The 57671-nt window shown below is 69.6% G+C and carries 45 protein-coding genes, 1 tRNA gene and 1 pseudogene (2 of these 47 running past the window's edge); 29 read left to right on the top strand and 18 right to left on the bottom strand.

Annotation, left to right across the window (positions count from 1 at the left end; all coding sequences use genetic code 11):
- The 4 genes from ACFSVL_RS16065 to ACFSVL_RS16050 form a co-directional block, all read right to left on the bottom strand.
- A protein-coding gene (locus ACFSVL_RS16065) for an NAD-glutamate dehydrogenase (protein ID WP_378304865.1) crosses the window boundary here: on the bottom strand, nt 1–4891 show its 5' portion. The gene continues 92 nt to the left of window position 1, outside the view; the window shows 4891 of its 4983 coding nt (coding positions 1–4891); its start codon is at nt 4889–4891; its stop codon lies off the left edge, out of view.
- A 564-nt stretch (nt 4892–5455) separates the two neighbouring features.
- Nucleotides 5456–7915 carry a hypothetical protein gene (locus ACFSVL_RS16060; protein ID WP_378304863.1) on the bottom strand — a complete coding sequence of 820 codons (2460 nt, stop codon included), beginning with the start codon at nt 7913–7915 and terminating at the stop codon, nt 5456–5458.
- Between the two features lie 18 nt (nt 7916–7933).
- Entirely contained in the window at nt 7934–9610 is a 1677-nt protein-coding gene (gene ettA, locus ACFSVL_RS16055; RefSeq protein WP_378304862.1) for an energy-dependent translational throttle protein EttA, read from the bottom strand.
- A 103-nt stretch (nt 9611–9713) separates the two neighbouring features.
- Nucleotides 9714–11726 carry a cytochrome c oxidase assembly protein gene (locus tag ACFSVL_RS16050; RefSeq protein ID WP_378304860.1) on the bottom strand — a complete coding sequence of 671 codons (2013 nt, stop codon included), beginning with the start codon at nt 11724–11726 and terminating at the stop codon, nt 9714–9716.
- Nucleotides 11727–11881: 155 nt separating this feature from the next.
- Here ACFSVL_RS16050 and ACFSVL_RS16045 point away from each other — a divergent pair, with 155 nt between their 5' ends.
- From ACFSVL_RS16045 to ACFSVL_RS16035, 3 genes are all read left to right on the top strand, one after another.
- Nucleotides 11882–12925 carry a LacI family DNA-binding transcriptional regulator gene (locus tag ACFSVL_RS16045; protein WP_378304858.1) on the top strand — a complete coding sequence of 348 codons (1044 nt, stop codon included), beginning with the start codon at nt 11882–11884 and terminating at the stop codon, nt 12923–12925.
- A gap of 201 nt (nt 12926–13126) precedes the next feature.
- A complete protein-coding gene (locus tag ACFSVL_RS16040) occupies nt 13127–13534 on the top strand; it encodes a peptidase inhibitor family I36 protein (protein ID WP_378304856.1) in 408 nt (135 codons plus the stop codon).
- A 660-nt stretch (nt 13535–14194) separates the two neighbouring features.
- Nucleotides 14195–14268 (top strand) — tRNA-Arg (locus ACFSVL_RS16035).
- Here ACFSVL_RS16035 and ACFSVL_RS16030 read toward each other — a convergent pair.
- Nucleotides 14237–15550: a recombinase family protein gene (locus tag ACFSVL_RS16030; protein ID WP_378304854.1), complete on the bottom strand. Its 1314-nt coding sequence runs from the start codon at nt 15548–15550 to the stop codon at nt 14237–14239. The genes ACFSVL_RS16035 and ACFSVL_RS16030 overlap by 32 nt on opposite strands.
- A gap of 685 nt (nt 15551–16235) precedes the next feature.
- Here ACFSVL_RS16030 and ACFSVL_RS16025 point away from each other — a divergent pair.
- From ACFSVL_RS16025 to ACFSVL_RS16015, 3 genes and pseudogenes are all read left to right on the top strand, one after another.
- Complete coding sequence (locus ACFSVL_RS16025) at nt 16236–17588, top strand: hypothetical protein (RefSeq protein WP_378304852.1); 1353 nt, start codon at nt 16236–16238, stop codon at nt 17586–17588.
- A 99-nt stretch (nt 17589–17687) separates the two neighbouring features.
- Nucleotides 17688–17996: pseudogene (locus ACFSVL_RS16020) on the top strand (C40 family peptidase); the annotation flags it as partial.
- A gap of 74 nt (nt 17997–18070) precedes the next feature.
- Nucleotides 18071–18250 (top strand): hypothetical protein, encoded by a 180-nt coding sequence (locus tag ACFSVL_RS16015; RefSeq protein WP_378304851.1) that lies wholly within the window; start codon nt 18071–18073, stop codon nt 18248–18250.
- Between the two features lie 15 nt (nt 18251–18265).
- Here the strand turns inward: ACFSVL_RS16015 and ACFSVL_RS16010 are convergent, their stop codons facing one another.
- Nucleotides 18266–18709 (bottom strand): hypothetical protein, encoded by a 444-nt coding sequence (locus ACFSVL_RS16010; RefSeq protein ID WP_378304849.1) that lies wholly within the window; start codon nt 18707–18709, stop codon nt 18266–18268.
- 493 nt (nt 18710–19202) lie between these two features.
- Here ACFSVL_RS16010 and ACFSVL_RS16005 point away from each other — a divergent pair, with 493 nt between their 5' ends.
- On the top strand, nt 19203–21743 hold the full coding sequence (locus tag ACFSVL_RS16005; RefSeq protein WP_378304847.1) for an ATP-binding protein: 2541 nt from the start codon (nt 19203–19205) through the stop codon (nt 21741–21743).
- Nucleotides 21744–22095: 352 nt separating this feature from the next.
- Here the strand turns inward: ACFSVL_RS16005 and ACFSVL_RS16000 are convergent, their stop codons facing one another.
- Together ACFSVL_RS16000 and ACFSVL_RS15995 are read right to left on the bottom strand one after the other, a co-directional pair.
- Nucleotides 22096–22395 (bottom strand): hypothetical protein, encoded by a 300-nt coding sequence (locus ACFSVL_RS16000; RefSeq protein WP_378304845.1) that lies wholly within the window; start codon nt 22393–22395, stop codon nt 22096–22098.
- 548 nt (nt 22396–22943) lie between these two features.
- A complete protein-coding gene (locus ACFSVL_RS15995; protein WP_378304843.1) occupies nt 22944–23258 on the bottom strand; it encodes a helix-turn-helix domain-containing protein in 315 nt (104 codons plus the stop codon).
- A 126-nt stretch (nt 23259–23384) separates the two neighbouring features.
- Between ACFSVL_RS15995 and ACFSVL_RS15990 the strand changes: the two genes are divergently transcribed.
- Nucleotides 23385–23885, top strand: coding sequence for a cupin domain-containing protein (locus tag ACFSVL_RS15990; RefSeq protein WP_378304841.1), 501 nt, complete (start codon nt 23385–23387; stop codon nt 23883–23885).
- 795 nt (nt 23886–24680) lie between these two features.
- Here ACFSVL_RS15990 and ACFSVL_RS15985 read toward each other — a convergent pair.
- The 5 genes from ACFSVL_RS15985 to ACFSVL_RS15965 all read right to left on the bottom strand — a co-directional run bounded on the left by ACFSVL_RS15985 (nt 24681) and on the right by ACFSVL_RS15965 (nt 29826).
- On the bottom strand, nt 24681–25841 hold the full coding sequence (locus ACFSVL_RS15985; RefSeq protein WP_378304839.1) for a hypothetical protein: 1161 nt from the start codon (nt 25839–25841) through the stop codon (nt 24681–24683).
- A 323-nt stretch (nt 25842–26164) separates the two neighbouring features.
- A complete protein-coding gene (locus ACFSVL_RS15980; protein WP_378304837.1) occupies nt 26165–26911 on the bottom strand; it encodes an SDR family NAD(P)-dependent oxidoreductase in 747 nt (248 codons plus the stop codon).
- A gap of 66 nt (nt 26912–26977) precedes the next feature.
- Nucleotides 26978–27844: a class I SAM-dependent methyltransferase gene (locus ACFSVL_RS15975; protein ID WP_378304835.1), complete on the bottom strand. Its 867-nt coding sequence runs from the start codon at nt 27842–27844 to the stop codon at nt 26978–26980.
- Nucleotides 27845–28083: 239 nt separating this feature from the next.
- Nucleotides 28084–28206 (bottom strand): hypothetical protein, encoded by a 123-nt coding sequence (locus ACFSVL_RS15970; RefSeq protein WP_378304833.1) that lies wholly within the window; start codon nt 28204–28206, stop codon nt 28084–28086.
- A 282-nt stretch (nt 28207–28488) separates the two neighbouring features.
- Nucleotides 28489–29826, bottom strand: a complete 1338-nt coding sequence (locus ACFSVL_RS15965) for an outer membrane protein assembly factor BamB family protein (protein ID WP_378304831.1) — start codon at nt 29824–29826, stop codon at nt 28489–28491.
- Between the two features lie 413 nt (nt 29827–30239).
- Here ACFSVL_RS15965 and ACFSVL_RS15960 point away from each other — a divergent pair, with 413 nt between their 5' ends.
- The 12 genes from ACFSVL_RS15960 (at nt 30240) to ACFSVL_RS15905 (ending at nt 43146) form a co-directional block, all read left to right on the top strand.
- Nucleotides 30240–31742, top strand: a complete 1503-nt coding sequence (locus ACFSVL_RS15960; protein WP_378304829.1) for an ABC transporter substrate-binding protein — start codon at nt 30240–30242, stop codon at nt 31740–31742.
- Complete coding sequence (locus ACFSVL_RS15955; RefSeq protein WP_378304827.1) at nt 31709–32719, top strand: ABC transporter permease; 1011 nt, start codon at nt 31709–31711, stop codon at nt 32717–32719. Before ACFSVL_RS15960 ends, ACFSVL_RS15955 begins: the two co-directional genes overlap by 34 nt.
- Nucleotides 32712–33536, top strand: a complete 825-nt coding sequence (locus ACFSVL_RS15950; protein ID WP_378304825.1) for an ABC transporter permease — start codon at nt 32712–32714, stop codon at nt 33534–33536. The genes ACFSVL_RS15955 and ACFSVL_RS15950 overlap by 8 nt, the downstream gene beginning before the upstream one ends.
- Nucleotides 33533–34351, top strand: a complete 819-nt coding sequence (locus ACFSVL_RS15945) for an ATP-binding cassette domain-containing protein (protein WP_378304823.1) — start codon at nt 33533–33535, stop codon at nt 34349–34351. Before ACFSVL_RS15950 ends, ACFSVL_RS15945 begins: the two co-directional genes overlap by 4 nt.
- Nucleotides 34352–35005, top strand: a complete 654-nt coding sequence (locus ACFSVL_RS15940) for an ABC transporter ATP-binding protein (RefSeq protein ID WP_378304821.1) — start codon at nt 34352–34354, stop codon at nt 35003–35005. It abuts the gene before it with no gap.
- A complete protein-coding gene (locus tag ACFSVL_RS15935) occupies nt 35002–35985 on the top strand; it encodes an ornithine cyclodeaminase (protein WP_378304820.1) in 984 nt (327 codons plus the stop codon). Before ACFSVL_RS15940 ends, ACFSVL_RS15935 begins: the two co-directional genes overlap by 4 nt.
- Nucleotides 35982–37334 carry a Y4yA family PLP-dependent enzyme gene (locus tag ACFSVL_RS15930; RefSeq protein ID WP_378304818.1) on the top strand — a complete coding sequence of 451 codons (1353 nt, stop codon included), beginning with the start codon at nt 35982–35984 and terminating at the stop codon, nt 37332–37334. The genes ACFSVL_RS15935 and ACFSVL_RS15930 overlap by 4 nt, the downstream gene beginning before the upstream one ends.
- On the top strand, nt 37331–38389 hold the full coding sequence (locus ACFSVL_RS15925; protein WP_378304816.1) for a PLP-dependent cysteine synthase family protein: 1059 nt from the start codon (nt 37331–37333) through the stop codon (nt 38387–38389). Before ACFSVL_RS15930 ends, ACFSVL_RS15925 begins: the two co-directional genes overlap by 4 nt.
- Nucleotides 38386–39774 carry an MATE family efflux transporter gene (locus ACFSVL_RS15920; RefSeq protein WP_378304814.1) on the top strand — a complete coding sequence of 463 codons (1389 nt, stop codon included), beginning with the start codon at nt 38386–38388 and terminating at the stop codon, nt 39772–39774. The genes ACFSVL_RS15925 and ACFSVL_RS15920 overlap by 4 nt, the downstream gene beginning before the upstream one ends.
- 32 nt (nt 39775–39806) lie before the next feature.
- A complete protein-coding gene (locus tag ACFSVL_RS15915) occupies nt 39807–40781 on the top strand; it encodes an alpha/beta hydrolase family protein (RefSeq protein ID WP_378304812.1) in 975 nt (324 codons plus the stop codon).
- Nucleotides 40782–41359: 578 nt separating this feature from the next.
- Complete coding sequence (locus tag ACFSVL_RS15910) at nt 41360–42946, top strand: acyl-CoA carboxylase subunit beta (protein WP_378304810.1); 1587 nt, start codon at nt 41360–41362, stop codon at nt 42944–42946.
- Nucleotides 42943–43146: an acyl-CoA carboxylase subunit epsilon gene (locus ACFSVL_RS15905; RefSeq protein WP_378304808.1), complete on the top strand. Its 204-nt coding sequence runs from the start codon at nt 42943–42945 to the stop codon at nt 43144–43146. Before ACFSVL_RS15910 ends, ACFSVL_RS15905 begins: the two co-directional genes overlap by 4 nt.
- Here ACFSVL_RS15905 and ACFSVL_RS15900 read toward each other — a convergent pair.
- Genes ACFSVL_RS15900 through ACFSVL_RS15880 form a run of 5 tightly spaced genes read right to left on the bottom strand, consistent with a single transcriptional unit; the run spans nt 43133 to nt 47586 of the window.
- Nucleotides 43133–44101 (bottom strand): acyltransferase domain-containing protein, encoded by a 969-nt coding sequence (locus tag ACFSVL_RS15900; protein ID WP_378304806.1) that lies wholly within the window; start codon nt 44099–44101, stop codon nt 43133–43135. The two genes, ACFSVL_RS15905 and ACFSVL_RS15900, sit on opposite strands and share 14 nt — an antisense overlap.
- A complete protein-coding gene (locus tag ACFSVL_RS15895) occupies nt 44098–45135 on the bottom strand; it encodes a methyltransferase (RefSeq protein WP_378304805.1) in 1038 nt (345 codons plus the stop codon). Before ACFSVL_RS15895 ends, ACFSVL_RS15900 begins: the two co-directional genes overlap by 4 nt.
- A gap of 38 nt (nt 45136–45173) precedes the next feature.
- Nucleotides 45174–45476, bottom strand: a complete 303-nt coding sequence (locus ACFSVL_RS15890) for an antibiotic biosynthesis monooxygenase family protein (RefSeq protein ID WP_378304803.1) — start codon at nt 45474–45476, stop codon at nt 45174–45176.
- A complete protein-coding gene (locus ACFSVL_RS15885; protein WP_378304801.1) occupies nt 45416–47113 on the bottom strand; it encodes a class I adenylate-forming enzyme family protein in 1698 nt (565 codons plus the stop codon). The genes ACFSVL_RS15890 and ACFSVL_RS15885 overlap by 61 nt, the downstream gene beginning before the upstream one ends.
- Before the next feature lie 26 nt (nt 47114–47139).
- Nucleotides 47140–47586, bottom strand: coding sequence for a nuclear transport factor 2 family protein (locus ACFSVL_RS15880; RefSeq protein WP_378304799.1), 447 nt, complete (start codon nt 47584–47586; stop codon nt 47140–47142).
- Nucleotides 47587–47751: 165 nt separating this feature from the next.
- Here ACFSVL_RS15880 and ACFSVL_RS15875 point away from each other — a divergent pair, with 165 nt between their 5' ends.
- The 9 genes in view from ACFSVL_RS15875 to ACFSVL_RS15835 are tightly spaced (at most 49 nt apart) and all read left to right on the top strand, a layout consistent with a single transcriptional unit that may run on beyond the window.
- Entirely contained in the window at nt 47752–48543 is a 792-nt protein-coding gene (locus ACFSVL_RS15875) for an SDR family NAD(P)-dependent oxidoreductase (RefSeq protein WP_378304797.1), read from the top strand.
- A gap of 27 nt (nt 48544–48570) precedes the next feature.
- The gene (locus ACFSVL_RS15870; RefSeq protein ID WP_378304795.1) at nt 48571–49515 is read left to right on the top strand and encodes an aromatase/cyclase; all 945 of its coding nucleotides are present in this window, start codon (nt 48571–48573) and stop codon (nt 49513–49515) included.
- Nucleotides 49508–51091 (top strand): FAD-dependent monooxygenase, encoded by a 1584-nt coding sequence (locus tag ACFSVL_RS15865; protein ID WP_378304793.1) that lies wholly within the window; start codon nt 49508–49510, stop codon nt 51089–51091. The genes ACFSVL_RS15870 and ACFSVL_RS15865 overlap by 8 nt, the downstream gene beginning before the upstream one ends.
- An 8-nt stretch (nt 51092–51099) precedes the next feature.
- Entirely contained in the window at nt 51100–51873 is a 774-nt protein-coding gene (locus ACFSVL_RS15860; protein ID WP_378304792.1) for a cyclase family protein, read from the top strand.
- Between the two features lie 49 nt (nt 51874–51922).
- Nucleotides 51923–53203 carry a beta-ketoacyl-[acyl-carrier-protein] synthase family protein gene (locus ACFSVL_RS15855; protein WP_378304790.1) on the top strand — a complete coding sequence of 427 codons (1281 nt, stop codon included), beginning with the start codon at nt 51923–51925 and terminating at the stop codon, nt 53201–53203.
- Nucleotides 53200–54483 carry a ketosynthase chain-length factor gene (locus ACFSVL_RS15850; protein WP_378304788.1) on the top strand — a complete coding sequence of 428 codons (1284 nt, stop codon included), beginning with the start codon at nt 53200–53202 and terminating at the stop codon, nt 54481–54483. The genes ACFSVL_RS15855 and ACFSVL_RS15850 overlap by 4 nt, the downstream gene beginning before the upstream one ends.
- Entirely contained in the window at nt 54480–54737 is a 258-nt protein-coding gene (locus ACFSVL_RS15845; RefSeq protein ID WP_378304787.1) for an acyl carrier protein, read from the top strand. Before ACFSVL_RS15850 ends, ACFSVL_RS15845 begins: the two co-directional genes overlap by 4 nt.
- 35 nt (nt 54738–54772) lie before the next feature.
- Complete coding sequence (asnB, locus tag ACFSVL_RS15840; protein ID WP_378304785.1) at nt 54773–56623, top strand: asparagine synthase (glutamine-hydrolyzing); 1851 nt, start codon at nt 54773–54775, stop codon at nt 56621–56623.
- Nucleotides 56620–57671, top strand: partial view of an FAD-dependent oxidoreductase gene (locus ACFSVL_RS15835; RefSeq protein WP_378304783.1) — the 5' portion only. Its footprint extends 169 nt past the window's final position; only the first 1052 of its 1221 coding nucleotides appear in the window; the start codon lies at nt 56620–56622; its stop codon lies beyond the right edge, outside the window. The genes asnB and ACFSVL_RS15835 overlap by 4 nt, the downstream gene beginning before the upstream one ends.

Here is a 57671-nt window from a genome sequence, read left to right as displayed (position 1 = left end):
GCGCCCGCGAAAGCCGCGACGCGTTGGCCTTCTCCCATTGCTCGATCTGCTCGTCGACGGACAGGTCCTGATCGCTGTGCCGCAGTGCGTCGAGCGCGATCGCGCGCAGGGAACCGTACACGTCGTCGCGCAGCGAGAGCCGGGCGAGGGCGTGCCAGCGGTTGCCGCGTTCCAGCGCGCTGATCTCGGTGAGCATCTTGTCGATGTCCAGGTGGTCCGACAGCGCGTAGTACAGCTCGGCGGTGTCCGCCGGGGTGTGCGTCGCGTCGAGCCCGACCTGCTGCTCGGCCAGCTCCGCCACCTCGACCACGTCGAGCAGGCCGTAGCTGTGCAGCAGCAGCGCCACCCGGCGGGCGAGATCGGCCGGGACGCCCTGGTCGACCAGCGCGGCCGCGTCCTGCTCCACCGATTCCAGCTCGCGCCCGCGCAGCAGTTCGCCGAGCTTCGGGCCGAGTTCCGCGAGCACCGGGCCGAACCGGTTGATCTCGGCCAGCGGCGCGAGCGGCTGCGGGCGGTTGGTGAGGAACCAGCGCGCGGCCCGGTCGAGCAGCCGCCGCGTCTCCAGCACCATCCCGTCCGCGACCTCGGTCGGCACGACGTTGTCCAGCGCGTCGATCTCGGCCCACAGCTTCGGCAGGTCGTAGACGTGCGTGACCACCGCGTACGCGCGCACCGCGTCGGTGGCGGTCGCGTTCATCTCCTCCATCAGGCGGTAGACGAACGAGATGCCGCCGCCGTCGACCAGCTCGTTGGTGATCAGCGTGGTGATGATCTGGCGGCGCAGCGGGTGCTGCGTGATCGCCTGGGCGAACGGCTCGCGCAGCGGGGCCGGGAAGTACTCCGGCAGCCTGCGGGTGAACACCTCGGACTCGGGCAGGTCGGAGGCGAGCAGCTCGTCCTTGAGGTCGAGCTTCACGTGCGCGAGCAGCGTCGCCAGCTCCGGCGAGGTGAGGCCTTCGTCCGCCTTTTCCAGCGCGCGGAACTGCGACGGGGTCGGCAGCGCCTCCAGCTTGCGGTCGAACGCGCCCTTCGCGACCAGCGCGGACACCTGCCGCGCGTGCACCGACACCATCGGCCCGGCGTGCGCCCGGCTGACGCCGAGCACCGCGTTCTGCCGGTAGTTGTCGGCCAGCACGAGCGAGCCGACCTCGTCGGTCATCTCGCCGAGCAGCTCGTTGCGGCGCGTGTGCTCCAGTTCGCCGCCCGCCACCAGGTGGTCGAGCAGGATCTTGATGTTGACCTCGTGGTCGGAGCAGTCGACGCCGGCCGAGTTGTCGAGCGCGTCGGTGTTGATCTTGCCGCCGGAACGGGCGAATTCGATCCGGCCGAGCTGGGTCAGGCCCAGGTTGCCGCCCTCGCCGACGACCTTCACCCGCAGCTGGTTGCCGTTGACGCGGATCGCGTCGTTGGCCTTGTCGCCCGCCGCGGCCTGGCTTTCGCTCTCGGCCTTGACGTAGGTGCCGATGCCGCCGTTCCACAGCAGTTCGACCGGGGCCAGCAGGATCGCCTGGATCAGGTCCATCGGCGCGAGCTTGGTGACGCCCTCGTCGAGGCCGAGCGCCTCGCGCACCTGCGGGGTGATCGGGATGGTCTTGGCCGAACGCGGGTAGATCCCGCCGCCCTCGCTGATCAGCGAACGGTCGTAGTCGTCCCACGAGCTGCGCGGCAGGTCGAACAGCCGCCGCCGCTCCGCGAAGGACGACGCGGCGTCCGGGTCCGGGTCGAGGAAGACGTGCATGTGGTTGAACGCCGCGACCAGCCGGATGTGCTCGGACAGCAGCATCCCGTTGCCGAAGACGTCGCCCATCATGTCGCCGATGCCGACGACGGTGAAGTCCTCGGTCTGGGTGTCCTTGCCCAGCTCGCGGAAGTGCCGCTTCACGCTCTCCCACGCGCCCTTGGCGGTGATGCCCATGGCCTTGTGGTCGTAGCCGACCGAACCGCCGGACGCGAACGCGTCGCCGAGCCAGAAGCCGTACTTCGCGGAGACTTCGTTCGCGATGTCGGAGAACTTCGCGGTGCCCTTGTCCGCCGCGACGACCAGGTAGCTGTCGTCGGCGTCGTGGCGCACCACGTTCGGCGCGGGCACGGTCTCGCCCTCGACGCGGTTGTCGGTGAGGTCCAGCAGGCCGGAGATGAGCATCCGGTAGCAGGCGATGCCCTCGGCGAGCTGGGCTTCGCGGTCGACCCCGGCGTCCCCGGTGGGCGACGGCGGGCGCTTCACCACGAAGCCGCCCTTCGCGCCGACCGGCACGATCACCGCGTTCTTCACCGCCTGCGCCTTGACCAGGCCCAGGATCTCGGTGCGGAAGTCCTCCTGCCGGTCCGACCAGCGCAGCCCGCCGCGCGCGACCTCGCCGAACCGCAGGTGCACGCCCTCGACGCGCGGCGAGTACACAAAGATCTCGTACTTCGGCCGCGGCTCCGGCAGATCCGGCACGCCGCTCGGGTCGAGCTTCAGCGCCAGGTACGGCCGCGGGTTCCCGCCGGCGTCGCGCACGTGGTAGTTCGTGCGCAGCGTCGCGTTGATGACCGCGAGCAGGCGGCGCAGGATCCGGTCCTCGTCGAGGCTGGTGACCTCGTCGACCATCGAGGAGATCTCGGCGGTCAGCGATTCCGCGTGCGTCTTCCGGTCCACATCGGACAGTTGCGGATCGCAGCGGGTTTCGAAGAGCCGCAACAGTTTCGTCGCGACCTCGGTGTGCTTGACGACCGTGTTCTGGATGTAGGCCTGGGAGAACGGGCTGCGCGCCTGCTGCAGGTAGCGCGAGTACGCCCGCAGCACCGCGGCCTGGCGCCAGGTGAGCCCGGCGCGCAGCACGAGCGCGTTGAGGCCGTCGACCTCCGCCTCGCCCTGCCACGCCGCGTGGAACGCGTCCTGGAACCGCTCGCGCACCGCGACCGCGGCCGCTTCGTCGGCTTCCTCCAGGCCCTTCTTGTCCACGCGCAGGCCGAAGTCGTAGATCCAGCTGGCCCCGCCGTCCTCGCGGAACAGCTCGTACGGCCGCTCGTCGACCACCTCGACGCCCATCGCCTGCAGCACCGGCAGCACCTTGGACAGGGTGACGCCCTCGCCGCGCAGGTAGAGCTTGAACCGCCGCTCGCCCGGTTCGGCGTCCACCGGCAGGTAGAACGACAGCGCGAGGTCGCCCTCCTTTTCGAGGATGTCGAGCTTGCCGAGGTCGGCCAGCGCCTCCTCGGCGGTGAAATCTTCCTTGTACGCCTCGGGGAACACCGCGCCGAAGCGCTGGCCCCGGTCGACCACGGACTCCTCGCCCATCATCCCGATCGGGCCGCCGTCGCCGACGCGCTCGCGGCGTTCCGCGATGATCGCCTCGACCAGCCGGTCGTCCCAGCTGCGCACGACGGTGTTGAGCCGTTCCTGGATCCGCAGCGTGTCCGGCTCGACCACGTTCGACGGGTCGGTGTGCACCATGAAGTGCACCTGCGCCAGCAGCGTTTCGCCGACGCGCGCGCTGTATTCCAGTTGCGTGCCTTCGAGTTCTTCGAGCAGCACTTCCTGCATCGCCAGCCGCGACCGCGTGGTGTAGCGGTCCCGCGGCAGGTAGACCAGGCAGGAGTAGAAGCGCCCGTACGGGTCGCGGCGCAGGAACAGCCGCAGCCGCCGCCGGTCCGACAGCGTGATCGCGCCGGTGGTGGTGGAGTACAGCGAACCGGTGTCCGCGGAGAACAGGTCCGCGCGCGGCCAGTTCTGCAGCACCTCCAGCATCCGCTGGCCGGAGAACGACTCCATCGGGAACCCGGCGCGGTGGATCACCTCGCGCACGCGCTGGCCGACCACCGGGATGTCGAGCACGTTCTCGTGCAGCGCGGTGGTGGTGAACATGCCGAGGAACCGGTGCTCGCCGGTGACCTTGCCGTGCTCGTCGAACGTCTTCACGCCGACGTAGTACGGATAAACCGGGCGGTGCACCGTGCTCGGCGCGCTGGCCTGGGTGAGCACGAGCAGCGACGGCGCGAGCGCGTCGACCGAGCTGTCCGGGCCCGCGGTGAGGCTGCGCGCGGCAAGGCTGTCCTGGCGCAGCACGCCGAGCCCGGACGCGAGAACCGCGCGCAGGGCGGGCTCGTCGCTGTCCGGCTGCGGGCTCTCGACCAGCTCGTACCGGCGGTAGCCGAGGAAGGTGAAGTGGCCGTCGGCGAGCCAGCGCAGCAGCCGCGCGCCCTCGGTGATCTCGTCGCCGTTGCCGGGCAGCTTCGGCGGGTGCTGCTCCAGCGATTCCGCGAGCGAGCAGGCGGTCTGCGCCATCTTCTCGGCGTCCTCGACCACCTCGCGCACGTCGCCGAGCACCGACGTGAGCCGGTTGTCCAGCTCGCGCGCCCGCTGCGGATCGGTGACGAGGTCGATCTCCACCAGCATCCACGACTCCGCGGACGCCCCGGCGGGCGGATCGGCCGGATCGGCGTCCAGGTGCAGGCCCTCCAGCTCGCCGGTCAGGCCGCGGCTCACCACGACGATCGGGTGCACGATGCGCTGCACCTGCACTCCGTCGCGGGCGAACTCCGCGGTGACGCTGTCCACGAGGTAGGGCATGTCGTCGGTGACCACCTGCACGACGGTCGCGTCGCGCGTCCAGCCGTCCTCGGCGGTCGTCGGGTTCAGCAGGCGGACCGCCGGGCGCCCGGGCACGCGGTGCTTCGCCAGCTGCAGGTGCGAACGCACCGCGCCGACGAGCGCGGCCGGATCGTCGCCGACGATTTCGTCGGCCGGGATGTGCCGGTAGTACAAGCGGATCAGGTCCGCGATCTCCGGCGCCTGCGCCGCGGCGGTGTCGATCAGCTCGTCCCGGATCTGTTCCGGGCTGGCCGTGCGGCGGGTGGCGCCGGCTTCGGTGCCGACATCGGGCGGGGACGAGACTCCCGTCGAGCTCATTGAGCAACTCTCCAGTGTGCGAGACCGAGATGCATCCGTCACCACAACGTGCCGGACTTCCTTCACCCTAATCCGCCTCGATGCGGCCCGGTCCGCGGCGGGGAAAGACTTAAGGTTCGATTCAGGGGTCGCCGGCGGGCCCGCCGCGCGGGATCGGTTCAGCTACCGGCGAGTTCGGCCGCGGCGGCTTTCGGCAAAAGGCTTGGCACGAGGCCGGGGCGCGCCGTTTGGCTGCTCCGCGACGGCTTCGGGATCGGTTCAGCTTCCGTATCGCCCGCGGCGGGAACGGAAAAGGTTGCGTCGGACCCCTGCGAGAATTCCCACCCGGACGGGCTAATTCTTCCGTCGCGGCGGAGGGAGCGGGGCGGTCCGGGAGGAGCAATTGCTTCCAGGATGGGGCAATCGCGGGGTGCGCGCAGATCGGCGGGGCCGCGCGCCCCCGGGCAGGGCGGGGGCCACGCGGCTGCGGCATCCTTCGGCCGGGTCGAGGGTCGTGCGTGGTTGTCCCGGTTCTAACCGGGATTGCCACTCACGAGCACTTTTCCTGCGGCACAACGGTTTCCGTCAGTCGCCGTTGTTGCGGTGGCGGTCCGCGGTCGCCCGTCCGTTGATCGGCTTCGGCTCGTCGTTCGGGCCGAGGCGTTTCACCAGCGCCGCCGCGCTCGCGGTGCCCGCCTGGTGTTCGGCGAGCGCGCGGGCGAGCAGTTCCGCGAGACCGGCGTCCGGCGGCGGTTCGTCCTCCGCGATGGCTCGCGCGTAGCCCTCCGGGAACGGCTGGTCCGAGGGGGTCCAGGCGTCGATGTCGGACAGCGGGTCCAGCGCGGGCGGCATCCGCAGCCGGGGCAGCCACGGCTCCTCGGCCGCTCCGGCTTCCTCCGGCCGCGGCGCGGGGGCCAGCTCCGGTTTGTCCTGGGGCTCGGGCTCCGGTTCCGCCGCGGCTTCCGGACGCCCGGGCTCGTCGGCGCGGCGACGTCCGCCGCCCCCGCCGCTCGCGGTGATGCCCAGCCGGTCCAGCACCGACTTCGCGGCGACCGAGCCGTGTTCGGCGTCGTGCCGGGTCTTGCGCCCGCGCGATTCGCGGCGGGCCGCTTCCTCCCGCGCCCACTCGGCGCTTTCCCACAGCGGCGCGGCCGGTTCGTCCGCGGGCGGCGGGGCGAGCGGCAGCTCCGGCAGGATGTCCGAGAGGTCCGGCATCCGCAGCGAGAACCTCGGCTCTTCCTTCGGCTTCTCCTCGACCGGGGCCGGGGGTTCTTCTTTCCGCTCCGGCGTCTCCTCGGCCGCGCGCAACGGGCGGGCCGGTACGTCCTCGGCCGCCGCTTTCACCGCGTCCGGCCAGCGCTCTTCCGCGGGCTGTACGGGCCGCTGCGGCACCTCGACCCGGCGGGCCGGCACCTCGGCGGCTCGCGGTTCAGGAGTGCTCTCGGCCGCCGGCACGGTGGCCTCGCGGCGGACTGGCGCGCTCGGCTCCGGTTCGGCGGCCGCCGCTCGTTTGCGCGGCGCGGGCGGTTCGGCGTTCTTGCGCCCGAACGGCCGGGCCCACCCCGGCAGCACCGGCGCTTTGCGATCCTCGGCCCGCCGCCGTCCACCGGTCCGCGGAGCCTCCTCGGCCGGTTCCTTGATCGCCGGGAACACCGAGGTCTGCTCGGCCTCGGTCTCCGCCGCGGCCCGCCGGAACGACCACGCCGGCTTCTTCTCCGCCTCCGCGATCCAGGCCGAGGCCGAAACCGGCTGAGCGGCCACCTCGACCCGCGCCGGAACGACCGGCAGCGGAGCCGCGACCGGATCCACGTCCCGGATCGCCGGCATCACCGAGGTCTCCTCGGCCGCGACGCGCGGTTCGACCTCCATCGACACCGGACGCCCGTCGCGCGGGGCGGACGCGGCGAGGACGTCGTCGAGGTCCATCGACGCCACTGACTCGGCGCCGAGCTCGCCCGCGATCAGCCCGCACGCCTGGCGCCGGGCCCGCGCGTGCACGTGTTCGGCGGCCCGCGCCCGGTGCAGGCAGCCGATGGCCTCTTCCGCGCTGCCGAACCGTTCCTCGATCTGCGAAAGCTCCAGCCACAACCGCGCGGTGACCGCCGCGAGCCCGTGCCGGTCGGCGGCCGCGACGGCCTCCCCCACCAGCTCGGCGGCGGCGTCGCCGGCCCCGGCGGGCAGGTGGATCCGCGTCGCGACGGCCAGCCGCAGCCACGCCGCCGGTGCGACCCCGGCGGCCCGCACCGGTTCCCGCAGCACAGGTTCGGCGATGTCGTAAGCCATGTCCGCGTCGCCGCGGTCGAGCAGCGTGCTCACCAGCTGCAGCACGAGCCGGATGCGGACGAGACCGCCGTCGTCGCCGGGACGGTCCATCTTCTCCAGGAAGCCGAGCCCGGTGCGCGCGGCGTCCGCGGCCGCGGTGAGGTCGCCGTGCCGACGGCGGTGGGCGGCGGTTCCGTTGCGCAGCAACGCGCGCATGAGCAGCCGGTCGTCCGCGTCGAGGGAATCGTCGGCCACCAGCAGCCGGTCCGCCTCGACGAGCACCCGGTCCAGCTCCGCCTTCCGGCCGAACTGGGCGAGGCACCCGACGAGATGGCACAGCGCTTCCGCGCGCAGCGACGGCGGCACGTCCTCGGACAGCACCGGCCGCAGCGCGGCCAGCCCCATCAGCGGAACGCCGAGGCTGCGCGCGCACACCGCGAGGTCGACGCGCAGCCGCGCCGCCGTGGTGGAGTACCCGGCGTGCTCGGCCGCGCGCAGAGCCGCGACCGCGCGGCCGACCGTGGACGTCCTCTTGCCGATCCGCACGCGCGCGGACACCACGAGCGCTTCCGCCCGGATCCAGTGCCCGTCCGCGCCCGCCGTCTCCGCGAGCGCGGCCGAGCGTTCGCCGAGGACCAGGGACAGCTCAGGCGCCCGGAAGCGCAGCGATTCCGCCCGGTCGATCAGCCTGCCGAGGTCGGCGAGGGTCCCGCCACCGGCAACGGCGGACCGCCCGCCCGCGGTCGCGGACGGGCTGGGCCGGTTGTGCCTGCTGGTTTCCACTCGGGACCCCCGCGCCGGTCAGTCGCGCTTCAACTTGCGGTGGGTGACCCGGTGCGGACGAGCCGCTTCGGCGCCGAGGCGCTCGACCTTGTTCTTCTCGTAGCCCTCGAAGTTGCCCTCGAACCAGAACCACTTCGCGGGGTCTTCGTCGGTGCCTTCCCACGCGAGGATGTGCGTGGCGACCCGGTCGAGGAACCACCGGTCGTGGGAGATCACGACGGCGCAGCCGGGGAACTGCTCGAGCGCGTTCTCCAGCGAGCCCAGCGTCTCGACGTCCAGGTCGTTCGTCGGCTCGTCCAGCAGGATCAGGTTCCCGCCCTCTTTGAGCGTGAGGGCGAGGTTGAGCCGGTTGCGCTCGCCGCCGGACAGCACGCCGGCCGGCTTCTGCTGGTCCGGGCCCTTGAAGCCGAACGCGCTCACGTAGGCGCGCGAGGGCATTTCGGTCTGCCCGACGTGGATGTAGTCGAGCTTGTCCGACACGACCTCCCACACGGTCTTCTTCGGGTCGATCCCGCCGCGGCTCTGGTCCACATAGGACAGTTTGACCGTCTCGCCGATCTTGACCGAGCCGCCGTCCGGCTCCTCGAGCCCGACGATGGTCTTGAACAGCGTCGTCTTGCCGACGCCGTTCGGGCCGATCACGCCGACGATGCCGTTGCGCGGCAGGTCGAACGAGAGCCCGTCGATGAGCACCCGGTCGTCGAAGCCCTTGCGCAGCTTCTCGACCTCGACCACGACGCTGCCCAGCCGCGGGCCCGGCGGGATCTGGATCTCCTCGAAGTCCAGCTTGCGGTGCTTGTCCGCCTCCGCGGCCATCTCCTCGTAGCGGTCGAGCCGCGAACGGGACTTGGTCTGGCGCGCCTTGGCGTTGGACCGCACCCATTCCAGCTCGCTCTTGAGCCGCTTGGCCAGCTTGGCATCCTTCTTGCCCTGCACCTCGAGCCGCTCGCGCTTCTTCTCCAGGTAGGTGGAGTAGTTGCCCTCGTAGCCGACGACGCGGCCGCGGTCGAGTTCCATGATCCACTGGGCGACGTTGTCCAGGAAGTACCGGTCGTGGGTGACCGCGAGGACGGCGCCCTTGTAGGTGGCCAGGAACTGCTCCAGCCACAGCACGCTTTCGGCGTCCAGGTGGTTGGTGGGCTCGTCGAGCAGCAGCAGGTCGGGCGCGGACAGCAGCAGCTTGCACAGCGCGACGCGGCGGCGCTCGCCGCCGGAGAGGTGGGTGACCGGCTCGTCGGCGGGCGGGCAGCGCAGCGCGTCCATGGCCTGCTCGACGGTCGCGTCGAGTTCCCAGGCGTCGGCGTGGTCCAGCTCCTCCTGGAGCTGCCCCATCTCCTCCATCAGCGCGTCGCTGTAGTCGGTCGCCATCAGCTCGGCGATCTCGTTGTAGCGGTCGAGCTTCTGCTTGGTCTCGCCGAGGCCCTCCTCGACGTTCTGCCGGACCGTCTTCTCCTCGTTCAGCTCCGGCTCCTGCATGAGGATGCCGACCGAGGCGCCCGGCTGGAGGAAAGCCTCGCCGTTGCTGGCCTGCTCGATCCCCGCCATGATCTTGAGCACGGTCGACTTGCCGGCGCCGTTCGGGCCCACGACGCCGATCTTGGCTCCGGGGTAGAACGCGGTGCTCACGTCGTCGAGGATCACCTTGTCCCCGACGGTCTTGCGCACCTTCTTCATGGTGTAGATGAACTCGGCCATGCCGTCGATCGTAGAGTGGCTCCTCCGGCGGCCTGACGGCGGTCACCACCGCGCTACCGAGGGTCAAGTCGTCCTTACTCCGGCGATATCATTTTCCGCGCGGTCATTCGGCCCGTTTGCCGTCGGCGAGGTTCTTCAGCATCGCGTTGTAGGCGGCCAGTTCCTCGCCGCCGGTGTTCTCCTCGCGCCGGTCGCGCCGTTTCGCCTCGCGCTCGTCCTGGCGCGCCCACTGCACCAGCAGCGCGATCAGCACGAGCAGCACCGGCACCTCGCCGGACGCCCACGCGATGCCGCCGCCGAGGCGCTGGTCGGTGAGCAGGTCGCCGACCCACGGCAGCTTCAGCGACGTGTAGAACTCGCGGCCGATCACGGTCTGCATGTTCATCAGGATCACGCCGAAGAACGCGTGGAACGGCATGGCCCCGAACATCATCCCGAGCTTGCCGACCGGCGGCAGCCGCCGAGGCGCCGGGTCGACGCCGATCACCGGCCAGTAGAAGACGTAGCCGACGAGCAGGAAGTGCGCGTTCATCGCCAGGTGCGCCCAGTGGTAGTTGAGCGCGTTGTCGAAGAGGCCGGAGAAGTACAGGCCGTAGAACGACCCGACGAACAGCAGCAGCGCGACGATCGGGTTCGTCAGGAACCGCGACACCGGCGAGTGCACGGCGGCCAGCAGCCATTCGCGCGGTCCCGGCGGGGCGTCGCGGCCGGCCGGGGGCAGCGCGCGCAGGGCGAGCGTCACCGGGCCGCCGAGCACCAGCAGCACCGGCGCGACCATCGACATCAGCATGTGCGTGCCCATGTGCACGCTGAACATCGCCGGCGCGTACCGGCCGATGCCCGACGACGTGGCCAGCAGGATGACCGCGCAGCCGGCGAGCCACGCGACCGTCCGGCCGACCGGCCACGCGTCGCCGCGCTTGCGCAGCCGCCGCACGCCGCCGAGGTAAAGCCCGGCGAGAACGATCGCGAGGGTGCCGTAGAGGAGGTCGAACCGCCAGTCGGTGAGCAGCCGCCAGAACGTCGGCGGGCCCTGGAGGTCGTAGCCGATGAGGAGTTCGACGGTGCCCGGCTGGGTGACCGCGTCCGGCGGCGGTGGCGTGCGGGCGAGGCCGGACGCGATGCCGATGGTGACGAACATGATCAGCACTTCGACGGCGGCGAGCCGGAGCAGCTGGCTGCCGCCCTTGCCGTCGACGAGGTTCGCCACGCCGCGGCTGCGCTGCTGCTGGCCGAAGACGCCGAGGAGCAGCAGCGCGACGATCTTGGCGACGACGAGCAGGCCGTAGTCGGTGGTGAAGAGGTCGCCGAGGTTGATCCGGACGAGCGCGTTGACGATGCCGGAAACCGCCATCACGACCCAGCAGACCAGCGCGAGCTTGGAGAACCGCTGCGCGGCGAGGCTGAGGTTCTTGCCGCGCCGCCAGCCGAGCGCGAGCACCGCCAGCAGGCCGCCGACCCACAGCGCGGCCGCGACGAGGTGGAACAGCAGGCTGTTGGTGGCCAGGTCGTGCGAGCCGCCGCTGGCCGAGTGCCCGGTGACCGCGACCGGCACGAGGCCGGCGACGGACAGGAAGAACAGCACCGCCGTCCAGCCCCAGCTCAGCACCAGGCGGCAGCCGAGGGCGAGCAGGATCGCGATCAGCGCCGTCCACAGCCACGCCTTGGGCTGTTCGATCGCGCCGATGAGGCTCAGCAGGGTGTCCGGGTCGAGGACGTCGCCGAACGGTTTCCCGGCGCTGTCCGCGGCGGTGAAGGCGACCGACAGGATCGAGGCCGCGAACCACACCCACGCGGCGATTCCCGCGGTGCGGACCGCGGCGTACCCCTCGGGCGCGAGCGTGCCGGATTTCTGTGGCGGAACGAGGAAAGCGGCCAGCAGCAACGCGCCGACGCACACGACCGACGACGCTTCGGCGAGCACCCGGACCACGGTGACGCCGTAGCGGGTGACGAGCCCCGGATCCGGCAGGCCGGCGATCACGTAGCCCGCGCCGCCGGTGAGCGCGACGAGCCCGACCGCGACGACCGCGCCGAGCACGACTCCGACCGAAAGCAGCGGGAGCACGCTTGTCTTGCGTCCGCGGTTCGGTTTCGTCACAGGTTCCGAGGTCACGGTACGAGACTAGGCCGGTCGCGCGCGCCACGGCACGGGGGTGGGCCCCTCGCCGGGTTTCGCGCCGGATCGCGCGCTTGCGGCATTTGCGCTGGTCGAGCCAGGTTGCCGGACGGAATCCGGTGCACCGTAACGCTTTACTCTATGCTCCGCCGATGACCAGCAGCCGTCGCCGCCGCCCGACGCTGGACGACGTCGCGGAAGCGGTCGGGGTGTCGCGCGCCACTGTGTCCAACGCCTACAACCGCCCTGACCAGCTGTCGGCGCAGCTGCGGGAGCAGATTCTGCGCGTGGCGGGTGAACTCGGTTACCCCGGCCCGAACCCGACCGCCCGCAGCCTCGCGACGAGCCGCACCGGCGCGATCGCCTTCCTGCTCGATTCGTCGCTGTCGGCGGCCTTCTCCGACCCCGCGCTGTCGATCACCCTGGACGCGCTCGCGAAAACCGTGGAACCCACCGGGAACGCCCTGTTGCTGCTGCCCGGCCGCGAAGCCCAGGAGGGCCCGCCGGCGTCGCGAGTCCTGGCCGCACAAGCGGATATCGCCGTCGCGTACTCGCTCGCCGACGGCACTCCCGCGCTGGAAGCCGTACGGGCACGGGGTTTGCCGCTGGTGGTCATCGACCAGCCCCCGCTGCCGGACACGGCCCGCGTCGGCTGCGACGACCGCGGCGGGGCCGCGTTGGCCGCCCGCCATTTAGTCGAGCGAGGACATCGACGTTTCGGAATTCTGGCCGCACCACGGGTTTCCGGGCGCACCAGCGCTTTCCACGGCACCCGGGAACGCCTGGCCGGTTACCTGGACACCCTGGACGCCGCCGGGATCACCGACGTCTCCGTCGCCGAAGCCCCCTGGCTCTCCGCCTCGACCGCCCGCGCCGCCGCCACCGGCCTGCTCACCGCTTCGGCGCGCCCGACTGCCCTGCTCTGCATGTCCGACCAGCTGGCTTTCGCCGCGATCGCCGCCGCCCACCGGCTCGGTTTGCGCGTGCCCGCCGACGTTTCGATCGTCGGCTTCGACGACACCCCGCAGGCCGCGTGGTCTGAACCACCGCTCACCACGGTGCGCCAGGACCTGGCGGGCAAGGGCCGCGTCGCGGGCGAACTGGTGATGGCGCTGCTCGCCGATTCCTCCGACGTTCCTCCCCCGGTCCAGCTTCCGGTGTCGCTGGCCGTCCGCGAAAGCACGACGGCGATTTAGCAAGACCGCTCGCCGATCTGTGGACAACTAGGTCTCGTCCGGGTGACGGGAATCTACTTGTCCACAGACGTAGGAATGCGTGCAGACAAATCCCGCGGAACCCGCCATCGTGGACACAGACCCGGTTTCCCCGGGCCGCCGCCGGCTCTCTTCGCCGGCGTTCGCTTTCGATGAGGGGGAGTTCCCATGATGTTCCGCCGTATGCTGCCGTCCCTGGCCCGCCGCTCCCGGCCCGCTGTTTCGTCCCGCCTGCCCGGGGTCCTGCTCCTGGCCGTCGCAGGCCTTCTGGCCGGATCCGGCCTGGCACAAGCGACTCCGGCCGATCCCCCGGCCCCCTCGTGCGGTGCGGGCGAGTTCTGCCTGTGGGACACCGAAACCTATTCCGGCTCGGCACAGAGCTACGACCTGCGCACGGCAAATCCGGGTGATTGCATTCCCCTGCCCGAGGGATTCCAAGCCCATTCCTTCGTCAACCGGATGACCCGCGACGTCACGATCTACCAAGGAGCCGACTGTTCCACCGAAGGGGATTTCATCACCTACCCAGGTGGTGGCACGTACGTTCCGCAGGCCCCGTTCGCGGTGCGTGCCCTGAAAGTGTGGGAATAGCCCCGAGACCGGGACAGGCGAACAAGGCAAGCTCCAGGCCGAGTCGACTCGCGGCCGAAGTCCGCCTGCCCCGGGGGCCGCACCCCCGGCGGCCCTCACGGCCCGTGGGCGCGCAGCCCGGAAGAACCGCGCCCACGGGCCGCTGACCCTCGCCTCCCGCTCCCGGCCCCCGACCTGGGAGCGGGCGGCGAGGCCCCGGTCCCCGCTGTGCCCGGCGTCCCTGCGCGCTCTCCCCGGCACCCGCTGATCCACGACGCGATGCCCCTCGCCGGACCACACTCCCGAGTGGTCCGTCCCCGACACGTCAACGCTTGCCCGCAACCGCCGAACCGCCCAACCATCGCCACCAGGCCGGACGCCTTACATCACAAGATCGCCACAGTCTCGTCCCGCCGCGAGACCCGCCCGCCCGCCGAACCCCCGCCAGGAGACCCAGTGTCCAAGCTGCACAAACCGGCGACCGCCCGCCGCACCAGGCCCCCGCCGGAACGACTCCCCCGAGCAGCGCGTACCGGCACCGTCGCGCGCTGTGGCATTCCGCCCCGGAGAACCGCAAATCCGACGAAGGGAAGCTGAAACGATTCGACGGTGTCGAACGATCGAGAGATTGGCGATGACTAAGCTGCCCATGCTGGAGGTCAGCAGCTGTCGGCCACCCGGGCCCTCGTAGCTCAGCTGGATAGAGCAAGAGCCTTCTAATCTCTAGGTCGCAGGTTCGAGTCCTGCCGGGGGCACTGCGCAGACGGTCCCATTGGGACCGTCTGCGGCAGGACGACGGGTGGCACGGAGAGTAACGGAAGCTGTTACGCCCTGTATCTGCCTTGGCTCGTTGCAAGCGTCGTTTGGGTAACGATGCCGATCTTCCACAGCTGGGCCTTCCTCTCTCGTCGTAGAGAACGGGAGCACGACAGCCTCCCTCGTTGTCGCCGCGACCAGATTGATCGTGTCGCCGAGCAGAGTCACGCGGCAGGTCGCGGTGCGCTGCTTGTAGTCACAGCGGATCTCCAGGCGCAAGGATTCGAACAGCCTGCGGGAAAGCTGATCGGGCATAGCCGCCAAGTCGACAGCAGCCATGGGCAGGAAACCGAGCAGTGCCGGATTGGGCGCGAGCTTGACTTCGTCCTCCGCCGTGACGAGCTGGCGCTCGAACTGCTCGCGTTCAGCTCTGAGTTCTGCGCGCCGTTCGTTGATGTCCCGGATGAGTTCCTGGTCGACATCCTCAGCGACTTCGAGGCTGCGGAGGAGCCGCTTGCTCTTGGCCTCGGTGTCAGCGATGGACCGCCTTAGCGCGGCGATCTTCTTCTGGCTGCCCTGTTGGGCGTCCTCGTCCACGGCCTGCAGGTTGGCTTCGAGCAACCGCTGCCGGTAGCGGCCGAAGACTCGGCTCGACAGGAAGGCGGCGGGCCCGTCGACGAAGTACCTCTCTTGGATCCACGGCGTCGAGCCGGGATGTCCCTCCGGCCGCCACTCCTTCTTCGGCACGCAGACGTAGTAGGCACGCTCGTGCTTGGACTTGCCATGCATCCGCCTGCCGCACGAGCAGAAGAGAAAACTGCGCAGCTTGTAGGTCCTCTTGGCCTCCGGATTGCGGTTCTCGCTGACGATGCGCGACCGCTCACGGTGCAGAGACACCTGCTGGGCCAGAACAAACGTTTCCAGATCAACCAGCGGTTCGTGCGTCTTCTCTGTCGACCAGTACCACTCGGACACCGGGTTCGCCCTGTTCCGACCGCCGCCCTTGCGCGCCCGGCGGTTCCAGACCATGTGCCCGGTGTGCTTGGGATTCGACAGCATGTCCCGCACGTTGGCACCGGTCCAGAACCCGACCGCGCGCTCCGGGTCCGGCGGAGTCGGCGGCGGGTTTGTGACAAGATCCACATTGAGTCGGCGGGCGATGTCCTCGTGGCCGACCCGTTCGGCGGCACGCCGATGGAATGCCTTGGTCACCACCGGCCCCTCAACCGGGTGGGGTTCGAGGAAGGTCTTCTTGATGCCCTTCGCGCGCTTGGCCGGCACCGGGTGCGGACCCTCTTGGCCTGGTAGCCGTAGCACGGCTTGCCGATGTTGTATCCCTGTTCTGCATGCGTTTCGAAGCCATCCCAGCTCTTCTCGAGCATGTCCATGACGTACCACTCGGCAACGCCCTGCTTCACACGTCGAGTCAGCACCTGGGTAGATCGCTTCTCCCGGCGATGCGATACGTCGAGGCTGAAGGGTTCGTCGGACGCGACCAGGCGAACGCCTGCCTCCTCCAGCCGGTTCTCGATATTGGTCGAGATGTGGGACCGATCTCCTCGCAGATGACGACGACGAAACGTCGATCGGGTCGCTCTGCTTCTTCGAGAAGGTCCTGAGCTAGCCACCGGCAGACCTCCCCCGGCGACGGATCGAGCATGCGCAGCCTCGCTCGTACCCCCAGCGCTGAGTCCGCTGCGGAGACTGTGGAGTTTCCCATCCGAGGTTGCCCGTCAGCTCATGCATCGACTGGTCGGCCAGCAAGGTCACGACTCCGTGTTCGACGGCAAGGCCTTGTCGTGCGCGAGGCCGCCTGTGATCGCAGGCGAGGAGATCGATGTGCTCGGACGTGCCCTTCCAACAGGACAGCTAGTCCTGCTAACTCGGTGTCCACTACCCGGGGTGAACCTCAAGGCAGAACCCATCACCGTTGGACAGCGCCCTAACGGCTCTGAGATGCTGAATCATGTTTGGCAGGTCCAGGCGGCGACAGATCGACCGGCTCTTTCTAAGAGAGAACACAGCCAAACTGGCGAATCTGCTCCACCGCGGCAGTCCAGAAGACCGCCAGATGGCCGCCGAGAGACTGCTCATAGTGGTCGCGACACAGGACAGAAGTCCGAGCCGGGCCATCGTCGAACCAAGGCTTCGGGCGCTGGTGAATCCGCTGCTGCGCACACTTGGCGGGTCGAACTCCGGACCCGATCTTCGTGACCTAATCGCGGCCACCTTGGGGCACATAGGCGATCCTGCTGCTCTACCAGCACTGGCCGCCTTGCTCCCCGACACGAACAGCTCTAACAGCACATACAGCCACCGTCGCACCGTTGGTGCGGTCGCCGCTGACGCGCTCGGCAGAATCGGCGGTCCAGCGGCGCGACGCGCGCTCGTGGACGCACTGGCCGACGAGCGGTTCCCCGGTCCGCGTCACCCGCTGCTGAGCGCACTAGCGGCTGAGACAGAGTGCGGGCCGAACCTGGCCCGCGCACTGATTGCCATGTTCCTCAGCACCGGCTCACCGGAGAAACCAGATCCCAGCGACGACGCTGCCGGTGCTGCAGCCGATGTGCTCGACCGAGTCGGCGTCCCACTGCTCCGCCATGTTCTGGTCGACGCCTTGGCAGACGTGCAGAGCCAAAGTCGGCTGCTTCCGGCACTACTCTCCGTCGACGCACGAGGCCTTGTCGACATGCTGATCCAGTTGATCCGAACTGGTGACACGGCCGCCCGTCGCGCAGCCACAAACACCCTCGCGAACCTCAACCAGCTAGCCGGCAAGCGGCACTGCGACCAAGCGATCGCAGCACTGCACGAGGCGGTGGATCCGGGAGGCGTGCTACGGCGATTCCTGGACAACGAGCGAACCGTAGTCCGAAAGCGGCACCACGACTCCCTCTTCGACACTCTGGGCAAGAGCCGCAGACCGCCCTGGGACCACGGAAAGCACCCAGACATCACAGCTGCGATCATCCAGAACAACTGGGCACAGGTGGTCAAGTTCGGCGCGACCGCCGCCGACCTGCTCATCCGAGTAATAGCCACAAACAACGACGACATATTCGCCGCCAGTCTCGCCCACTCCCCTGCACGCAACGACCGCTTCTTCAGATTGAAGAGCACCGAGAACGCCGTGGTCGCCCTAAAAGAAGTTGTGTCGGCACACGCCGACTTGGTTCCCCGTTGGATCCTGCAGGCAGGCGCACTGGTCGGTGACTTTGCGGTTCCGTTAACACCGAGCGTGGAGGAGGCGTACGCATACAACGTCGACGTGTCCAACCTGCGAAGTGTCTGTCTGGAAGCCTACTTCACGCCCGCGTGATAGCGCCAGGCTGTCCTCAACGGCTGCGGCACCGAGCCTCCGCATTCACACAGACGTGGAGGAATAGAGCACGCCAGGAATAGGTGCCCTCCGCCAGTCAACGGACCAGCCCACGGCGACAACGGGTTCGACTGCTCGGGATTGACCACCGCGGCCTACAGTGCCGCGGGAGTCGGTCTGCCGCGAACAGCACAGACCCAATACAACGTCGGACCACTTGTGCCTCCTGGCCAACAGCTCTTGCCCGGCGACCTTGTCTTCTACGGAACGCCGACGCATTTCCATCACGTCGGCCTCTACGTCGGATCCGGCAAGATGGTGCACGCGCCCGACTTCGGGCGACCCGTCCAGGTCAGCGAGTATCGGAAGAACGACGACTACCTCGCGGCGTCGCGTCCCGCCAATTAGGCTTTTGTCCGCTGTAGGTTCCGAAGGAACATGACATGTTCCGCACCTAAATCGCGGGGTTTCGGCGGCCGCGGTTGTTCGCCCCTGACCTGGTCGATGAGCGCCGCGGGGACTGCGACACCGTCGAACGCTGCATCAGCAAGCGCAAAGCCCTCCGGGCGGTTGCGACCCGGTACGACAAGCTCGACATCGTCTACCAGGGCACCGTCGATGTCGCCTCGATCAAGATCTGGCTCCGCGACCTCGTCCCATGATCGAAGAAACACGCCCTAGTACTTCCACTGGATGCGTTCGCCGCACTCGGTGAAACCGCTCTTGCCCGCCGCCGCGTTGAGTGCGCCCTTCGCCTCGTCCACGCCCTTCTTGGCATCCCCCAACCGCAACATGAAGTACATGTCGCTAGCCCCGGGCCGGCTCTTGTTGTCCCACCCCTTCCAGGCCGTGACGCTCTCCTGGAGAGCCTTGATCATCCGCTCCCATGAGCCTCGGAAGCCGACGTCGGCGCGCTCGAACGCCTGCTGAGCTTTCTGGGCGGCCTCGATCTGCTTGGTAAGCGCGGGAACGGTGACCCCGGCGTGGGTCGGGTCGCCGAACTTCGGCACGGCATTCACCACGTCCTTGACGTCCGAGCACGCGTCATTGACCGTGTCCTGCACGGAAGAGCAGCCGCTGAGCAGCAGCAACAACAACAACACGGCACCGGCGACGATCATTCTGCGCATGCGAGCGCCCTTCCGTTCGCGGTCTGACCCGTCGCCGCAAGCTAGCCGCGAGACTTGGGACCGGTCCCCGGTTCGACGGCCTGTCTTCTTCCCGCCCCGACGCTGGCGTGCCACGTCAAGGCCCGCTTCCCGCGCGCTCGGGCGGACCGCGCAGGCGAGCCAGGTGTACCTCGTCGACCCGATGGAATACCCGCCACGCGGTGACGTCGCTGGCCACCGAGCCGAACAGTTGCGGGGCGCTCTTTCGGGCGGCTGGGGCGTGCGGTTCGTCAACGCGGAACAGACACCACGACCAGCAACCCGCAGCCTGGGCTGGGGCACCGCTGTGCCGCTGCTTGTCCCGCACCGCTGCGGCGGCCATGCTGTCGAGTGTGACCGAGCAGCCGCGGCACCAGCAGATGTTCGAGGGCCATTGCGAGGCCAGCCAGGGTCGCACCAGCCCGCATCGTGACCGCCAAGTCCCGTCCGTGAGGGAATGGCCCCAGTGAACGACGACATTCGCAACACCGTCACTGGCGACGTCTTCTTCAGCACGGTCATCCAGGGCCGCGACATCACCGTGGTGCTGCCGCCCCAGATCTTCCCCGCCATGACCGGCCTGCCCCCGACCACGCCGACTTTCACCGGCCGCGACTCGGACCTGGCGGCGCTGCTGGACAACCTCGCTCCGGCCGAGAACCCGGCCCTGCCGACTCTCGTCACGGCGGCCGTCGGCGGGATGGCTGGGGTCGGCAAGACGGAGCTGGCGCTGCAGGCGGCCCGCGTCGCACTGGCTCGCGGCTGGTTCCCCGGCGGCGTGTTGTTCACCGACATGCGCGGTTACGACACGGATCCCGCTGTTCGCCGCGAACCCGGCCAGGCGTTGGAAGGGCTGCTGCGCGCAGCCGGCCTGCCCGGCGAGCACATCCCCGCCGACGTGCAAGACCGTTCCCGGCTGCTGCGGTCGGTGCTGGCCGCCTACGCGGCCCGGGGACGAAGGGTGCTGGTAGTGGTCGACAACGTGTCCGCCAGCAGGCAGGCCCGGCCGATGCTGCCCTCCGACGGGGTCTGCGCGGCGATCGTAACCTCGCGCCATGTGCTGGCCGACCTGGACGCCCGGCTGCTCAACCTCGCCACCCTCTCCGTCGGCCAGAGCGTCGACCTGTTCGACAAGGCATTGCGACTGCGCAACCCCGCCGACACTCGCGTCCAAAACCAGCCCGGTGACGCCGCGCGGCTGGCCGACATGTGCGCCGGCCTGCCCTTGGCGTTGCAGATCGTCGCAGCCCAGCTTGCCGCCAACCCCGCCAAACCACTGGCCGCGATGACAGCCGACCTCGACGACGTCGCGTCCCGCCTCGAAGGCATGGCTTTCGCCGACCGCGCCGTCCACGCCGTCTTCGACTCCTCCTACCGGCTGCTCACGGATGCTCAAGCTCGGTTGTTCCGATTGCTGTCGCTCAATTCGGGCCCCGACATCTCCACCACCGCGGCGGCATCCCTCACCGGGACCGCCATGGCCGAGACACGTCGCGACCTGGACGCACTGGCCCACGCCCATCTGATCGAACCCGGCACCGCCTACGACCGGTGGCGGATGCACGACCTTCTCCGCCTCCACTCCGCCCACCACGGCGACGGTCAAGCCGAACAGGACCAGCGCGACCAAGCACTGACCCGGCTGCTGGACTACTACCTCACCACCACCACAGCCGCCAACGCCCACCTCGACCCCCGAATCACCGACCCAGAGCCGCTCGGGTTCCCCGACCAGCAACAGGCGATGGAATGGCTGGACACCGAATACCCCAACCTCACCGCCGCCGCCGCTACCGCCACCGCCGCCGACCATCCCGCCGTCACCCGCGATCTGCCGCAGGCGATGTGGCATTTCCTGCGCAGACGACGCCATCTCAACGACTGGGTAGCCCTGTCCGAGACCGCCATCGACGCATCACGCACCCTGTCCGACCGCGACGGGGAAGCAACAGCGCTCAACGCTCTCGGCAGCGCTTTGCAAGAGATGCGACGGTTCGAGGAAGCCGTCACCGCCCACACCAGTGCCGCACAGCTCTACCGGGACGTCGGCGACCGCCACGGCGAAGGCAAGGCACTGATCAACCTGGGAGCCGCTCTGGTGCAGAACAGATTGCCCGATCAGGCCGTTGCCCCGCTCAACGACGCCGCTGAAAGGTTCCACCAGACTGGCGACCGCCTTCACGAGGCGATGGCACTGCAGAACCTCGGCACCGTCCTGCGCCAGATGCGGCGGTTCCAGGAAGCCGTCGCCATCCACACCGACGTCGTCCGGCTCTACCGCGAGACCGGCGACCGCCACGGCGAAGCGATGGCAGTGGACAACCTCGGCTCTTCGCTCCAAGAGGTCCAGCGGCTCGACGAAGCCATCGCTGTCCACCGAGATGCCGCGCGGCTCTACCAAGAAACCGCCGACGGCCACGGCGTTGCACTGGCACTCAACAACCTCGGCCGTGCCCTTCGCGCGGTCCAGAGGCCCGACGAAGCCGTCACCGCTCTCGAGGAGGCCGCTCGGCTCCACCACGAGACCGGTGACTGTCACGGTGAAGCGATGGCGCTCAACAACCTTGGCAGTGCCCTCGGCCAAACAGGGCGGCTCGACGAATCCGCCACAGCCCACGGTGCCGCAGTCCAGCTCTACCTTGAGACCGATGACCTCGACGGTCAAAGCGCGGCGCTTCACAACCACGGCATCGCACTACGCCAGGTAGGCAGGTTCAACGAAGCGGCCACTGCCCACCAAGGCGCCGCACAGCTGTACCGCGAACTCGGCAACCGATTCCACGAAGCCGCAGCACTCCACGGCCTCGGCATGGCCCTCCACCAAGTCCGCAGCTTCGCCGACGCCGTCACCGCCTGCCAGAAGGCCGCCCAGATCTTCGGCGAGCTTGGCGACCACCACAACGAGAAAATCGCCCTCGAAGACCTTCGCCGGGCACAAAGAAGCCAAGACACCGCCCGAACCCGTTGGTGGCATCGCCATCGCCCCGATACGCGCAAGGAACCGTAGCGATCCTCGGCGACAGAGCGGTGCCTTCAGAGAAGGTCCTTGCCGGCTCCCGCACGCATCACAGCGGGGATTCTCCCGTCCGTGCTGAAGCACGATCTCGCGTACTTGTGCGCCGATCGGAGGCCGGCCAGATCGATTCGGATACCGCCACTTCCACGCGACCAGATGGCGATGCCAGGCCAACAAGGTACCCGGCGTGACGATCCGAGCCATCCTCGCCTGCCGGGGAAGCAGCCGAGCCAGCGCGGCCAACAGCGCCCGATCGGACCACGTCAACCGCGGCCGGCTGACCTGCCTGCGCAACACCGCGACCTCGTGCCGAAGCACCAGCAGTTCAGCGGCCACTGCTGTGTCACCACGCGCGAGTACGCCCAGCCAGCCGAACAGCCGGACTGTGATCAAGCAGAGAAGCCGAAAACACACGACCGCTGATCTGCCCGTTCCGGTCGAACCGACCAGACTGCAGGTCAGCGCATTCGACCAAGTTCTGACGCGGCACAGCTACCCAGACCGACACCCCCAGCCGAAGCGCCAACGCCAGCACATTGGTGAAACCGAACAGGAACGTCAGCCCAACCACAACGCCCACCATCACGCTTACCACCGACGCGACCGGGTCACGCCGCGCACCCACGCCGGTCACCTCAGCCACCCCTCGATGCCGTGCCAAACCACCGGACCACGCGGCACGACCCGACATTTGCGAGCCCGAGACGAGCCCGAGACCTCCACCACACGACAACAGCAGCCGACACCGCACGACACCACCGAAGCCCCGCGACCACACGAAAAGGTCTTGTCCGACAGCACTCGACACCATCCGACACCTCCGGCAGCGAACTCTTAACCAGCGGGTTCGGGATTCGACATCTTGACGTCGCAGACCGCGCGTTCGCCCCCGCCAGAACGGCGGGGCAGCATCCGACGAAGGCACACGGTGCAGGTGCGATGACCCCCCTCCAATTCCAGCGGATGGTCCGTCGGCTCCGCTGATTTAGGCAGGGGCGACCCGTCTCTCGTTCACGATCACCTCCCTTCAGCTTTGCCGGGCAGTCATTCGCTCCTCGAACTCAGATCGAACAATCCTGACGAGCCGACGCGCCCGAGCGGTGCCCACGCCAAGCCGGGCGCGTAGTGCGTCAGCGGATATCGGCTTCTGGTGTGCCGCACGATGAGCCATGTCTTCACTCCGCGCCCGGATCAAAAGCTCATCGGATACGCGATCGCCAAGTGCCCGCCCGGCGCTCGGCTGCGCGAAATCCTCGTCGAGTCGAGCGTTCGTACCTTCTGCACCGCCGTCGAGGTCCGCACGGGCAGCCAGGTGGGAATGGCGGTCTCGGCTTCTCGCGCGATGTCGGCGACGGTGACCGTTGCGCAGCCGTGCTCGACGAACAGGCGACGGGCGGCATCGAGAATGGCCGTCCGCGTCTCCGCTGCCGCGTTGGCTCGCCGGTCGGCGCGGTAGGGGCGCCGCTCGCCCCGGGGCCGGGAACTCATGGCTTCGTGGTCGGCCAAGACAGACCGCATCCTTTTCGGCATGGGGTTCCTATATCGAATATAGATACCCTGGATTGTCATCCCGCACCCGCGGCGCCCCGGGTGACAGCCGGCGCCGACACCGTCCCCGAGGAGTCACACGCTATGAGCGTCTTCACCCCGGCCACCGGCGGAGCCTCGGCCCGCCAGTACGTCCTGGGACAGGAACTCCAGGTCACCATCCTCACCACCGCTGCCGAAACCGAAGGTCGCCACGACGTCACCGACTCCGTCATGCCGGCGGGTGCGGCGACTCCGCTCCACCTGCACACGCGATACGAAGAACGATTGTGGGTGCTGTCCGGCTCGCTGACCGTCTGGGCCGGGACAGATACGGTGACGCTGCGCTCCGGAGACTTCTTCACCATTCCCATGCACGTGGCCCACGCGATCAAAGCCGGCCCCGAAGGGGCTCGGGCACTCAACATCACCTCGCCTGCCGGTTTCGCCGAACTCATCGAGCGGGCCGGCACCCCGCTGGCCCTCGCGACGTCCGAGACCGCGCTCGACGCGGAGCGGTTCGCCGCGGTGGCCGAGGAACTCGGCGACACCGTCCTCGGCCCGCCCGGCATGATCCCCGCCGACCTGGACCGGCCGGGCCGGTAATCCCCTCCCCTTCCGCCGGCGATACCGGCCGAAGGGAGTGCCGCTCGGCGGGTGTCCGCAACGGAATGGCGCGCTGTACCGGATGGACCGATGAGCCCGGGCAGGGCAGCTTTTCGAGCACCCGGGGCGGCGGCACCACCGTCCACTTCGGCGAACGCCTCACCGACGCCACCGCTACCCCGAAGGCACCGTCACCGCGAAATTCGCCGACGGCACCAACGCCACTGGCAAGCCCGCTGATCGGAGCGGACGGCAGCCACTACGCCACCCGAGTGCTCGTCGACCCGGCCGCACCGACCCCGCGCCGCACCGGCGCCAGGCCGGACGCGTGCACCGATTTCGGGAACCCCGCAGGTCCACCACGACCGTGCAGCGACTCGACGGCGAGGACACGATCTGTCTCATGGTGGTCGAACCCGGCACCGCAGCCGCCTAGGCGGCACACCAGATCGGCTCCCGCGAGCGTGCGGCGGACACGACGTCGGGCAGCGCACTGCTGGGCCGTTCCGCCACAATGGATCGAGATCCGCCCCGGCGGGCGCCGGACACCGCAGTGGCCGTCTCGGCATGGGAACCGCTTGCCGTCGGGGAAACAGCCGAACTGGCGGCGAGCAGGGCGGCACTGATCGGAGAGCGAATGGCGGCCTTCGGCCCGCTGCGCAAGCTTTCGCATTGAGGTGAACACCATCTGCGTCGTCACGAGGGCTCTTGTCGAGCGGCTGGTATGACACCTCGCAAACCAGTACGCCTGGCTGATCGAGACCAGCAACGACGGCAACACCTGCTCCGAGCGGTTTACGGGGTTTCTCTGCGGAGCGCAGGCAGTTCGCTGAGCGTTGCCCGGGCAGCCGCGACTGCCTGGTCCAGTCCATCGGGCAGATCGGGCGGGAGCTGGGTGATCTCGCGGCAAATGCGCTCGGCGTCATCCAGGAACAGTTTGACCGCGCCCTGCGGATCCCAGAAGTATGCGTTCACTCGGTGCCCGCGGTTCAGTGCGGCCAGATCGGCGGGCAGGTCTCCTCGCGCCCGCGGGGGCTTGGCACTCCAGTCCGGCGGTTTCATGCCACGTGCCGTCATTTCGCGGTCGATCCCGCGCCGAATCTCATCGACTTTCCCCCGGAACTCGGTGATGCGTTTCCTGATCTCCTTCTTCGTGGGCACCGGGAGGAGGTTTCCCGGGCAAGCCACGGCGAGGGGGCGAAACCGCACTTTCCGGTCGTCGGCGTTGTACAGCACGTGCAGGCGCAGCAGATACAGCGAGATCGCACCGGGGGCTTCGTGCGGAAAAGCGTCCCCCGGCGGGATGTCGGTGTTCAGACGGACATGGAACCGGTCAGCCTCACCCGCGTCGATGACCTGGGAGAGGGCGACGGTGATCCGGGCGCCATCGGCATCCTCGGGTTCCGGGAGTTCGACGTCGTAGGTGGCGGACGGAGGCAGCCACACGCCCCCTGAGATGTCCGAGTAGGGCAGCAGCTCACCGAACGCCGTGATCCGGCGTGCCCACAGCACCTCCACGACCATTCTCTTGAGCACCGCGGACTCGCCACCGCGGTTTCGCAGTTTCAGGTCCACCACGGGAGGATCCATCCACCGGGCCGGGCGATCCGGCACCGAGACATCGATCATCTCCACCTGCGGGCCCTCCCCCGGCGGTGACACGGCGCCGCGTGCCGGAGGACGGGGCGCCGGCCGGGACGGCTCGGAGGCGGCCTGCTCGCGGGCAGCCTGATCCCGGGCGCGCTGAAGCTCGGTCATCAACCACTTCGCGTCCTCATCGTGCAGGCGCGTATGCTCGCGAATCGCGTCCCGCTCCTGTTGGCGCGCGACTTCCAACGGTGTCGCGTCGACTGGTTCGAGCTTTGCCCGTCGCGGCCGGCGCCCACGCAACACGGCGAACGCCCCGATAGTCGCCGCAATGACCGCGCCCGCCGCGCCGATGAGTGCCGCTCCCATGGCAGAGAGTATGCCCCAGCTCCTCCACGACGTCATTGGTTAGCCGGCCGGCGGGGCGCGGTCGACACCAGGCCGGGAAGCCATGCCTTTCCGGCATTCCCGGCGGGCAACGAGCATTGCTGACACGGCCTCAAAATGCACCTGGTCCGAAATTCTGCCGGACGCTGACGCAGCCATCAGGGAGTCCCGGTTGGCTGCCGCGACATCTGATGCCCCGGAGACGTCGCCGACGGCGGCCCAGTCAGCACATGATCTTGAACCGCCTTTCGTCCCTTACGCCGCTGAACGAGCGCTCAGCGGCTGGTGCGTGCGTTCACGGCGGATCAGCTGGTGCCGGCAGGCCCGTCGTCGGCAACGAACTTGTCGGCGAGCTGAAACGCAAAGTCTTCGGGCAGGTCGAAGTGGAACACCTCGGCGGCATCGCGTGCAGTGTGGATCTTCCAGTAGAGGCCCGCGATGACGTCCGGCTCCGAATTCGGCCTGCCGTTTCCGATCGCCGCGCCCAGCGCGACGTGTGCGACGTGCACTCCCTTGTCCGCCACGGACTCGTTCAGCGCGAGGAGCCAGTTGCGCATGGCGGCATTGGCCGCGTTCGCGTTGGCTACCTGCGGTACGACCATGGGACCGGATCCTGCCCCGCTCGTGGCGACAATCGTCCCGGACCCGCGTTCGATCATGCCCGGGAGCACCTGCCGGACAGCCGTGACAGCGCCGAAGAAGTACCTCTCCAGTTCCGGCAGCACTGTCTCGACCGTGAGATCCGCGGCTGTCACGAGGGGGTTGGCGGTCAAGTCCGACAACGTGGGGGCAGGCGAGTACTCCAGGACGTCGACAGACCCGAAATGCTCTTCGGCGGCCGCCAGCGCCGCGCCGAGCCCCGGCCGGTCCGTGACATCGGCGGGGAACGCTGCTGCCGAGATTCCCTTGCCGCCAAATCGGTCCACCAGGTCAGCGAGCTGCGCTTCCCCTCGCGCGACGAGAGCGACATTGAAGCCGCCTTTCCGCGCGAACTGTTCGCCGATGGCAAATCCGAGCTGCGGCCCGGCGCCTACGATCGCAATAGTCGGCACTGCTCGTCCTCCAGATGATTTCAATCGTGCACAGTCAGCCGGCCGTGTTCATCACGCATCCGGCTGTTACACCTTGCGAGCATCCGCCAGCACGAACGGACCGTTGACACGATCGCCGACCGGAGTCAACGACCGGCCGTACTCCCGGCCCGCGGTCCGGAGGAGCCGCGATTCCACCACCCAGCCATGTTCGCGCAACCATGCGACGGGGTCCGGTCGCGGTCCGGAATCGAGCAGCGAGCGGAGGTCGAGCCCCAAAGACTCGGACTGAGCACGTGCCTCGGGATCCGCCATGCGCTCGAGGAAACCTGGATCGTCCTCGATGACCCAGCGCGAGCCCGGCGCCGAATTCTCGTCCGCCACGCGCAGAAGGTTCTGCTGGTCGTCCGGACTGAGGTAGTACAGCAATCCCTCGGCGACCCAGACCGTCGCGCGGCCACCGTCGAATCCTGCCGCACGCAGCGGAGATTCCCATCGATCACGCAGGTCGGCGGGAATCAGCCGCTGCGCGCAATTCGACGGTGCGGCGGGGAGAACCTGTCGCTTGAATTCGAGAACTGCCGGTTGATCGATCTCGAAAACGGTCGTGCCCGCCGGCCACGGAAGCCGGTGGGCACGAGAATCGAGCCCGGCAGCCAGGATCACGACCTGCCGCACGCCGTCGTCCACCGCCTTGCGCAAAGCATCGTCGATGAACTTGCCGCGAATTCCGAGGAGGTCGGACAAGGGACGCCAGCTGCCTTCCGCCCCGTCCGCGCCCGGCCGGGTCGGCAGCCTGCCGCCCGGATCTCCCGCGGCGACCAGCCGCTCGGCATACGGGTCGCTGATCAGCGCGTCGGCCCGATGCGTCTCGACAGCGCGGCCCGCTGCCGCAACCACGGCAGTGGCCCCCACATCGGTCGCCACGTCCCATCCGTCCGGCCGGCGATTCATCTGGCTTCGTCCTTTTCCTCAGGCCATGTCCACGCATGCGGTATGCCGAATCGACTCTACCCGTCCCGACCGCGCCGACCTCGTCATCGAAATCGATTCCACGCACCGTCCGCACAGCGTCGAGAGGCTCCAGTTCGCCCGCGCGGCAGACGCGGTGCATCGCCGTCGTCGACCCGCGTTCCGTCGCCAGTGCCCGCCCTGGTTCCGGCGCGACAGCGAACGTGGCATCACCACGTCCGTCAGACGGTAGCGGCGAAAATTCCCAGGCCCGCCACCAGCTCGGCGCTGGCCTGGGCGTAGACCAGGCGGGTGCCGGACGCGGCCGGACGCACGAGGATCAACTGCGGAGCAGAGTCTGGCATGGCGAAAGGCTACGACATGATCCGCGCAAGCAGCAGCCCGCGGACAGGAGCGCTTCCGTGGCTGGGTAATACGGACCTGAAAGTCTGTCCCTTGAGGCAAAAATCGGTTGAAGCTCGCGTGCCGCATCAGACACCAGGCCGACGCGGTGGCGGCTGAGGTGCTCGGCCAAGCCTCGCGCGGGCGCGGAAGCCCACGGTTGTGGTGATGGAGGCGTTCGGGAAGCAACAGCAATGAGGAGCGCACACTGTCGAAGACAGCGTGCGCTCCCCGAGAATCCGCTGTCAGGCCCCAGAGACAGCCACCACCCCCGTCATCGTGCCTACATAAGCACGGTCACCAGACAGGGTCGGCGAGGCGAAATGCGGAACCGTACCCAGATTGAGCTGTGCCCGCACCGAGCCATCGGCCGGGGCCAGCGCGTACAGGACACCGGTCCGGTAATCCACCACCCACACCGCGCCGCCGCCGATCGTCGGGGAGCCGTTTGCTCGGACTGCGGCTCGCCAGATCACGTGCGGGGTGCCGTCGGCGTCGACGCGTACTGCGGCTGGGCCGTCGGAGCAGGGCAGGTAGGCGGTGTCTCCGCTGGTCGAACTGCCGCCGAAGGAGCGGCAGATCTCGGTTTGCGCCAGTTCTCCGCCGATGCCGCCTAGCTGGTCGTGGCGCAGTACGTAGCCGGTTCCCCGTTTGCCTACGGCGATCACGTGCTCGCCTAGCAGGGTCGGGTTGGACGAGCCCAGATCCAGGTCCTTGGCGTTGTCGTCGGCCCAGGTGTCGGGGGCGAAGAGGTCCACCCGTTGCAGGGCGGGCGACAGGGCCAGTACGGAATCGCTGTCGTCGTAGCCGGTGGTGGATTCGCCGTTGCCTACGGCAAAGAGCAGCCGTTGCCCGTCGACTACGCCGCCGCCTGGGGCCCAGATTCCGGCTTCTCTGGTGGTCGGCACGCTGTAGCTGATCGGGTCGGTGCTGGCGGTGGTCACCGACGCCACGGAGCCGATGTAGTTCGCGCAGTCGCCGGCCAGCCCGCCGTAGGGTACGTACACGCGGCCGTCGTGCAGGGTTAGCGCTGATCGTTGCTGGTGGGCTATCGGGTCGCCTTTTGGTGGTTCCAGGGCGGTGCGTACTTCCACCGCGCCGGTGGTCACGTTCACACCGGCCAGGACGTGGTGCCCGCCGGTGAGTTCGGCTAGTGCGTAGACCCTTGACGTGGCCGCGTCGTACACCATTGTGCCGGTGATGCCCAGCGGGTCGATGTTCCCGCAGGGCAGCTCCGACCGTCTCGCCGGTTCGCCTAGGTGGGCGGACCAGCGGGGCGCGCCGGTGGCCGGGTCCAGCGCGTACACGGTGTTGTTCTCTGTGGCGGCTAGGATTTGGCCGCCGACTACGAGGGGTTGGCCGTAGACTGCACCGTCCAAAGTGGACTTCCAGGCGGTGCCAAGGGTGCCGAGCGGGGCCAGGTCGACGGCGTCGCCGGTGCGGGCGTTGTCCCGGTGGTAGGTGGGCCAGTCGCTCGCGGCGAGCTGCCCGGGACGACCGGCGGCCGCCGGGGAGGCCGTTGAGCCGATGATCAGCACGGCGGCCGTGCTCGCGATCGCCGTGCGGAAGCCAGTTTTGTTCATCACGCACCACTTCCCGAAGAGGGGGCCGATGAAGGCACTGGAACCGCAGTATCCCGCGCGCCCCACCGACACGACAGCGCCGGGCGGCGCGGGCTGTCCAGGCTAACCGGCAACGCCGTTCGCGCCGAATGGACGTCTCGCCGGCACGGTGACCACGACGGCGAGATACCCGCCCTTGCCGCCCCCAATGGACCGTCGAGGGACGGCCGAACCGGACAAGGAGCACCACCCGGGAGGGATGACCCAGATCACACTTAATTGATAACGATTGTCAGTATCAATAACTTGGCCGGGTGCCTCTCTCCCGAAGTCCCCTGCCCCTGCTCCGTTCCGTCCTCGCGATCTCCCTGGGAGCCGCCCTCGTCTCCTGTGGCGCCTCCGGTCCCCCGCCGCAGGCAGGAGATCGCTTCACGGTGATCGACGCCGAGGAACTCGGCCGGCTCAATCCGCTGACCGGGCACGGGGCCAACGGCGAGTCGAAGATCTACGAGAGCCTCTACCGCGTCGCGGAGGGGCAGGACGATCGCATTCCGGACGCGGTGCCGGTGCTCGCCGAGGGGCCGCCGGTCCCGGTGGACGGCGACCTCGCCCACTGGCGGGTCCGGACGCGGCACGGGGTCGCGTTTTCGGACGGGTCCCCGTTCGGTCCGGAAGACGTTGCCGCCACGTACAACGCGGTCATCAATCCGGCCTTCGCCGCACGGGTCGCGGCGAATTTCGATTTCGTCAAGTCGGTCAAGGCGACCGGGCCGGACACCGTCGACTTCTTCCTCACCGGGGCATACGGCGACGTGCCGCACCGGTTGTTCCTGGCCATCGCGCCTTCGGAGGCGTTCGCGAAACCCGGTCCGGCCGACAAGCTGCCGCTCGGCGACCATCCGGTCGGCACCGGGCCGTACGCGCTGACGGAGCTGCGGCCGGACCAGATGGTGCTCACCGCCCGCGACGGGTACTGGGGTGCCAAGCCGCCGGTGAAGACGTTCGTAGTGCGGCGAACGGACGACGAGAAGGCGCGCGCGGCCCAGCTCGCGGACGGTGCGGACGGCACGCGGCTGTCTCCGGCGCTGGCCAAAGCCGCCGCGAAGAACGGTTATCACGCGGTGAGCGCCAAGGCCAACGACTGGCTGGGAATCACCTTGCCCACTGGCAATCCCGTGGCGGGCGACCCGGCCGTCCGGCTGGCGTTGAACTTCGGCGTCGACCGGGCCGCGATGGTGCGCGACATCCTGCGAGGCGAGGGCACCGCGGTCTCCACGCTGGTCACGCCGCTGTTCGGGGACGCCTACGACCGGGCGCAGGACTTCACGTTCGACGCGGACCGGGCGCGGAAGGTCCTCGACGAGGCGGGGTGGCAGGTCGGCGGCGACGGCGTCCGGGTGCGCAACGGTCTGCGGGCGCGGTTCGACGTGGCCTACTACCCGACCGAGACCTTGCGCCGCGACCTCACGATGGCCGCGGTGTCCGATGCCAAGAAGATCGGGATCGAGATGAATCCGGTCGCGGTCGAGCCGTCGGCGATGACGCCGCAGCGGCTGGCGAGCACGCCGTTCCTGCTCGGCGGCGGCGGTCAACCGTACACATTGGACACTCAGCTCTACCCGAAGTTCCATTCCCGCTACGCCAAACCGGGCGCGGGATCGAAGTGGGACAACGCGTCGGACTACACGAACCCCGCCGTCGACCGCGCGCTCGACGCGGCGCGGGTCGAGCGCGACCCGGCCAAGCGGGCCCAGCTGTACCGCGACTTCCAGGCCGCCTATCACGCGGCTCCGGCGATGCTCGCCCTCGTTTCGGAAAACCACGTGTATGTGCTGCGCGACAACGGATGGCGCGTCGGGCCGACCGCGCTCGAACCGCACGCGCACGGGGTCGCCTGGGGGCCGTGGTACTCGCTGGCCCGCTGGACCCGCTCGTGACGCGGCGTGCCCGCATCCTCCGGCTCGCCGGGCGGCGGCTGGGGTTCGGCGTGCCGCTGGTGCTCGTCGTCTCGCTCGCGACGTTCGGGCTCGCCGCGGCCAGCCCGTTCGACCCGCTGGACGCCTACCTCGGCGGGGTCGGCGACGGCTACACCGAGGCCGAACGCGCGGCGCTCAAGCACACGCTGGGGCTGGACCAGAGCTGGTTCGCGTCCTGGTGGCACTGGCTCGCGAACGCGGTGACCGGGGATCTCGGCTACTCCAGGGCTTATCACGCGCCGGTGCTGCAGGTGCTCGGCGACCGGCTGGGCTGGACCGCGCTGCTCGGGCTGGCCGGTTCGGTGGTCGCGGTGGTGCTCGCGGGCGTGCTCGGCGCGGTCGCGGGACTGCGCCCCGGCGGGCTCGCGGACCGCGCGATCAGTGCTCTGGCGGTGGTGCTGCAGGCGGTCCCGCCGTTCGTCATCGCCCTCGGTTCGGTCCTGCTGTTCGCTGTCACGCTGCGGTTGTTCCCCGCTGCCGGGCTCACCGACCCGGGCGCGGCGATCACCGCCGGCTCGGCCGCTCGCCACCTCGTACTGCCCGCACTGGCGCTGGGGCTGTCCCAGGTGCCGTGGCTCGTGCTCGGCCTGCGCGAAGCGATCACGCGGGCCGCGGGCAGCGACGCCGTCCGCGGCGCGCACGCACGCGGCCTCCCCCGGCGGATCGTGGACCTCCGGCACATCCTGCCCTTGTCGGTCACGCCGTTCTTCGCGCTGATCGGCGGCAGGCTGCCGGAACTACTGGTCGGCGCGACCGTGGTGGAGACCGTGTTCGCGTGGCCGGGACTCGGCGACGCGACGGTGAATTCCGCGCGGGCACTGGACTTCCCGCTGCTGGCGATCGTCACCGTGCTCACCGTCGGGCTCGTTCTGCTGGGCAATCTCGCCGCGGACGCCGCCGCGGTGGCCGTCGACCCGAGGATTGAGGCCGATGGCTGACCGAAGAGTTGCCGTATGGGCCGCGGCCGGGTTCGTGGCCCTATTGACCGTCTACGCGATCGCCGCTCCCCTCGTACATCCGATCGACGAGGCCATCACCGACTTCGCGGCCGCCGATCAAGGACCGGGTGCTGCCCACTGGTTCGGCACCGACTCGTCCGGACGGGACCTGTTCACCCTGGTCGCGAAGGCGATGCGAGTGTCGCTGGGAATCTCGGCGGCGACCGCGGTGGTGTCCACGATCGTCGGACTCGTCGTCGGCGTCGCCGCGGGTGCGTTCGGCGGCTGGTGGGACCGGATCGGGATGCGCGTGGCCGACGCGATGACCGCCATTCCCAGCCTGTTGCTGTCCCTGCTGATCGTCTCGATGTTCCACGGCTCGGTGACCGCCATCGTCGTGTCGCTCGTGCTCACGCACTGGACGGCGGTCGCCCGGGTGGTGCGGGCCGAGCTGCTTGCCTTGCGGCACACCGAATACGTCGAAGCCGCCCGGCTGCGCGGCCTGCCCGCGCTGCGGATCGCCCGGATTCACTTCCTTCCGGTCGCGGCGGGCCAGGCTTCGGTGGCGGCGGTGCTCCTCGTCGCCCACGCGATCTGGCACGAGTCGACGTTGTCCTTCCTCGGGGCCGGGCTGCCGCCGCATCAGGCCTCGCTCGGCACCTTGCTGTCGGAGGCTGGCGAGGCGCTGCTGCTCGGGCAGTGGTGGCGGCTGGTGTTCCCGGCGGGCGCGATCGTCGCCGCGACGCTGGCGCTGTCGGTGCTCGGACGCTCGTTCACCGCGCCGCGGATCGCGAACCGGACGGAGGCGGTCGCGTGACCTTGCTGCTCGAACAAGTCAGCGTGCGGATCCCCATCGGCTCTGGGAGGGAGGTGCACGCCCTCACCGACGTCGATCTCGTCGCCGCCCGGGGCAGGCCGCATTTCGTGATCGGCAGTTCGGGTTCCGGGAAGTCGACGCTGTGCTCGACCGTCACCGGGCTCCTGCCCGATTCGGCCCGGTTCAGCGGGACGGTCACGGTGACCGGTGCATGCACCGCGCCTGAACTGTGGAAACGCCGCGGCCGGACGGTCGGGGTGGTGCCGCAGTCCGCGATGACCTGCTTCACCCCTGTCCGCAAGCTCGGCGGGCAACTCGCGGAGACCGTGCGTTTCCTGCGCGGCGAACGCAGTCCACGGGAATTGCTCGACCTCGTCGGGTTGGAGGCCGGCGCGCTCGCCAAGTATCCGCACGAACTTTCCGGCGGGATGCTGCAGCGAGCCGCGATCGCCGCCGCGATCGCGGGCGACCCGCCGGTGGTGGTCGCGGACGAACCGACGTCCGCGCTCGATCCCGAACGTTCCCGGGACGCGGTCGCGCTGCTCGCCGGCCTCGCCCTGCGGCAGGACCGCGTGGTGCTGGTCGCGACGCACGACATCGAGGCGCTCCACGACGTGACCGAGGACGCGGATCTCTCCGTCGTCTTCGCTTCGCGGGTCGTCGAGACCGGCCCGGCCGACGAGGTCCTCACCGCACCGCGACATCCCTACACGCGTGACCTGCTGGCCGCGCTCCCGGAGAACGGACTGCACCCGCTGCCGCATCCCACGCCCAGCCTCGTCGACCTGCCCGCCGACTACCGATACGGAAGCTGAATGCTCTCGGCACGTTCCCTGACCGTCGGACACGGCCGCACGGCCCTGCTCCGCGACGTCGACCTGGACCTGCGTCCCGGCGAAATCGTCGGCCTCACCGGCGCTTCCGGCTGCGGCAAGACAACGCTGGCCCGCTGCCTCGCCGGACTCGCCCCGCCGTTGAACGGCGAGGTGCTGCTGGACGGGCTGCCGCGGCCCAAGCGGCCGGACGGGCGCGTGACGATGTTGTTCCAGTCGCCGCGCCGGGCCTGCGACCCGCGGCTCACGCTGCGCCGGAGCATCGAAATCTGCGCGACCGGCCCGGAAATCGACTGGGATGCGTGGTGCGCCAAGGCCGATCTCCCGGTCGGCCTGCTCGACCGGTTGCCGCAGCAGGTGTCGGACGGGCAACTGCAGCGAGCCGCGATGGTCCGCGCGCTCGTCGGCGAGCCCGGTTACCTCCTGTGCGACGAAATGACCTCCGCGCTCGACCCGGCGACCACCGCCGCGGTGGTGGCCACGGTCCGCGGCGCGGCGGACGACGGAGCAGGCGTCCTGTTCGTCAGCCATGACCTCCCGCTGGTCCGTGCGTTCTGCGACCGCGTTCTCGAGATCCGCGACGCGGGTGTGAAACCGCTAGGTACCCCTTCCACGAGAAAGGTTGTCAGCTCATGAATTCCGGCCCGATCCTGCACATCCTGACCCGAAGCGATCTGCACAGTCTCGAACTGGCCCCGCACGAAGCGATCACCACGGTCGAAGACGGTTACCTGGCCTACGCTTCCGGGGCGTCACGCAATCCGGCGAAGCTGATGGTGCCGATGCCGGACGCCGCGCGGGACTCCGTCGCCTACTCGATGCTCGGCTACGACGGCTCGCTCGAACAGGCCGCTTTCAAGACGAGTTACCGGCAGGGCAGCACCTCCGCCGAGAAGTACTACACGACCATCACGCTCTACGACGACGTCACGGGCCTGCCGTTCGCGCTTCTGGACTGCCATCGCGTCGGCTCCACCCGCACGCCCGCCAGCACGGCGCTGCTCGCGAGGACCTGCGCCCGGCCGGACGCGCGCACGGCGCTGATGGTCGGCACTGGCGCGCAAGGGATCCGGACGCTTCCGTACCTGCTCACCGCGTTGCCGGGGCTGGAACGGCTGCAGCTGTTCGGCACGCATCCGGACGGCATCCGCGACAGCCTCGCCATGATGGCCGAGCACTTCCCCGGCCGGGAGGTCGAGCTGGTCCAGGACGTGGAGGCGGCGGCTCGCGAGTCCGACATCGTCGTCGCCGCGTCCGGGCGGGCGGCGCACCCGAAGATCCGCCTCGGCTGGCTGCCGCCGGGCGGGCTGCTGATCTCGGTCGCCAGCAAGGGTGTCCAGGAAGGGACGCTCGCCGAGGCCGACTACACGGTAGCTACCAGCGCCGCGCAGGTCGAGGTCACTGGGCGGCGGATGGCTGGCCCGGATGGCGTTTTCCACATTGACGCCGAACTGCCGGAGATCCTGGCGGGCCGGGTGCCGGGCCGTCGCACTGCCGAAGACCGGGTGTTCGCGTTCAGCAGCGGCATGATCATCACCGACATCCCCGTGGCGCACGCTCTCGCCGCGCGCGCCATCGCGGCCGGACGGGGACGCGAGGTGGCGCTGTGGTCGTGAGCGCTCTTTCGCCGCCGCTGCCCGCGCGTGAACGTCCTTGGGCGCTGAAACTGCGCAAGAGCGCGATGTTGTGGGAGATCGGCCGTGCGGTCGGCGGCGGTCCCTTTCACGTGATCCACCCGCCGACCTTCGCGGAAAACCTTCGCGGCTTCGTCGACGCGCTCGCCGCGGAAAATGTCAGTGGCACCGTCTACTATGGCAAGAAAGCGAACAAAGCGGCCGCATGGCTGCGAGAGTGCACGGTTTCCGGTGCCGGGGTCGACGTGGCGAGCGTCCCGGAACTGGTCCACGCCTTGGGCAACGGCGTACGCGGAGAAGCGATCGGGGTCACCGGTGCCGCCAAGTCCGAAGGCCTGCTGTGGCTTTCGCTGCGGCACCAGTGCCTGCTGGCGGTGGACGCGGCCGACGAGCTGGAGCGCGTCGCGAACCTGGCCGCCGAGCTTGGCGTGACCGCGGAGATTCTGCTGCGGGTCCGTCCGCCCGCCGCGCCGGCGAGCCGGTTCGGCTTCTCCCCCGGCGCACTCGCCGCCGCCGTCCGGCGGTGCGCCGAGCTGGGTGCGGCGGTCTCGTTGCGTGGTTTCTCGTTCCATCTCGACGGGTACGATCCGGTGCCCCGCGCTGAACTCGCCGCGCACCTGGTCGAGCTGTGCCAGGACGCCCGTGCGCTCGGGCATCCCGCGGCGAAGATCAGCGTCGGCGGCGGCATCGCGGTGTCCTATGTGGACAAGTCGGACTGGGAACGGTTCGAGAACGACCGGCACGACGGCTGGTTCCACAGTGGACGGAATCCCGCGCGCACCTATCCGTACCACCAGGAACCCGCCGGTGCCGCGATGGTCACCGCGATTCTCCGGCACGAAACCGGCGGGATCCCGATGGCGAAACGGCTGCGCGACGCCGGGATCGAGCTGCTGCTGGAACCGGGCCGGGCGCTGGTCGACGGCGCCGGGTTCTCGGTGTTCCCGGTGCAGGGCTGCAAAACCAGCGGCGAGCACCTCGTCACCACCGTGGCCGGGCTGAGCATGAGCCTGTCCGAACAGTGGAAGGGAAGCGAGTTCCTGCCGGACCCGATCCTGGTGCGGCGCGGCGGGATCGCGCCGGACGAGCCGCCCGCGCGCACCGCCGTCGCCGGGTCGAGCTGCATGGAATACGACGTCCTCACGTGGCGCACGGTCGAGCTGGCGGGCCGTCCGGCGGCGGGCGACCTGCTCGTCTACCCCAATACCGCGGGCTATCAGATGGACAAGAACGAGAGCGGTTTCCACCAGCTGCCGCTGCCGCCGAAAGCGGTGGCCGGCGACGACGGCTGGCGTCTCGACACCGACTTCCCGATCCAGGAGATCCGATGACGATCGTCCAGCGCGCCTCCGACCTGATCGGGGACACACCCCTGCTGGAGCTGGCGCGCACCGGCTCGGGGACGCGGCTGCTGCTCAAGCTCGACCAGCTCAATCCCACCGGTTCGTGCAAGGTGCGGATGGCCCGGCAGATGATCGACGAGGCCGAGCGGGACGGCAGGCTGGCCCCGGGCGGGCACATCGTCGAGCCCACGTCCGGGAACACCGGGTGCGGCCTGGCGCTGGTCGCGCTGGAGCGCGGGTACCGGTTCACCGCGGTCGTCGACCGGCACGCGGCACGGGAGAAGCTGCGCATGCTCACCGCGATGGGCGCGCGGCTCGTGTTCGTCGAATGCCCGTCCGGCGGCGGGGTCAGCTCCGTGCGGCGCCGCGAGGTCGCCGCCCGGATGGCGGCCGAGCTGGGCGCCTACCATCCGGACCAGCACAACAATCCCGGCAACGGGAACGGCTATCTCGGGCTGGCGGCGGAGCTGCTGCGGCAGCTGGACCGCGTCGACGTGCTGATCGCGGCCATCGGCACCGGCGGTTCGCTGTGCGGCACCGTCCGCGGCCTGCGCGCCGCCGGTGCGCGGACCCGGGCGGTGGCGGTCGAACCGGCGGGCTCGATCATCTTCGGCGGCGCGCCCGGCGTCTACCACCAGACCGGCGCGGGCAGCCCGGACGGCTTCCCGATCGGGTCCAATGTGGACTACTCGGTGATCGACCGGTCGCACCGGGTCAACGACTGCGACGCGTTCGCCGGGGCCAGGGTGGTGGCCCGGCGGACCGGGATGCTGGTGGGCGGCACCACCGGCGGCGCGATCTGCCTGGCGTTGCGCAGCCTGCTCGGCTATCCGGCCGGGAGCACCGTCGTGGTGCTGTGCAACGACGCCGGGGAGAAGTACCTGGACTCGGTGTACGACGACGAGTGGCTGCGCGAACGCGGGGTGCTGGACGAACTCGCGCACCGCCGGGTCGAACGCTGGTTCACCGCCTACGACGCGTCCGTCGGCATGGCCGCCCGCGACGCCTGGTCCGTGCCGGAACCAGTGGCGGTGGGCGCGTGAACCGGACCGGCTACCGGACCCTCGTGGCGCTGGCCGCCCCGATCGCCGGGGTGCAGCTCGCCCAGGTCGCGCTGACCAGCGTCGACCTGGCCATGCTCGGGCTGCTCGGCGTGCCCGCGGTCGCCGCGGGCGGGCTGGCGATCCTGCTCTACAACCAGATCCGGACGATGTGCGTCGGCATGGTCACCGGGATCGGGAACCTGGTGGCGACCGCGGCCGGGGCGGGCGAACAGCGCACCGGAACCGGCGACCCGGACGACCGGGCGCGCGACGAAATCCGCTCGCTGCTCCGGTCGGCACTCCTGGTGGCGACGCTGACGGCCGCGGTGGGTGCGGGGGTCCTTTGTGGACTCGCGCTGGCGTTGCCGCTGCTGGGGCAGAAGCCCGAGATCGCCGCGCTGGCCCAGTCGATGATGTTCGCGCTCGCGGGCGGGCTGTTCCCGATGGTGTGGCTCAACGTGCTGCGGCAATTCGCGGTCGGGCTGCGCCGCCCCGGCTCGCTCCTGGCGGTGACATGCGTGTCCATCGCGGTGAACGCGGCCTGCAACGGCGCTTTCATCTACGGCTGGGCGGGGCTGCCCCGGCTGGGCGTCGCGGGGGTCGGCCTGGCGACCACGGTCGTCCAGTTCTTCACTCTCGCGGTTTTCGCCTCGACCATCCGCCGGGACCCAGCCCTGCGGCCGATGGTTTCGCTCGCCGCGTGGCGCGCCGACCCCGCGGTGGTCCGGCGCATCCTCCGGCACGGGACGCCGATCTGCTTCACCTACGGGTCGGAGGCCGCGATCACCTCGATCGCCACGCTCCTCATGGGCGCGTTCGGCCCCGCGATGCTCGCCGCGTCGAACGTCGCGAATCAGCTCGCGTACATCGTCTATCAGTGCAATATCGGGCTGTCGCAAGGTTCTTCGATCCTGCTCAGCCGCGCGGTCGGGCAGGGCAAGCCGCAGCTGGCTCCGTCGATCGCGCGCCACGCGCTGACCCTGTCGTGGACGTTGATGGCGATCGTGAGCCTGGGCTATGTCGTGATCCCGCAGGCGATGTTGTGGCCGTTCCTGCACGACGAGACGGGCACGGCGGTGCTCGCGACGGCGTCGACTCTGCTCTTGTTCGCGATCGCGCAGCAATACAGCAAGGGTACGCAGAACATTCTGGTCGGGTTGCTCCGTGGGCTCGGGGACACCGTTTCGGGGCTGCGCTGCACTCTTGTGGGCTATTGGGCGGTGGGTGTTCCGGCGATGGTGGTGTGCGCGTACGTGTTCGGCTGGGGCGGATGGGGGGTGTGGACTGGGCTTTGCGTCGGTTTCGCCGCGACGGCGGTGCTCCTTGCGCGACGGTTCCGGGGCTCGTTGGTGCAGGACGCCGAGTTCGTCGGGCAACGCTCATGAGTCCTTGACACTTCTTCGGCACTCTTTCCGCCATGACTTTCCTTCGCACCGCCGTCGCCGTGCTGGCGCTGGTGCTGGCAACCGTCCTGGCGCCGCAAGCGACCGCCGCACAGAGGGTCGGCGTCGTCGAGTACAACCTCGGCGACCAGGCCTTCCACGATCCCACCGTGTCCGTGCCAATGGAGCTGGCCGCGGTCGTGCACTATCCGCGCGACCTCGGCGGCCGCCCGCATCCGCTGATCGTGCAGGAGCACGGCAGCTGGTGGAGCTGCCTGGACCCGGTCGCGAAGACCCCGGGCGGCGACTGGCCCTGCCCGCCGGGCCAGCGCACGCTGCCGAGCTACCGCGGCTACGACTACCTCGGCGAGAAACTGGCCGAACGGGGGTTCATCGTCGTATCGATCAGCGCCAACGCCATCAACGCGCACCTCCTCGGCGACGAGGGGTACTTCTCGCGCGCCCATCTGGTCAACAAGCACCTGGAGCTGTGGCGCGACCTCGCCCGCGGCGAGGGCCCGCTGGCGGCCAGCCTCTCGCGGTTCCGCGGGCACGTCGACCTCTCCCGCGTCGGCACGATGGGCCATTCCCGCGGCGGCAAGGGCGTGATGTGGCAGGCCTCGGACAAGCACACGCCCGAATGGCCGGCCGGTGTCCGGATCCGCGCGGTGGTCCCGCTCGCGCCGGTCTACTTCAACTCCACCGAGGACGACAACAGCGACGTGCTCGTGACCCGGGTGCCGTTCAAGGTGGTCCTCAGCAGCTGCGACGGAGCTGTCGGCATTGTGGGACAGCAGTACGTCAAGGATGTGGTGGGGCGCAATCCCGACGCGAGCGCGGTGACGCTTGTCGGGGCGAACCACAACTTCTACAACACCGAATGGTCGCCCGGGAAGATCGGCGGTGAGGATGACACGACGCCGGGCTGTGTGGGCGCATTGACTCCGGCGCAGCAGCGGGGCGGTGCTGCGCGCGAGATTGTGTCGTTCTTCGCTAGCCGTCTTCGCTGAGGGGTGTGCCCGCGTCAGGTGTTCGCCGTGCGCTTCGAACGTCCGGTTGCCCTCATCAATCCCCAGGCTCAATGCCAGGGACTTACGGCAGCGTTATGGGTTGCGACCGAGCGGTGTCCGCCCAAGGCCGGAGCGGCTGGCGGACCGGGCTGGCCTGCGTCGGGGGCCGACGCAGGCGGCGGGAACCGGGTGCGGCGTCCGTGAAGGACTCCTTGAGGGAATCAGATTCCGGTGCCGGGGGCTTAAGGCGGCGTTATGGGTGCGGCCGAGCGGTGTCCGCCCAGGCCGGAGCGGCTGGCGGACCGAAGCTGGCCTGCGTCGGAGGCGACACGCGCGGGCGGAGGCGGGCGCGCCGTCTGTGAGGGACTCCCTGAGGGAATCTGATTCCCTCAGGGAGTCCCTCACAGACTTGAAGAAACGGGCATTCCGCCGCTAACCAGGCATTTCTCTGGTCTGGGCGTCCTTAATGGATGGTCGGCGGAGTGAGGCCGCCCGGTTTAAGTCCCTGGCTCGATCCCCAGACTTCCGGGCGCGGCTGTTCGAAGCATTCTTTAACGGCCTGGAGTTTCGTAAGAGGCGTGACTGCGACGAATAAGCCAAGCCTGGGAAGCCCGCACGATTTGCGGGCACGTGTCGAAGAGCTGGGGGCGGCCCGGGAAGAGGTGCTCGAGGGCCCGTCGGCCGCGGCGACGGAGCGGCAGCGCGCCAAGGGGAAGCTTACCGTGCGGCAGCGGCTGGAGCTGCTGTTCGACGCCGGTTCGTTTCGGGAGGTGGAGGGGTTCCGGCGGCATCGGGCGTTCGGGTTCGGGCTGGAGGACCGCCGTCCGTATTCGGACGGGGTGGTGACCGGATGGGGGACGGTGTACGGGCGGAAGGTGTTCGCCTACGCGCACGATTTCCGGATTTTCGGCGGTTCCCTCGGCGAGGCGCACGCGGAGAAAATCCACAAGGTGATGGATCTGGCCGAGACCGCCGGGGCGCCGCTGGTGGCGTTGTCGGACGGCGCGGGGGCGCGGATCCAGGAGGGGGTGACCGCGCTCGCCGGATACGGCGGGATTTTTCGCCGGAATGTGAAGGCTTCCGGGGTGATCCCGCAGATCAGCGTCATGCTGGGACCGTGCGCCGGCGGTGCGACCTATTCGCCCGCGCTGACCGATTTCGTCTTCATGGTGCGGGGAATCGCGCAGATGTACATCACCGGCCCGGACGTGGTGCGGTCGGTGACCGGCGAGGACATCTCGCACGAGGACCTCGGCGGCGCCGACGTGCACGCGGCGGTCTCCGGGGCCGCCGGGTTCGTGTACGACACCGAGGACGATTGCCTCGCCGAAGTGCGCCATCTGTTGTCGATGCTGCCCGCGAACAACCGTGAACTGCCTCCGGCCGTCGAGCCCGGCGACGATCCGGACCGGTATTGCCCGGCGCTGCTGGACCTCGTCCCGGGCGATCCGAATCAGGCCTACGACATGCGCAAGGTGATCGAGGAGGTCATCGACGACGGAGATCTGTTCGAGGTGCACGCGTCTTGGGCGCAGAACGTCATCTGCGGCTTCGCGAGAATGGCCGGCCACGTGGTCGGGATCGTGGCGAATCAGCCCGCGTCGTTCGCCGGGGTGCTGGACATCCACGCCTCGGAGAAGGCGGCGCGGTTCGTGCAGACCTGCGACGCGTTCAGCATCCCGCTCGTGACACTCGTGGACGTGCCCGGGTTCCTCCCCGGCCGCAGCCAGGAACACGGCGGCATCATCCGGCACGGCGCGAAGCTGCTCTACGCCTACTGCAACGCCACCGTGCCCCGCATCCAACTCGTCGTGCGCAAGGCCTACGGCGGGGCGTACATCGTGATGGACTCGCGTTCGATCGGCGCGGACGTCTCGTTCGCCTGGCCCTCCAACGAGATCGCCGTCATGGGCGCGGACGGCGCGGCGAACATCGTGTTCCGCCGGGAGATCGCGCACGCCGCCGATCCCGAAGCGGCGCGCGAGCACCTGGTCAAGGAGTACGTGCGGGAGCTGATGCATCCGTTCTACGCCGCCGAACGCGGTCTCGTGGACGACGTGATCGATCCGGCCAACACCCGGCGGGTGCTCATTGACGCGCTGGAGATGTTGCGTGCCAAGCATTCCGAACTCCCCGCGCGCAAACACGGGAACCCGCCGTCATGAACGGGCCGGAGGTGGTCGTCCTGCGGGGTGCTCCCGAGGACGACGAAATCGCCGCGGTGATCGCGGCGCTGTGGCTGGCGGTCGGCCGGGACGCGGACCGGCCAGCCAGCACACCGCTCCGGCCGGGCTGGACCAGCCGGACCTACCGGATGCCCGGAACCTGGGCAGCCAGAACACACCAACCGGTCACCCGCCAGTAAGCCGAGCCAGCGCCGCGCGCCAAGTCTCCCGGGTCGCGTCCGCGGTCGGCGGCAGAAGCGGCACCACGGCGCTGGTCCCCCGCCGCACAGCCGGATGGCGTCGGGCCAGCACGGACAACATCCCGCCCGGCCCCGCCTCCACCAGCGTGTAATCGCCAGACCGCAGCAACGCACACAACGCAGGCCAATACAGCACCGGCGTCGCGAGCTGCCCAGCCCAGAACCCGGGAGTCTTGGCCTCGTCCGGCCCGATCGGTGCAGCGGTTCGCGTCGAATAAATCGTGACCGCCGGAGCACGCAGCGGCACCCGGTCGAATGCCTGCTCGAACCGGGGCACCACCGCCGCCATCTTCGGGCTGTGGAACGGTCGGTCCGCGGGTACCGAAAGGCCGCGGATGCCTTCACTCGCCAGGCGATCCGCGACTGCCGCCAGCTGTGGCCGCGGTCCAGAAAGGACAGTGACGGTGGGTGCGTTGATCGCGCCGATCGCCACCACGCCAGCGGTCTCGCCGAGGTAGGGTTCAACCTGCTCGGCCGACGCGCCCGCCGCGTACATCTCGCCCGGTGCCGCGTCGGCCATCGCCGCCAGTCGGCCGCGCATGATCGACGCGGCCGCATGCCGGTCGAACACTCCGGCGAGAGCGGCCGCCGCTAGCTCGCCGATGCTGTGGCCCAGCAAAGCGGCCAGCCGGACCCCGTGTGCGAGCAGGGTCCGGCCGAGCGCGTGCCCGATGGCGAACAGCAACGGCTGAGCGAGTGCGGCGTCGTCGATGGGGGTGGCGGGATCGTCGCTCAGCCAGGCCGAACGCAACCGGCTGCCGACGGTGCCGAGGTCGGTGAAGAAGGCGTCCATGTGCTCGCTGAACACCGGTTCGTACCCGTACAACGGCACCGCCATCCCGTGGTGTTGGGAGCCCTGTCCGGGCAGCAGCAGGGCGACCGGCGGTGCGGTCACGGCGATTCCTGCGGGACCGAAGCCTCGATCAGGTGCAGATAGGAGTTGATCGGGCGGACGTCGTCGACGTGCAGGCCGGCCTCTTCGATCAGCGCGACGAGCCCGTCCCTGGTGTGTTTCCGTCCGCCCACGTTGAGCAGCAGGAGCAGGTCCATCGCCGTGGTGAACTTCAGCTCCGGGCTTCCGTCGACGAGGTTTTCGATGATGAGCACCCGGCTGCCTGCCCGGGCCGCGCGGGCGGCGTTGCCCAGTGCGGTGATCGTGCTCGCGTCGTCCCATTCGAGAATGTTCTTGAACAGGTAGACCTCGGCGTCGACGGGGATCTCGGCGAGGCAGTCGCCCGCCACCAGCTGGGCGCGCGAGGCCAGCGGGCCGCCGGCGCGCAGGCGGGGGTCGGCGTCCGCGACGACGGCGGGCAGGTCTACCAGCACTCCCTGCAGGCCCGGGTTCTTTTCCAGCAGCGTGGCCAGCACGTGCCCTTGCCCGCCGGCGATGTCGGCGAGGCTCCGCACTCCGGTCAGGTCCAGCCGGTCGGCGATGGCGGCGGCGGACAGTTTGCTCGACTGCGTCATCGCTTTGTCGAATACCGCCGCGGAATCAGGCCATTCGTCGTGCAAATGCGCGAAGAAATCCGTGCCGTGGAGTTTCTGGAAAGCCTCGTCGCCGCTCCGGACCGACTCGTCGAGGTGCGGCCAGAGTTCCCACGTCCACGGCTCCGTGCCCCACAATACGATGTACTTGAGGCTGCGCGGGTTGTCCTCGCGCAGCAACCGGGACATGGGCGTGTGCACGTAGCCGGTGTCGGTCTTCTCGAAAACGTAGTAGCACTCCAGCATCCGCATCAGGCGGCCGAGCGCGTCCGCGTCGGCCCCGAGCGCCGAGGCCAGGTCTTCCACTGTGGACGGTTGATCGCCGAGCGCGTCGGGGAGGCCGAGCCGGGCCGCGGCACGGACCGCGGCGGCGCACGCGCTGCTCAGCGCCAGCTCGCGCAGGCGCATCACGGCTTGGGGGATCGTGTTCTGGTCACTGGTCATCAAGGGTCATGCCTTTCTCGGAAACGACGGGCCGGGGTTCAGCCGACCTTGCCCGCGGCGTGCTCGGAGACCAGGTCGAACGGGGCGGGGTCGGCCGCGGCGAGCCCGATCACCCGCTGGACGCGGCTGCGGAACTCGGGGCTGCCGGTGGCCGCCTGGTGGGCGGCGGCGCTGTCCCAGAGGGCGACCTCGACATAGACGTTGGCGTCCCGGCCGGAGCGGTACAGCGCGTGCGACCCGAACCCCGGCTGCGTTTGCATGTGGTCGGTGATCTCGCCGATCAGCCGTTCGAATTCGGCGGTGTCGCCGGAGACGGTGAACCGGTTGATGAAGGTGAACATGATGCGCTCCTGTTCTCGGAGTCGGGTTTCGGGGAGGTGCGCGCGACCGCCCGCGCCCGCAATTCGCGCCGCTGGACCTTGCCGGTGGGCGAACGGGGGATCGCGTCGATCAGCTCGACGTCGCGCAGGTGTTCGTAGTAGGGCAGCCGTTCGGCGATATAGGCGGCGAAACCGGCCGGATCGGGTGGTTCTCCTCCCCCGACGCGTCGCGGAACCACGAGCGCGTAGGCGACGGCGCCGCTGAAGGTGTCCGGGAAGTCGAAGACGGCGCAGTCCGCCACCTGGGGGTGCCGGCGCAGCACCCGTTCGATCTCCGTCGGCGAGACCAGCCAGTTGTCGCATTTGAAAACGTCTTTGATCCGGTCCGAGACGAACAATCTGCCGCTGCTGTCGACGTAGCCGACGTCGCCGGTCGAAAACCAGCCTTCGGCGTCCACCACCCTGGCGCGGTCCCGGTCGTGATAGCCCAGCATCAGCTGAGGACCGCGGACCTGGATCTCGCCTTTCTCGCCGACCGGGAGCACTTCCCGGTCCACCCCTTCTCCGATGCGCACGATCCGGCAGTCGGTCCCGGCGACCGGCCTCCCGGACGACAACAGGGTCGGTGCGTCGAGGTCGTCGAAGTGGGTCGACGGCGACGTCTCCTGCAGCCCGTAGCCTTGGGCGACCGGCACGCCGAACTGCTGGCTCAGCGCGTTCGTGGCGAAGAGCGGCAACGCCGACCCGCCGCACAACACCGTTCGCAGCGCTCGCGCCCGCAGCTTGGGCAGCCGTTCGTCGGCCGCGAGCCGCGAAAGCCGCACCGGAAGGCTGTAGAAGTGCGTCGCGCCGAACCGGTCTGCCGCCTCGACCGCCTCCGCGACGTCGTCGCCGGTCCAGAGCACCAGGGACGCACCCGCGGTAACGCTGATGGTGAGGTGCATGAGGTGGAACGTCGGCAGGTAGTTGAACACCACCGAGGTCGCCGTCAGCCGCTGCGCGTGCGCCGTCTGCGCCGCGTTGACCACCAGGTTGTGGTGCGACAGGCGCACCACTTTCGCCGGCCCCGTAGTGCCGCTGGTGAATTGCAGACAGGCGATGTCGTGGCTGGTGGCGGGCGTGGGTGGCGGCGTGCCGCTGCCTGCCGCCACGAGATCGGCGACGGTCGGCAGCGCGCGGGCGGCGGGATCGGTTCCGTGGCCCCGATGCGTCAGGAGCACCGACCGCAGCCGCGGCAGCCGGTCGCGGACCGCGGCGAGGCGCGGGTACAGCTCCGGCGGGATGATCGCGACCGTGGCGGCGCAGGTGGCCAGCACGTGCGCCAGCGCCTCCTCCCGCAGCAGCGGGTTGACCAGCGCCGGAATCGCCCCGGCCCGGCAGAGCCCGAAGAACGCGAGCGGAAAGGCCGGGTCGAGCACCGACGCCAGCGCCACCACCTCGCCCGGCTCCACGCTCTCGTGGACCGCCGCGGCGAACCGGGTGACCTCCTCGTTGAGTTCGGCATAGGTCCGCGCGGTGTCCCGGGACCGCACCGCCACGTCGTCCGGCGCCCGCCGGACCGCACGCAGCAGCAGATCGTCCACCAGCGGGCCGCCGAGCAGCCCGTCGAGAGCGGTCATCGGCGGACCGCTGGTCAGGCTCGTGCCGGGTGCTGCCATGGTCTGCTCCGCGTCTTTCCGGGAATTCACGCCGCGGACAGGTCGTCGCGGCGGACTTCGCGGCGCAGGACGCGGAATTCCCCGTCGCCCCGCACCAGGACGTCCTCGCAGCTGCAGCTGAAGTCGGCGGCCGGTTTCCCGCCGCGCGGCGTGGTGTACACGATGGCGTAGGTCTTCGCGAGCACCGACCCGTCCGGCTGTTCCCGCACTTCAAGCATCCCGAGCCAGTGCCGGCGCTGGAGCCCGGATGCCTCGAGTTTCGCTGTGGTCTCGCGGGCGCCGTTCTCGATCGCGGGCCGTCCCGTCTGCAGCAGCGTGTTCGCCTCGAACACGCCGTCCTCGGCGAAGGTGCCGGCCCACTTTTCGACCGCGCCTTCGTCGAGGAAGCGCATCTGCCGCCCGTAGAAATGCTGAACCTCGGTGTAGAGCCGGAAATCGTGCTCCTGGCCGGCCTCTTGCGCCGTGCGCGTCATGTGCCCCTCCCAATCGGTGCGGCGTACTCGCGGTTGCCCGGCGAGCCTGGCGCCGGTGCTTCGAGGATCGCTGGAACCGCCGTCTCTAAGCGGCTTGCGACGAGTTTCGAACCGAGGGCGACAAGGTGGGTGGCGATCCCAGACCCAGCAGGCGAAGGGCAACGCATGAGCACCTCCAGTACCGCGCCGGTCGCACTGGTCACCGGCGCCACGAGCGGGATCGGCTTGGCCGTGGTCGAGCAGCTGGTCGCGCAGGGCACCAAGGTCTACTTCTGCGCGCGGACCGCGGCGAACGTGAGCGACACGGTCAAACGGCTGCAGGACAACGGCTTCGACGTGGACGGCACCGACTGCGACGTCCGGTCCGCGGACTCGGTCCGCCGGTTCGTCCAGTCCGCTGTGGACAGATTCGGCCCGGTCACCGTGCTGGTGAACAACGCGGGCCGCAACGGCGGCGGCGTCACGGCCGAGATCCCCGACGAACTGTGGTACGACGTCGTGGACACCAACCTCAACAGCGTTTTCCTGATGACCCGCGCGGCGCTGACCATCGGGCGGCTGCCCGAGGCGGGCACGCGCGGCCGGATCGTCAACGTCGCCTCCACCGGCGGCAAGCAAGGGGTCCCGCTCGGCGCGCCCTATTCGGCCGCGAAGGCGGGCGTCATCGGGTTCACCAAGGCACTGGCGAAGGAGCTGGCGCTCACCGGGGTCACCGTCAACGCGGTGTGTCCCGGCTACGTCGAAACCCCGATGGCCGTGCGGGTGCGCCAGGCCTACGCCGGCACCTGGGGAATATCCGAGGACGAGGTGCTTTCCCGGTTCAACGCGAAGATCCCGCTCGGCCGCTACTCCAGCGCCGAGGAGGTAGCCGGGATGGTCTGCTACCTGACCACCGAAACCGCGGCCTCCGTCACCGCGCAGGCGCTCAACGTCTGCGGCGGCCTTGGCATCTACTGACCTCCGCAACCTCTCCGGGAGCCGAAAATGCGACACCACACCGAACATCACATCGACGTCCGCGCGCCGGCCGAGGTCGTTTACCGGATCATCGCCGACGCCGCGTCGTGGCCGCAGCACTTCGCGCCGACGATCCACGTCGAACAGTCCCAAGTGGACGCGAAAACCGAGCAGCTGGTCATCTGGGCGACGGCGAACGGCACGGTGAAGAACTGGACGTCGCGGCGCGAACTCGACCCCGGGGCGGGCCGCGTGCGCTTCCGCCAGACCGTGTCCGCGCCGCCGGTGGCCTCGATGAGCGGGGAATGGACCGTCCGCGAACACGGCGACGGCGCCCGGCTGACGCTGGAGCACGACTTCTCGGCGATCGACGACGAGGCGGAGTCGGCCGAGTGGATCCGGCAGGCGACCGACCGCAACAGCACCGCGGAACTCGGCAACATCAAAGCACTCGCCGAAAGCTGGGACCGGCTCGGCGAATTGCTCTTCGAGTTCGACGACAGCGTGCTGGTCCGGGCGCCGCTGGCGGACGTCTACGACTTCTTCTACCGGGCCGCCGAATGGCCGTCGCGCCTCCCGCACGTGTCCAGGCTCGAACTGCGCGAGCCGGTCGAGCACGTCCAGGAAATGTCCATGGACACCTCCGCTAAGGACGGCTCGACGCACACCACCGAGTCGATCCGGCTCTGCCGCACCGGCAAGGACATCGTCTACAAGCAGACCCAGCCGCCGTCGCTGATGACCGCGCACCTCGGCCGGTGGTCGTTCACCCCGGAGAGCGACGGCGTCCGGGTGACCTCCTGGCACCGCGTCACGATCAACGAGGAGAACATCCACCCGGTGCTCGGCCCGGACGCGACCGTCGCCACCGCGCGCGAATTCGTGCGCAACGCGGCGGGCGGCAACAGCAGGGACACGCTGGGCTTGGCGAAGGCATTCGCCGAATCGTCCGCGGAGACCGCTCATGCGTGACCCGGAGGTGCTGGTCGTGGGCGCCGGGCCGGTCGGGCTGACCGTCGCGCACGAACTGGTCCGGCGGTCCGTGCGGGTCCGCCTGGTCGACCAGGCGGCCGGTCCCGCCACCACCAGCCGGGCGCTGTCGGTGCACGCGCGCACGCTGGAGATCTGCCATCAGATGGGACTGGTCGACGCCCTGCTCCCCCGGGGACGGCAGATCGTGCACTTCACGCTGCACCTGCGCGGCCGGACGCTGGCCCGCTTCGACACCAACTACGCCGAACTGCCCACCCGGTATCCCTACAGCATCATGGTCGACCAGGTGCTCACCGAACAGACCCTCCGGGAAAGCCTTGCCGCGCAAGGGGTCGAGGTCGAGTGGAACACCGAGCTGGTGTCGTTCACCCACTCCGCCGACGGGGTGCAGGCCGTTCTCCGCGACCGGACCGGAGAGCACCGGCAGGCCGCGCCGTGGATGGTCGGCGCGGACGGCGCGCACAGCGTCGTGCGCCGGACGCTCGGGTTCCCGCTGCTCGGCGACTCGACCGAAACGTGGCTCAACGCCGACGTCACGCTCGACGTGGATCTGCCGTCCGACAGCCACCACCTCGTGCACGACGGCTCCGGGACCCTGCTGTGCGTGCCGTTTCCCGAACCGGGCAAGTGGCGGGTCGTGGACACCGAGGACACCGCGCACGACGACGACCCGGTCCGGGTCCGCGCCAGGGTCACCCGGCGGATCTCGAAGGCGCTCGGCCGTCCGGTCGAGGTGTCCGAGCCGACCTGGATCTCGGTGTTCACCGTGCAGCAGCGCCGGATCGAGCGGATGCACTCCGGCCGGTGCTTCCTGGCGGGCGACGCTGCCCACGTGCACAGCCCCGCGTCCGGGCAGGGCATGAACACCGGCATCCAGGACGGCCACAATCTCGCGTGGAAGCTCGCCTCGGTCGTCAAGGGGCACAGCGATCCGTCGCTGCTGGACAGCTACGACGCGGAACGGGTGCCGGTCGGCAAGGCGCTGCTCGCCTCGACCCGGAAGGCGACCGGGCTGGTGGCCTTGCGCAACGCGCTGGCCCCGATCGCGATGCCGGTGGGACTGGCGGTGGTGAACCGGGTCCCGGCGCTGAAGCAGGCCATCGAGGGCAAGATGATCCGCGGGTTCTGCGGGCTCGGCCTGCACTACCGGGAAAGCCCGCTGTCCGTGGGCGCGCCGGCCCGCGCCGGGTTCTCCTCCGGCGACCGGATCGGCTGCTCGGAGGAGACCGAGCGCGCTTCCGCCGGCTGGCGCACGCTGTACGCCGAAGAAGCGACCGATCCCCGGTGGACGCTGCTGTGCACCGGCGAAGTTGGCACCGTCAGCGACGCGATCAGCGTGCGCACGGTGTCCGAGCACGGGGACAGCGGCCCGGGTCCGCTGGCCGATCCGGGTGCGGCGCTGCGGCGTGGCTTCGGCCTCGGTCCGGACGACTTCGCGCTGGTGCGCCCGGACGGGTACCTGTGCGCGTCCGGCCGGATCGGCGCACTCGCGTCCGTGTTGCGTGCGGCCGGTTTCCGTCCCTCGGTGCCTGCTTCCGAGACGAGTCCGAAGTGAGGAAAGCGATGCGGTACCTCGATCTCTCGTCCACAGTGGACGCTTCCGCGGAGTGGGAAGCCAATCCCGTCGAGCACACGATCCTCTCCCCCGCGGAGGGGGCCGAGCACATGGCCGCGCAGCTGCGGGAGAACTGGGGCATCGACTTCGACCCGGCGGTGCTCCCGATGGGCGAAATGCTGTCGCTGGACACGCTCACCTTGACCACGCACACCGGCACGCACGTGGACGCTCCGTCGCACTACGGCTGGAAAACCTCCGCCGGCACCCCGCGACACATCGACGAGCTGCCGCTGGAGTGGTTCCATGGCCCCGGAGTGGTGCTCGACCTGACCTGGGCACCGACCGGGACGGTGAACGCGGACGACTTGCGCGGCCAGTTCGACGTCATCGGTTACCAGCCGCGGCCGGGCGACATCGTGCTCCTGCGCACCGGAGCCGACGCACTGGTGGGCTCGCCGAAGTACTTCACCGACTTCACCGGCCTCGACGGCAGCGCCACGAACCTGTTGCTGGACTTGGGAATCCGCGTGATCGGCACAGACGCGTTCAGCCTCGACGCGCCGTTCGCGCACATGATCGCCCAGTACGCCGAGACCGGGGACCGCGGCGTGCTGTGGCCCGCGCACTTCGCCGGCCGCGAACGGGAGTACTGCCAGATCGAACGGCTCGCGAACCTCGGCGCGCTGCCCGCGGCGACCGGGTTCGCCGTGAGCTGCTTCCCGGTCAAGATCTCCGGCGCGGGCGCGGGCTGGACCAGAGCGGTCGCGATGCTCGAGTGACCCGCCCGAGGACAAGTTCGCCAATCTCCGAACGAGAAGAGGAAAGCCAGTGTCTGGACCAGACGGCGGCAGGCGAGTGCTGCTGACCGGAATCGGCGTGGTCGCGCCGGGAGGGGTGGGCGTCAAGCGGTTCTGGGACCTGCTCGCGAACGGCCGCACGGCCACCCGCACGATCACGGCGTTCGACCCCGCCCCGTTCCGCTCGCACGTGGCCGCCGAATGCGATTTCGACCCGGTCGCCTCGGGGCTGAGTCAGCAGCAGATCCGGAAGTGGGACCGCACGACGCAATTCGCCGTCGTCGCGACGCGGGAAGCCATGGCCGACAGCGGCATCAGCGGCGAAGCGGAGCCGCACCGGACCGGGGTGATGCTCGGCACCGCGTGCGGGATGACCGCGAGCCTCGACCGCGAGTACGCGGTGGTGAGCGACAGCGGCCGGAACTGGCTGGTGGACGACAAGCACGGCGTCCCCTACCTCTACGACTACTTCCTGCCGTCCTCGATGGCCGCCGAGATCGCCTGGCTGGCCGAGGCGGAGGGACCGGTCGGGATCGTGTCCACCGGCTGCACCTCGGGCATCGACGTGGTGGGCCACGCGACCGATCTCATCGCCGACGGCGAGGCGGACGTGATGATCGCCGGCGCCTCGGACGCGGCGATCTCCCCGATCACGGTCGCGTGCTTCGACGCGATCAAGGCGACCACCCCGCGCAACGACGAACCCGCCACCGCCTCGCGCCCGTTCGACCGCACCCGCAACGGTTTCGCACTCGGCGAGGGATCCGCGGTCTTCGTGCTCGAAGAACTGGGACACGCTCGCCGTCGCGGTGCGCGCGCCTACGCCGAGATCGCCGGGCACGCCGGGCGGAGCAACGCGCACAGCATGACCGGACTGCGCGCGGACGGCCGGGAAATGGCCGAGGCGATCACGCACGCGATCGGCAACGCCGGGCTCGAACCCGGCGACGTCGACTACGTCAACGCGCACGGCTCGGCGACCAAGCAGAACGACCGGCACGAAACCGCGGCGCTGAAAGCGAGCCTGGGCGCGCACGCGTACCGGACGCCGGTCAGCTCCATCAAGTCGATGATCGGCCATTCGCTCGGCGCGATCTGCTCGCTGGAGGTCGCCGCCTGCGCGCTCACGATCGACCAGTCCCTGATCCCGCCCACCGCGAACCTGCACGAGCCGGACCCGGAGTGCGACCTGGACTACGTGCCACTGGTCGCCCGGGAACAGCGGGTCGACGTCGCGCTCAGCGTCGCGAGCGGCTTCGGCGGCTTCCAGAGCGCGATCATCCTCACCAAGCCCGAACGGTCGAGGACATGACCGCCGCGACCGCACGGACCGGCCCGGCGCGGGGCCGCTCGACAGTGACGCCAGTGGTCACGGGAATCGGCGTGGTGGCCCCGAACGGGGTCGGCACCGCCGAGTACTGGACAGCGACCCTGCGCGGGCGAAGCGGGCTCGGCCGGATCAGCCGGTTCGACCCGGCGGGATACTCCACCCGGATCGCCGGGGAGGTCGACGCCGCGGTCGGCGAGCGGCTGTCCGGGCGGATGCTGCCGCAGACCGACCACATGACCCGGCTGTCGCTGCTGGCCTCGGACGAGGCGCTCGCCGACGCACACGCGGATCCCGCGAACATGGCCGAGTACGCGGCGGGCGTGGTCACGGCCGCGTCCGGCGGGGGTTTCGAGTTCGGGCAGAAGGAACTGCAGGCGCTCTGGAGCCAAGGCGGCTCCTACGTGAGCGCGTACCAGTCGTTCGCCTGGTTCTATCCGGTCAACACCGGGCAGATCGCGATCCGGCACGGAATGCGCGGGCCCGGTTCCGCGCTGGTCGCCGAGCAAGCGGGCGGGCTGGACGCGGTGGCCAAGGCCCGACGCCGCGTCCGCGACGGCACGGCGCTGATGCTGACCGGCGGGGTCGACGGCTCGCTGTGCCCGTGGTCGCTGCTGTGCATGACGCGGTCCGGGCGGCTGAGCCGGACCGAGGACCCGAAGCTGGCTTACCGCCCGTTCGACCTGCGCGCCGACGGTTACGTTCCCGGCGAAGGCGGCGCGCTGCTGGTGATCGAGGACCCGGTGGCCGCCCGCGAACGCGGCGTCACCGATCCGTACGGCGAGATCGCCGGTTACGCGGCCACTTTCGACCCGGCACCGGGACGGGGCGGCGAACCCGGCTTGCGCCGCGCGATCGAAACGGCGCTCGCCGACGCCGGGATCGGCCCGGCCGAGGTGGACGTGGTGTTCGCCGACGCGGTCGGCGAGCCCGAGTCCGACCGGCTGGAGGCCGAAACGCTGGCCGCGGTCTTCGGCCCGCGCGGAGTGCCGGTGACCGCGCCGAAAACGATGACCGGCCGGCTGCTCGGCGGCGGTGCGGCACTGGACCTCGCCACCGCGCTGCTGGCGATCCGGGACAGCGTCATTCCCCCGACAATCCACAATGGACACAACAGCTTCGCCGAAGCGATCGACCTCGTCACGGATTCCCCTCGGCAGGCGAATCTCCGCACCGCGCTCGTCGTCGCGCGCGGCTACCGCGGCCACAACTCGGCTCTCGTGGTCAGAACGGCCGACGAATTCCGGAAAGGAACCCAGTCATGACCCGCTTCACCCTCGAAGACCTCACCGTGCTGCTTCGCGAATGCGCGGGCGAGGACGAAACCACCGGCCTGGACGGCGAAATCCTGGACACGGCGTTCGAGGACCTCGGGTACGACTCCCTCGCCCTGTTCAACACCGTCGGCCGGATCGAACGGGAGCGTTCGGTGTCCCTGCCCGAAGACGTGGTGGTCAACGCCAAGACCCCGCGCCAGCTCCTGGACGAGATCAACGTGTGCCTCGGCGAATCCGCGTGACCCGTGACTCGTGACTCGGAGAAGGGACGGCACCTATGTGCGGAATCACCGGATGGGTGGATTTCGAGGCTGATCTTTCGGCGGAACAGCACGTCGCGCGCGCGATGACGGACACCTTGGCCTGCCGGGGACCGGACGCGGAGGGCTGGTGGCTGAGCCGGCGAGCGGTGCTGGGCCACCGGCGGCTGTCGGTCATCGACCTCGAGGGCGGCGCCCAGCCGATGGTGGCCGAGGAGGACGGCGAGGCCGTCGCCGTGCTGAGTTTCTGCGGCGAGATCTACAACTTCCGCGAACTGCGGGAGCAACTCGTCTCCTTCGGGCACCGGTTCCGCACCCGAAGCGACACCGAAGTGCTCCTGCGCGCTTACCTGCAGTGGGGCGAAGACGCCGCACAACGGCTGAACGGAATGTTCGCCTTCGCGGTCTGGAACGCACGCCGCGAAGAACTGCTCCTCGGCCGCGACCGGCTCGGCGTCAAACCGCTGTACTACTTCCCGACGCCGCACGGCCTGCTGTTCGGCTCGGAACCCAAGGCGGTGCTGGCGCACCCCAAGGTGCCGCGACGGGTGAGCGCGGACGGTCTGCGAGAAGTGCTCGACATGGTGCGCACCCCGGAGCACGCGGTGTTCTCCGGGATGCGCGAAGTACGGCCGGGTCAGCTCCTGCGGGTCACGAGCGCCGGCCTCACCCCGTCGCGGTACTGGAGCCTGAGCGCCACCGAGCACCTCGACGATCTCCCCGCCACGGTCCAGCACGTGCGGGAACTCCTGGCGGACACCGTCGAACGGCAGCTGGTCGCCGACGTGCCGGTGTGCGTGCTGCTTTCCGGCGGACTCGACTCGTCCGCGGTCACCGCGCTGGCCGGCCGGGCGCTCGCCGAGGCGGGCCGGGGCCGGATCCGTTCGTATTCAGTGGATTTTACCGCTCCCGCGAACGGATTCCAGCCAGACGCCGTACGCGGGGCGAGCGATGCGCCGTTCGTCCACGACCTCGCCCGGTCCGTTCCGACCGACCACACCGACATTCTCCTCGACAGCGACGACCTCGCGGATCCGGCCGTCCGCGCGGCCGTGCTCCGGGCGACAGACCTGCCCCCGGCGTACTGGGGCGACATGTGGCCCTCGCTGTACCTGCTGTTCAAGGCGGTCCGGCAACGGTCGACGGTGGCGTTGTCCGGCGAGGGCGCGGACGAGCTGTTCGGCGGCTACCGCTGGTTCCGCAACCCCGGCGCGGTGCACGCCGACACCTTCCCGTGGCTGACGTCCGGCTCCTCGCGGTACTTCGGCGGGCTTGGCCTGCTGGACACCTGGTTCCGGGAAAAGCTGGACATCCCCGGCAACCGGCAGGACAGCTACCGCGCGGCGCTGGCCGAGGTGCCCCGGCTGCCCGGCGAGGCCCCGGTGGACCGGCGGATGCGCGAGATCACCTACCTGAACCTGACCCGGTTCCTGCCGACCCTGCTCGACCGCAAGGACCGGATGAGCATGGCCACCGGCGTCGAAGGCCGGGTCCCGTTCTGCGACCACCGGCTGGTGGACTACGTCTTCAACGTTCCCTGGGCGATGAAGTCGTTCGACGGCAGGGAAAAGAGCCTGCTGCGCGCCGCGACCGCGGACCTGCTGCCGGAATCGGTGGTGAACCGCGTGAAGAGCCCCTACCCGGCGACCCAGAATCCGGCTTACGCGCAAGCACTGCGCGCCGAACTCCGGTGCGTCGCCGAAGACGCCGACGCACCGGTCCGGCCGCTGCTCGACCTGGCCAAGGTCCGGAAAGCACTCGACCGCCCGCTGGGCGAGGTCAGCCGCCCCTACGACCGCGGCAGTCTGGAAATGGCGCTATGGCTGAACAAATGGCTCACCGCCTACGACGTCACCCTCGACCTGTGACCGACGAGCGGACGGACTTCTGCGTCGTCGGCGGCGGCCCGGCCGGGCTGACCCTCGCGCTGCTGCTGGCCCGTTCCGGTGCGAAGGTGACCGTGGTCGAGCGGTCCACGTCGCTGGAGCGCGAGTACCGGGGCGAGATCCTGCAACCCGGCGGACAGGCGCTGCTCGCCGGGCTCGGGGTGCTCGACGGGGCCCGCGCCCGCGGCTGTCACGAGCACGACCGCTTCCTGCTCGAAGAACACGGCCGGGTGCTGATCAACGGCGATTACCGGCGGCTGCCCGGACCGTACAACTGCCTGCTCAGCATTCCGCAGCGGCATCTGCTCGCCGAACTGCTCGACCACTGCCACCGGGAGAACCGGTTCAGCTATCTCGGCGGGGCCAAGGTAACCGGCCTCGTCCGCGACGGCAGCACGATCCACGGGGTGGTCGCCCGGACGCGCGGCGGCGAGCGGACTGTCCACTCCCATTGCGTCGTGGGCGCGGACGGCCGCTTCTCGAAGGTGCGGCAACTGGCCGGCATCGAAAACGACCGGCGCGACCACTTCGCGCAAGACGTCCTGTGGTTCCGGCTGCGCAGCCTCGGCGACGCTCCCCGCGACGTCCGGATCTTCCGGGCCGGCGGCAACCCGCTGCTGGCCTACGCCTCGGTGCCGGACCGCATTCAGCTCGGCTGGACGTTGCCTCACAACGGTTATCGCGAGCTGGCCGCGCACGGGCTGGGATACGTCAAGGATCGGCTGCGCGCGGCGGTCCCCCGCTACGCCGACCAGATCGACGCCGAGATCACCGGTTTCAAGGACCTCTCGCTGCTGGACGTGTTCACCGCCAAAGCACAGCAATGGGTGCTCGACGGCCTGCTGCTGATCGGCGACAGCGCCCACACCCAGGGCCCGATCGGCGCGCAGGGCATCAACCTGGCCATCCAGGACGCCGTCGCGGCCCACCCCGTCCTGCTCGCGTCGTTGCGCGCGAACGACGCGAGCGCCGGATTCCTGCGCCGCTACGCCGACAACCGGCGACGGGACATCGAGACGATGACGAAAAT

This window comes from Amycolatopsis silviterrae (assembly GCF_042684085.1).
Taxonomy (GTDB): Bacteria; Actinomycetota; Actinomycetes; order Mycobacteriales; family Pseudonocardiaceae; genus Amycolatopsis; species Amycolatopsis silviterrae.
Note: the sequence above shows the minus strand (reverse complement) of the source record. Positions and strands in the feature narration are given on the sequence as shown.

Excerpts from the sequence above, each read along its gene's own strand:
- ettA (WP_378304862.1), bottom strand. The coding sequence starts at position 9,610 with ATGGCCGAGTTCATCTACACCATGAAGAAGGTGCGCAAGACCGTCGGG.
- ACFSVL_RS16045 (WP_378304858.1), top strand. The coding sequence starts at position 11,882 with ATGACCAGCAGCCGTCGCCGCCGCCCGACGCTGGACGACGTCGCGGAA.
- ACFSVL_RS16040 (WP_378304856.1), top strand. The coding sequence starts at position 13,127 with ATGCTGCCGTCCCTGGCCCGCCGCTCCCGGCCCGCTGTTTCGTCCCGC.
- ACFSVL_RS16025 (WP_378304852.1), top strand. The coding sequence starts at position 16,236 with ATGTTTGGCAGGTCCAGGCGGCGACAGATCGACCGGCTCTTTCTAAGA.
- ACFSVL_RS16010 (WP_378304849.1), bottom strand. The coding sequence starts at position 18,709 with ATGATCGTCGCCGGTGCCGTGTTGTTGTTGTTGCTGCTGCTCAGCGGC.
- ACFSVL_RS15990 (WP_378304841.1), top strand. The coding sequence starts at position 23,385 with ATGAGCGTCTTCACCCCGGCCACCGGCGGAGCCTCGGCCCGCCAGTAC.
- ACFSVL_RS15985 (WP_378304839.1), bottom strand. The coding sequence starts at position 25,841 with ATGGGAGCGGCACTCATCGGCGCGGCGGGCGCGGTCATTGCGGCGACT.
- ACFSVL_RS15975 (WP_378304835.1), bottom strand. The coding sequence starts at position 27,844 with ATGAATCGCCGGCCGGACGGATGGGACGTGGCGACCGATGTGGGGGCC.
- ACFSVL_RS15970 (WP_378304833.1), bottom strand. The coding sequence starts at position 28,206 with ATGCCAGACTCTGCTCCGCAGTTGATCCTCGTGCGTCCGGCCGCGTCC.
- ACFSVL_RS15965 (WP_378304831.1), bottom strand. The coding sequence starts at position 29,826 with ATGAACAAAACTGGCTTCCGCACGGCGATCGCGAGCACGGCCGCCGTG.
- ACFSVL_RS15950 (WP_378304825.1), top strand. The coding sequence starts at position 32,712 with ATGGCTGACCGAAGAGTTGCCGTATGGGCCGCGGCCGGGTTCGTGGCC.
- ACFSVL_RS15940 (WP_378304821.1), top strand. The coding sequence starts at position 34,352 with ATGCTCTCGGCACGTTCCCTGACCGTCGGACACGGCCGCACGGCCCTG.
- ACFSVL_RS15935 (WP_378304820.1), top strand. The coding sequence starts at position 35,002 with ATGAATTCCGGCCCGATCCTGCACATCCTGACCCGAAGCGATCTGCAC.
- ACFSVL_RS15925 (WP_378304816.1), top strand. The coding sequence starts at position 37,331 with ATGACGATCGTCCAGCGCGCCTCCGACCTGATCGGGGACACACCCCTG.
- ACFSVL_RS15915 (WP_378304812.1), top strand. The coding sequence starts at position 39,807 with ATGACTTTCCTTCGCACCGCCGTCGCCGTGCTGGCGCTGGTGCTGGCA.
- ACFSVL_RS15905 (WP_378304808.1), top strand. The coding sequence starts at position 42,943 with ATGAACGGGCCGGAGGTGGTCGTCCTGCGGGGTGCTCCCGAGGACGAC.
- ACFSVL_RS15895 (WP_378304805.1), bottom strand. The coding sequence starts at position 45,135 with ATGACCAGTGACCAGAACACGATCCCCCAAGCCGTGATGCGCCTGCGC.
- ACFSVL_RS15890 (WP_378304803.1), bottom strand. The coding sequence starts at position 45,476 with ATGTTCACCTTCATCAACCGGTTCACCGTCTCCGGCGACACCGCCGAA.
- ACFSVL_RS15885 (WP_378304801.1), bottom strand. The coding sequence starts at position 47,113 with ATGGCAGCACCCGGCACGAGCCTGACCAGCGGTCCGCCGATGACCGCT.
- ACFSVL_RS15880 (WP_378304799.1), bottom strand. The coding sequence starts at position 47,586 with ATGACGCGCACGGCGCAAGAGGCCGGCCAGGAGCACGATTTCCGGCTC.
- ACFSVL_RS15875 (WP_378304797.1), top strand. The coding sequence starts at position 47,752 with ATGAGCACCTCCAGTACCGCGCCGGTCGCACTGGTCACCGGCGCCACG.
- ACFSVL_RS15870 (WP_378304795.1), top strand. The coding sequence starts at position 48,571 with ATGCGACACCACACCGAACATCACATCGACGTCCGCGCGCCGGCCGAG.
- ACFSVL_RS15865 (WP_378304793.1), top strand. The coding sequence starts at position 49,508 with ATGCGTGACCCGGAGGTGCTGGTCGTGGGCGCCGGGCCGGTCGGGCTG.
- ACFSVL_RS15860 (WP_378304792.1), top strand. The coding sequence starts at position 51,100 with ATGCGGTACCTCGATCTCTCGTCCACAGTGGACGCTTCCGCGGAGTGG.
- ACFSVL_RS15850 (WP_378304788.1), top strand. The coding sequence starts at position 53,200 with ATGACCGCCGCGACCGCACGGACCGGCCCGGCGCGGGGCCGCTCGACA.
- ACFSVL_RS15845 (WP_378304787.1), top strand. The coding sequence starts at position 54,480 with ATGACCCGCTTCACCCTCGAAGACCTCACCGTGCTGCTTCGCGAATGC.
- asnB (WP_378304785.1), top strand. The coding sequence starts at position 54,773 with ATGTGCGGAATCACCGGATGGGTGGATTTCGAGGCTGATCTTTCGGCG.